Origin of the sequence: Nocardioides euryhalodurans (genome assembly GCF_004564375.1) — a bacterium.
Classification (GTDB): domain Bacteria; phylum Actinomycetota; class Actinomycetes; order Propionibacteriales; family Nocardioidaceae; genus Nocardioides; species Nocardioides euryhalodurans.
Genome location: NZ_CP038267.1, coordinates 3786343 through 3840909, shown reverse-complemented (window position 1 = coordinate 3840909; position 54567 = coordinate 3786343). Strand labels below are relative to the sequence as shown.

60 protein-coding genes and 2 tRNA genes (2 of these 62 cut by a window edge) are annotated in these 54567 nt (G+C 72.4%); 12 read left to right on the top strand and 50 right to left on the bottom strand.

Features of this window, described 5'->3' with window-relative positions; translation table 11 throughout:
* The 8 genes from EXE57_RS18640 to EXE57_RS18605 form a co-directional block, all read right to left on the bottom strand.
* Positions 1-452, bottom strand: the start of a protein-coding gene (locus EXE57_RS18640) for an ABC transporter ATP-binding protein (RefSeq protein ID WP_135080142.1). The gene continues 601 nt to the left of window position 1, outside the view; 452 of the gene's 1053 nt are visible here — the first part of the coding sequence; the start codon lies at positions 450-452; its stop codon lies beyond the left edge, outside the window.
* A 10-nt stretch (positions 453-462) separates the two neighbouring features.
* On the bottom strand, positions 463-1392 hold the full coding sequence (locus EXE57_RS18635; RefSeq protein ID WP_135080140.1) for an ABC transporter permease: 930 nt from the start codon (positions 1390-1392) through the stop codon (positions 463-465).
* Entirely contained in the window at positions 1385-2377 is a 993-nt protein-coding gene (locus EXE57_RS18630) for an ABC transporter permease (protein ID WP_244246899.1), read from the bottom strand. The genes EXE57_RS18635 and EXE57_RS18630 overlap by 8 nt, the downstream gene beginning before the upstream one ends.
* 118 nt (positions 2378-2495) lie before the next feature.
* Positions 2496-4103: a peptide ABC transporter substrate-binding protein gene (locus tag EXE57_RS18625; protein WP_135080136.1), complete on the bottom strand. Its 1608-nt coding sequence runs from the start codon at positions 4101-4103 to the stop codon at positions 2496-2498.
* A 179-nt stretch (positions 4104-4282) separates the two neighbouring features.
* Positions 4283-4834, bottom strand: coding sequence for a ribosome maturation factor RimM (rimM, locus tag EXE57_RS18620; protein ID WP_208542911.1), 552 nt, complete (start codon positions 4832-4834; stop codon positions 4283-4285).
* A 105-nt stretch (positions 4835-4939) separates the two neighbouring features.
* Entirely contained in the window at positions 4940-5182 is a 243-nt protein-coding gene (locus tag EXE57_RS18615; protein ID WP_135080134.1) for an RNA-binding protein, read from the bottom strand.
* Positions 5183-5186: 4 nt separating this feature from the next.
* Positions 5187-5717, bottom strand: coding sequence for a 30S ribosomal protein S16 (gene rpsP, locus EXE57_RS18610; protein ID WP_135080132.1), 531 nt, complete (start codon positions 5715-5717; stop codon positions 5187-5189).
* A gap of 189 nt (positions 5718-5906) precedes the next feature.
* Entirely contained in the window at positions 5907-6476 is a 570-nt protein-coding gene (locus EXE57_RS18605) for a CGNR zinc finger domain-containing protein (protein WP_208542910.1), read from the bottom strand.
* A 99-nt stretch (positions 6477-6575) separates the two neighbouring features.
* Between EXE57_RS18605 and EXE57_RS19875 the strand changes: the two genes are divergently transcribed.
* A complete protein-coding gene (locus EXE57_RS19875) occupies positions 6576-6716 on the top strand; it encodes a hypothetical protein (protein WP_167305974.1) in 141 nt (46 codons plus the stop codon).
* 19 nt (positions 6717-6735) lie between these two features.
* Here the strand turns inward: EXE57_RS19875 and EXE57_RS18600 are convergent, their stop codons facing one another.
* The 11 genes from EXE57_RS18600 to smc all read right to left on the bottom strand — a co-directional run bounded on the left by EXE57_RS18600 (position 6736) and on the right by smc (position 19890).
* On the bottom strand, positions 6736-7806 hold the full coding sequence (locus EXE57_RS18600) for an amidohydrolase family protein (RefSeq protein ID WP_135080130.1): 1071 nt from the start codon (positions 7804-7806) through the stop codon (positions 6736-6738).
* 36 nt (positions 7807-7842) lie between these two features.
* Positions 7843-8217, bottom strand: coding sequence for a hypothetical protein (locus EXE57_RS18595; protein WP_135080128.1), 375 nt, complete (start codon positions 8215-8217; stop codon positions 7843-7845).
* Positions 8214-9788: a signal recognition particle protein gene (gene ffh / locus EXE57_RS18590; protein ID WP_135080126.1), complete on the bottom strand. Its 1575-nt coding sequence runs from the start codon at positions 9786-9788 to the stop codon at positions 8214-8216. The genes EXE57_RS18595 and ffh overlap by 4 nt, the downstream gene beginning before the upstream one ends.
* Positions 9789-9856: 68 nt before the next feature.
* Complete coding sequence (locus EXE57_RS18585; protein WP_167305973.1) at positions 9857-12100, bottom strand: [protein-PII] uridylyltransferase; 2244 nt, start codon at positions 12098-12100, stop codon at positions 9857-9859.
* Between the two features lie 82 nt (positions 12101-12182).
* A complete protein-coding gene (locus EXE57_RS18580; protein WP_135080122.1) occupies positions 12183-12521 on the bottom strand; it encodes a P-II family nitrogen regulator in 339 nt (112 codons plus the stop codon).
* Positions 12518-13870, bottom strand: coding sequence for an ammonium transporter (locus tag EXE57_RS18575; RefSeq protein WP_208542909.1), 1353 nt, complete (start codon positions 13868-13870; stop codon positions 12518-12520). Before EXE57_RS18575 ends, EXE57_RS18580 begins: the two co-directional genes overlap by 4 nt.
* A 167-nt stretch (positions 13871-14037) precedes the next feature.
* Positions 14038-15183: a signal recognition particle-docking protein FtsY gene (gene ftsY, locus EXE57_RS18570; protein ID WP_135080120.1), complete on the bottom strand. Its 1146-nt coding sequence runs from the start codon at positions 15181-15183 to the stop codon at positions 14038-14040.
* Between the two features lie 13 nt (positions 15184-15196).
* Positions 15197-15403, bottom strand: coding sequence for a hypothetical protein (locus tag EXE57_RS18565; RefSeq protein WP_135080118.1), 207 nt, complete (start codon positions 15401-15403; stop codon positions 15197-15199).
* Positions 15404-15439: 36 nt separating this feature from the next.
* Entirely contained in the window at positions 15440-15895 is a 456-nt protein-coding gene (locus EXE57_RS18560; RefSeq protein WP_135080117.1) for an acyl-CoA thioesterase, read from the bottom strand.
* The gene (locus EXE57_RS18555; protein WP_135080115.1) at positions 15892-16308 is read right to left on the bottom strand and encodes a hypothetical protein; all 417 of its coding nucleotides are present in this window, start codon (positions 16306-16308) and stop codon (positions 15892-15894) included. Before EXE57_RS18555 ends, EXE57_RS18560 begins: the two co-directional genes overlap by 4 nt.
* Positions 16309-16341: 33 nt before the next feature.
* Positions 16342-19890 (bottom strand): chromosome segregation protein SMC, encoded by a 3549-nt coding sequence (gene smc, locus EXE57_RS18550; RefSeq protein ID WP_135080112.1) that lies wholly within the window; start codon positions 19888-19890, stop codon positions 16342-16344.
* A 127-nt stretch (positions 19891-20017) separates the two neighbouring features.
* On the opposite strand from smc, the gene EXE57_RS18545 reads away from it, so the two are divergent.
* A complete protein-coding gene (locus EXE57_RS18545; protein ID WP_135080110.1) occupies positions 20018-20935 on the top strand; it encodes a 2-dehydropantoate 2-reductase in 918 nt (305 codons plus the stop codon).
* Positions 20936-20965: 30 nt separating this feature from the next.
* Here EXE57_RS18545 and EXE57_RS18540 read toward each other — a convergent pair whose 3' ends face one another.
* From EXE57_RS18540 to EXE57_RS18480, 13 genes are all read right to left on the bottom strand, one after another.
* Positions 20966-22060 (bottom strand): pyridoxal-phosphate-dependent aminotransferase family protein, encoded by a 1095-nt coding sequence (locus EXE57_RS18540; protein WP_135080108.1) that lies wholly within the window; start codon positions 22058-22060, stop codon positions 20966-20968.
* 80 nt (positions 22061-22140) lie between these two features.
* Positions 22141-23502 (bottom strand): FAD-binding oxidoreductase, encoded by a 1362-nt coding sequence (locus tag EXE57_RS18535; protein ID WP_135080106.1) that lies wholly within the window; start codon positions 23500-23502, stop codon positions 22141-22143.
* A 31-nt stretch (positions 23503-23533) separates the two neighbouring features.
* Positions 23534-24484 carry a prolyl aminopeptidase gene (pip, locus tag EXE57_RS18530; protein WP_135080104.1) on the bottom strand — a complete coding sequence of 317 codons (951 nt, stop codon included), beginning with the start codon at positions 24482-24484 and terminating at the stop codon, positions 23534-23536.
* 10 nt (positions 24485-24494) lie between these two features.
* Entirely contained in the window at positions 24495-26018 is a 1524-nt protein-coding gene (locus tag EXE57_RS18525; protein ID WP_135080102.1) for an LVIVD repeat-containing protein, read from the bottom strand.
* Between the two features lie 49 nt (positions 26019-26067).
* On the bottom strand, positions 26068-26265 hold the full coding sequence (locus EXE57_RS18520; protein ID WP_135080099.1) for a hypothetical protein: 198 nt from the start codon (positions 26263-26265) through the stop codon (positions 26068-26070).
* Positions 26266-26339: 74 nt separating this feature from the next.
* Positions 26340-27209, bottom strand: a complete 870-nt coding sequence (mutM, locus tag EXE57_RS18515) for a bifunctional DNA-formamidopyrimidine glycosylase/DNA-(apurinic or apyrimidinic site) lyase (RefSeq protein ID WP_135080097.1) — start codon at positions 27207-27209, stop codon at positions 26340-26342.
* 10 nt (positions 27210-27219) lie between these two features.
* Positions 27220-27948 (bottom strand): ribonuclease III, encoded by a 729-nt coding sequence (gene rnc, locus EXE57_RS18510; protein WP_135080095.1) that lies wholly within the window; start codon positions 27946-27948, stop codon positions 27220-27222.
* A 19-nt stretch (positions 27949-27967) separates the two neighbouring features.
* Positions 27968-28153, bottom strand: a complete 186-nt coding sequence (gene rpmF / locus EXE57_RS18505; RefSeq protein ID WP_135080093.1) for a 50S ribosomal protein L32 — start codon at positions 28151-28153, stop codon at positions 27968-27970.
* A 66-nt stretch (positions 28154-28219) separates the two neighbouring features.
* Positions 28220-28762 (bottom strand): YceD family protein, encoded by a 543-nt coding sequence (locus EXE57_RS18500; RefSeq protein ID WP_244246898.1) that lies wholly within the window; start codon positions 28760-28762, stop codon positions 28220-28222.
* Positions 28763-28877: 115 nt separating this feature from the next.
* Positions 28878-29363 carry a pantetheine-phosphate adenylyltransferase gene (gene coaD, locus EXE57_RS18495; protein ID WP_135080091.1) on the bottom strand — a complete coding sequence of 162 codons (486 nt, stop codon included), beginning with the start codon at positions 29361-29363 and terminating at the stop codon, positions 28878-28880.
* 16 nt (positions 29364-29379) lie between these two features.
* Positions 29380-29970 (bottom strand): 16S rRNA (guanine(966)-N(2))-methyltransferase RsmD, encoded by a 591-nt coding sequence (gene rsmD, locus EXE57_RS18490; RefSeq protein WP_135080089.1) that lies wholly within the window; start codon positions 29968-29970, stop codon positions 29380-29382.
* A 37-nt stretch (positions 29971-30007) separates the two neighbouring features.
* Positions 30008-32224 (bottom strand): ATP-dependent DNA helicase RecG, encoded by a 2217-nt coding sequence (locus EXE57_RS18485; protein ID WP_135080087.1) that lies wholly within the window; start codon positions 32222-32224, stop codon positions 30008-30010.
* Positions 32221-33861 (bottom strand): DAK2 domain-containing protein, encoded by a 1641-nt coding sequence (locus EXE57_RS18480; protein ID WP_135080085.1) that lies wholly within the window; start codon positions 33859-33861, stop codon positions 32221-32223. The genes EXE57_RS18485 and EXE57_RS18480 overlap by 4 nt, the downstream gene beginning before the upstream one ends.
* A 165-nt stretch (positions 33862-34026) precedes the next feature.
* On the opposite strand from EXE57_RS18480, the gene rpmB reads away from it, so the two are divergent.
* On the top strand, positions 34027-34212 hold the full coding sequence (gene rpmB / locus EXE57_RS18475; RefSeq protein WP_135080083.1) for a 50S ribosomal protein L28: 186 nt from the start codon (positions 34027-34029) through the stop codon (positions 34210-34212).
* Positions 34213-34269: 57 nt separating this feature from the next.
* Here the strand turns inward: rpmB and EXE57_RS18470 are convergent, their stop codons facing one another.
* Positions 34270-35220: a thiamine-phosphate kinase gene (locus EXE57_RS18470; protein WP_135080073.1), complete on the bottom strand. Its 951-nt coding sequence runs from the start codon at positions 35218-35220 to the stop codon at positions 34270-34272.
* A gap of 101 nt (positions 35221-35321) precedes the next feature.
* Between EXE57_RS18470 and EXE57_RS18465 the strand changes: the two genes are divergently transcribed.
* Positions 35322-35558, top strand: coding sequence for an Lrp/AsnC family transcriptional regulator (locus tag EXE57_RS18465; RefSeq protein WP_135080071.1), 237 nt, complete (start codon positions 35322-35324; stop codon positions 35556-35558).
* An 8-nt stretch (positions 35559-35566) separates the two neighbouring features.
* The gene (locus EXE57_RS18460) at positions 35567-36070 is read left to right on the top strand and encodes a DUF3515 domain-containing protein (protein ID WP_167305972.1); all 504 of its coding nucleotides are present in this window, start codon (positions 35567-35569) and stop codon (positions 36068-36070) included.
* Positions 36071-36086: 16 nt separating this feature from the next.
* On the opposite strand, the gene EXE57_RS18455 is transcribed toward EXE57_RS18460, so the two are convergent.
* Positions 36087-36770 (bottom strand): DUF5995 family protein, encoded by a 684-nt coding sequence (locus tag EXE57_RS18455; protein ID WP_135080067.1) that lies wholly within the window; start codon positions 36768-36770, stop codon positions 36087-36089.
* Between the two features lie 78 nt (positions 36771-36848).
* Here EXE57_RS18455 and EXE57_RS18450 point away from each other — a divergent pair, with 78 nt between their 5' ends.
* Positions 36849-37088, top strand: a complete 240-nt coding sequence (locus tag EXE57_RS18450; RefSeq protein ID WP_135080065.1) for a hypothetical protein — start codon at positions 36849-36851, stop codon at positions 37086-37088.
* A gap of 14 nt (positions 37089-37102) precedes the next feature.
* Here the strand turns inward: EXE57_RS18450 and EXE57_RS18445 are convergent, their stop codons facing one another.
* The gene (locus EXE57_RS18445) at positions 37103-38221 is read right to left on the bottom strand and encodes a D-alanine--D-alanine ligase family protein (protein WP_135080063.1); all 1119 of its coding nucleotides are present in this window, start codon (positions 38219-38221) and stop codon (positions 37103-37105) included.
* 33 nt (positions 38222-38254) lie between these two features.
* Between EXE57_RS18445 and EXE57_RS18440 the strand changes: the two genes are divergently transcribed.
* The 3 genes from EXE57_RS18440 to EXE57_RS18430 are packed head-to-tail and all read left to right on the top strand — an operon-like array spanning position 38255 to position 40485.
* The gene (locus EXE57_RS18440) at positions 38255-39325 is read left to right on the top strand and encodes a trans-sulfuration enzyme family protein (RefSeq protein ID WP_135080061.1); all 1071 of its coding nucleotides are present in this window, start codon (positions 38255-38257) and stop codon (positions 39323-39325) included.
* A gap of 30 nt (positions 39326-39355) precedes the next feature.
* A complete protein-coding gene (locus tag EXE57_RS18435) occupies positions 39356-39913 on the top strand; it encodes an RNA polymerase sigma factor (protein ID WP_135080059.1) in 558 nt (185 codons plus the stop codon).
* Positions 39910-40485, top strand: a complete 576-nt coding sequence (locus tag EXE57_RS18430) for a hypothetical protein (protein WP_135080057.1) — start codon at positions 39910-39912, stop codon at positions 40483-40485. Before EXE57_RS18435 ends, EXE57_RS18430 begins: the two co-directional genes overlap by 4 nt.
* 29 nt (positions 40486-40514) lie before the next feature.
* Here the strand turns inward: EXE57_RS18430 and EXE57_RS18425 are convergent, their stop codons facing one another.
* Positions 40515-41513 carry an NAD(P)H-dependent glycerol-3-phosphate dehydrogenase gene (locus EXE57_RS18425; RefSeq protein ID WP_135080055.1) on the bottom strand — a complete coding sequence of 333 codons (999 nt, stop codon included), beginning with the start codon at positions 41511-41513 and terminating at the stop codon, positions 40515-40517.
* Entirely contained in the window at positions 41513-42292 is a 780-nt protein-coding gene (locus tag EXE57_RS18420) for a lysophospholipid acyltransferase family protein (protein ID WP_135080053.1), read from the bottom strand. Before EXE57_RS18420 ends, EXE57_RS18425 begins: the two co-directional genes overlap by 1 nt.
* A 90-nt stretch (positions 42293-42382) precedes the next feature.
* Here EXE57_RS18420 and cofC point away from each other — a divergent pair, with 90 nt between their 5' ends.
* Positions 42383-43012: a 2-phospho-L-lactate guanylyltransferase gene (gene cofC, locus EXE57_RS18415; RefSeq protein WP_135080051.1), complete on the top strand. Its 630-nt coding sequence runs from the start codon at positions 42383-42385 to the stop codon at positions 43010-43012.
* A 39-nt stretch (positions 43013-43051) separates the two neighbouring features.
* On the opposite strand, the gene EXE57_RS18410 is transcribed toward cofC, so the two are convergent.
* From EXE57_RS18410 to leuC, 3 genes are all read right to left on the bottom strand, one after another.
* Positions 43052-43720, bottom strand: coding sequence for an HU family DNA-binding protein (locus EXE57_RS18410; RefSeq protein WP_135080049.1), 669 nt, complete (start codon positions 43718-43720; stop codon positions 43052-43054).
* Between the two features lie 175 nt (positions 43721-43895).
* Positions 43896-44495 (bottom strand): 3-isopropylmalate dehydratase small subunit, encoded by a 600-nt coding sequence (leuD, locus tag EXE57_RS18405; protein WP_135080047.1) that lies wholly within the window; start codon positions 44493-44495, stop codon positions 43896-43898.
* 3 nt (positions 44496-44498) lie between these two features.
* Positions 44499-45920, bottom strand: a complete 1422-nt coding sequence (gene leuC / locus EXE57_RS18400) for a 3-isopropylmalate dehydratase large subunit (protein ID WP_135080045.1) — start codon at positions 45918-45920, stop codon at positions 44499-44501.
* Between the two features lie 82 nt (positions 45921-46002).
* Between leuC and EXE57_RS18395 the strand changes: the two genes are divergently transcribed.
* Entirely contained in the window at positions 46003-46731 is a 729-nt protein-coding gene (locus EXE57_RS18395; RefSeq protein ID WP_135080043.1) for an IclR family transcriptional regulator, read from the top strand.
* Between the two features lie 23 nt (positions 46732-46754).
* Here the strand turns inward: EXE57_RS18395 and EXE57_RS18390 are convergent, their stop codons facing one another.
* The 6 genes from EXE57_RS18390 to EXE57_RS18365 all read right to left on the bottom strand — a co-directional run bounded on the left by EXE57_RS18390 (position 46755) and on the right by EXE57_RS18365 (position 50708).
* Positions 46755-47207, bottom strand: a complete 453-nt coding sequence (locus tag EXE57_RS18390; RefSeq protein ID WP_135080041.1) for a histone deacetylase — start codon at positions 47205-47207, stop codon at positions 46755-46757.
* Between the two features lie 164 nt (positions 47208-47371).
* The gene (locus EXE57_RS18385) at positions 47372-47848 is read right to left on the bottom strand and encodes a methylated-DNA--[protein]-cysteine S-methyltransferase (RefSeq protein WP_135080039.1); all 477 of its coding nucleotides are present in this window, start codon (positions 47846-47848) and stop codon (positions 47372-47374) included.
* A complete protein-coding gene (locus tag EXE57_RS18380; RefSeq protein WP_135080037.1) occupies positions 47836-49329 on the bottom strand; it encodes a DNA-3-methyladenine glycosylase 2 family protein in 1494 nt (497 codons plus the stop codon). The genes EXE57_RS18385 and EXE57_RS18380 overlap by 13 nt, the downstream gene beginning before the upstream one ends.
* 69 nt (positions 49330-49398) lie before the next feature.
* Positions 49399-49971: a hypothetical protein gene (locus tag EXE57_RS18375; protein ID WP_135080035.1), complete on the bottom strand. Its 573-nt coding sequence runs from the start codon at positions 49969-49971 to the stop codon at positions 49399-49401.
* Between the two features lie 27 nt (positions 49972-49998).
* The gene (locus tag EXE57_RS18370; protein WP_135080033.1) at positions 49999-50460 is read right to left on the bottom strand and encodes an HIT family protein; all 462 of its coding nucleotides are present in this window, start codon (positions 50458-50460) and stop codon (positions 49999-50001) included.
* Between the two features lie 38 nt (positions 50461-50498).
* A complete protein-coding gene (locus EXE57_RS18365) occupies positions 50499-50708 on the bottom strand; it encodes a hypothetical protein (protein WP_167305971.1) in 210 nt (69 codons plus the stop codon).
* A gap of 172 nt (positions 50709-50880) precedes the next feature.
* Here EXE57_RS18365 and EXE57_RS18360 point away from each other — a divergent pair, with 172 nt between their 5' ends.
* Positions 50881-53028, top strand: coding sequence for an MMPL family transporter (locus tag EXE57_RS18360; protein WP_135080029.1), 2148 nt, complete (start codon positions 50881-50883; stop codon positions 53026-53028).
* Between the two features lie 48 nt (positions 53029-53076).
* Here the strand turns inward: EXE57_RS18360 and EXE57_RS18355 are convergent.
* The 4 genes from EXE57_RS18355 to gltX all read right to left on the bottom strand — a co-directional run.
* A tRNA-Glu gene (locus tag EXE57_RS18355) sits at positions 53077-53152 on the bottom strand.
* Positions 53153-53264: 112 nt separating this feature from the next.
* Positions 53265-53336, bottom strand: a tRNA-Gln gene (locus EXE57_RS18350).
* 57 nt (positions 53337-53393) lie between these two features.
* Positions 53394-54422: a CPBP family intramembrane glutamic endopeptidase gene (locus EXE57_RS18345; protein ID WP_244246897.1), complete on the bottom strand. Its 1029-nt coding sequence runs from the start codon at positions 54420-54422 to the stop codon at positions 53394-53396.
* 74 nt (positions 54423-54496) lie between these two features.
* Positions 54497-54567, bottom strand: partial view of a glutamate--tRNA ligase gene (gene gltX, locus EXE57_RS18340; RefSeq protein WP_135080027.1) — the 3' portion only. 1375 nt of this gene lie beyond the right edge of the window; only the last 71 of its 1446 coding nucleotides appear in the window; its start codon lies beyond the right edge, outside the window; its stop codon occupies positions 54497-54499.

The following is a 54567-nucleotide window of genomic DNA, read 5'->3' as shown; positions in this document are numbered from 1 at the left end:
TTGCGGCTGGCGCCCTGGTGCTTGCGGAACAGCTCGCCGAGCTGCCAGCCCACCGTGAACACCGGGTTCAGCGACGACAGCGCGTCCTGGAAGATCATCGCGATCTTGTTGGCACGCACGTGGCGACGCTTGGACTCGTCCATCTGGAGCAGGTCGACGCCGCGGTAGCGCACCTGGCCACCGGCGATCCGGGCGGGCGGCATGTCGAGGATGCCCATGACCGCCTGCGCGGTCACCGACTTGCCGCAGCCGGACTCGCCCAGGATGCCCAGGGTCTCGCCCTCGCGGAGCGTGAAGTTGACCCCCTGCACGGCCTGGGCGACTCCGTCACGGGTCGCGAACTCGACGCGGAGGTCCTCCACGTCGAGCAGCGGCGCGGACGGGTCGAAGGTGATGCTGCTCAGCGGCGACTTCGCCGGCCCGCTGGAGACTTCGGTCTTGGTGTCGGTCATCGGGGAGTCCTCATCGGGTACGGGGGTCCAGCGCGTCACGCAGCACGTCGCCCAACAGGATGAAGGCGAGCACGGTGATCACGATGAACGCACAGGGGTAGACGAGCAGGTGCGGGAAGCCGGCCAGCGCGAGGGTCTGGCCCTCGTTGACGAGCAGGCCCCACGAGACCGTCGGCCGCTGGTAGCCCACGCCGAGGAAGGTCAGCGTGGCCTCGGCGCCGATGACGGACCCCAGGCTGATCGTCGCCAGCACGATCACCGGCGCGATGGAGTTGGCCAGGATGTGCTTGCGGATGATGAACAGGTCCCCCGCCCCGAGCGCCCGGGCCGCGTCGACGTAGTCGCGTTGCTTCGTCGAGATCACGCTGCCCCTCATCACCCGGGTGATGGAGGTCCACCCGAAGACGATGAGCACGGCGGAGATCGTGTAGATGTTGCGGACCGGGAAGATCGCGAGGAACACCAGCGCGCCCAGGATGAACGGCAGGCCGAAGAACACGTCGGTGATCCGGCTGATCACGGTGTCGGTGAAGCCGCCGTACCAGCCGGCCGCCGTCCCGGAGATCACGCCGATGATCACGATGCCGATGGTCACCAGGATCGCCACGATCACGGACTTGCCCGTGCCGTAGACCAGCGAGGACCACATGTCGCAGCCGGCCGCGGTGTAGCCGAAGGGCTTGTCCCACGTCGGCGTGACCCGCGCGTTCTGGAGCTGGCAGGCGCCACTCGCGTTGGGCGAGGTGCTGGCGAACAGCTGCGGGAAGAACGCCATCAGCATGATGACGACGACCAGGACGGCCGAGAACCAGAAGACGGGGTTGCGGACGAGCTCGTAGCGGACGTCGCCCCACAGCGTCCGGTCGCTCCCGCTGCCGGATGCCCCCGGCTCGCCGGGCTCGGTGTGCGTGCCGGTGTCGGCAGCGCTCAGGTCACTCATAACGGATCCTCGGGTCAAGTGCGGCGTACAGGATGTCGACGATCAGGTTGGCGACCAGGAACACCATCGTGAGGATGGTGACGACGCCGATGATCACGGGGGTGTCGTTGGACTGGACGCTGATGAAGACCAGCTGCCCGATGCCCGGGACGTTGAAGATTCCCTCGGTGACGAGCGCTCCACCGAGCAGCACCCCGATGTCGATGCCGATGTAGGTGACCACCGGGATCAGGGAGTTGCGCAGCGTGTGGATGCCGATCGTGCGGCGGGTCGTGAGGCCCTTGGCGCGTGCAGTCCGGACGTAGTCCGAGCGGAGGTTCTCGATCAGGCTGGTCCGGGTGAGTCGTGCGACCGCGGCGAGCGAGAAGGCTCCCAGCACCATGGCCGGCAGGAACAGGCTCAACCAGGGGTACTCCTCGTTGTAGCCGACCTGGAACATCTGGCCCAGCCATTCGGGGGCCCACTCGCTCTCGCGGAGGTAGAGGCCGAACTGCAGGCCGAGCACGAGCAGCATGAGCGAGCCGAACACGAAGGTCGGGAACGCGATGAGGATCGAGGTCGAGAACCGGACGAAGTTGTCGAAGAACTTGTCCTTCCGCAGACCGGCCAGCATGCCCATGGTGATGCCGATGACGGTCTCGAACAGGATCGCGAGGGTCGTGAGCCGGATGGTCACCCAGATCCGCTCCGAGAAGAGCTCGGTGACGGGGCGGCCGCGGAAGTTCACCCCGAAGTCGCCCTGGAGGTACTGACCCATCCGGTCGAAGAAGAGGCCGACGCACGGGTTGCCCGTCGTCTGCAGGCACGGGTCGTCGAGGTTGTACTGGACCTGGAGCTGCTGGATGACCGCGTCGGGCGGGGCGTTCTCGCCGAACAGCGCCCGGACGGGGTCACCGACGATCTGGATCGTCAGCACGCTCAACAGGTGGAGCAGGAACAGCGTCCCCAGGATGACGGGGATGAACTGGATCAGGCGACGGGCCACATAGCGCCCCATACGGAGTCCCTTTCGAATCACACAGTGGACAACCCGCAAGCGGGGGGCCGAGCCGTTGGCCCGACCCCCCGCTCCAGGTCGCCAGTGAACTTACACTAGGCGATTGTCACTGGTTGACGGAGATCTCCTTGAACGCGATCTCGCCGTCGCCCTGGTCGTACCTGACGTCGCCGACCTCGTCGGAGTACGCGATGGCCGTACCGCCGCTCCACATCGGGATGATCGGCATGTCCTCGAGGGCGATGTCACCGGCCTGCTGGTAGAGACCGATGGCCTCCTCGGTGTCGGTGGCCTGGTCACCCTGGGTGAGCAGGTCGTCGACCTCGGGGTTGGAGTAACCCGTGTAGTTCGAGTCACCGCCGGTGCCCACGATCGGGCGGAGGTAGTTCTCCGGCGACGGGTAGTCCAGCGACCAGCCGAGGCGGAACGGACCGCTGAAGTCCTGCGCGTCGAGCAGCTCGAGGTACTGGGCCCACTCGGTGGCCTGCAGCTTGTAGTCGAAGCCGAGGTTCTCCTGGACCTGGCGGGCAGCCGCCTCGACCCACGCGTCGTGACCGGCGTCGGCGTTGAAGAAGTAGGTCAGGGTCTCGCCCTCACCGGTCACTCCGGCCTCTTCCAGGAGGGCCTTGGCCTGCTCCGGGTCGTAGACGCAGTAGCCACAGGCGTCGTCACGCGAGCCGGGGATCGGCGGGGTGACGATGTCGGTGGACGGGTAGGCCAGGCCGTTGAGGACCTGGTCCACGATCAGCTGGCGGTCGATGGCCATCGAGATGGCCTGACGCACCTGCGGGTTGTCGTACGGCGCCTCCTCGGTCGGGAAACCGAGGTAGGTCAGGGTCGCGGTCTCCTCCTCGATGATGGAGTCGGCGAGGGTGCCCTTGGCCTCGAGGTAGACCTCGGGGGCCAGGCTGATCACGTCGAGACCACCGTTCTGGAAGTCACGGAACGCCGCGGTGGGCGTGGTGAACATCTGGAAGTCGACGGCGTCCGCGGTGCCGGTCTGGTCACCGGCGTAGTCGGCCCACTTGGTGACCTTGATGCTCTCGTCGTGCTGCCAAGGACCGTCCATCATGTACGGGCCGGTGCCGATGGGCTCCTCGTTGCAGGCCTTCAGGTCGTCCAGGCACTCCTGGGCGATCGGGGAGAAGGCCGGGGAGTAGGACATCATCTGGCCGAACTGCGAGAACGGGCCGTTGAGGGTGACCTCGAAGGTGCGCTCGTCGACGACCGAGAAGCCCGGGAGCTCCTTGCCCTCGCCGGCGCCCTCGATGCGGGACATGAAGCCGGCGGTCGCCATCGCGTTCTTCGGGTCGGCGGAGTACGCCCACGCGCGCTGGAAGGCCTCGGAGTCGACGGGCTCGCCGTTCTGGAAGGTGCGACCCTCCTTGAGGGTGACGGTCCAGACTGTCTGCTCCTCGTCGGCCTCGATGCTCTCGGCCAGGCCGTCGAAGATCAGCTCACCGGTCTCGAAGTCGGTGGTGACGACGGGGTCGTTGATCATGTCGAGGATGGCGGAGCACTCGGACTCGTAGCAGTTCGAGGTGGGGGCCAGGAACGACGGCTCGGTGATCTCGGCGACGTACTCGCCGCCCGGCTGGCCGGTCGGCTCGCCGGTGGGGCTGCCGGTCGTGTCGCCGTCATCCCCGTCGCCGCCGCCGCAGGCGGCGAGCCCGAGCGCGAGCACCGCTGCTGCGGCAGTCGCGCGCAAAGGCATGGTGACCTTCATTGGTCCTCCTTGTGAAAGGTGCGCATGAAACGCTTAGCGCCGCCCACCATCGCCGCTGTAACAAGGCAGGGCAAGCACCATGGCCGCCATCGTTATCGGACCGTATCCATCCGATCTCGGACCGTTACCAGACTGGCTCTGACCGGGGCCCGGGAGTCCGACGCGGCTCAGGCGTCGTCGGGGAGCGGCGTGACCAGACCGGGACGGTCGGCGACGACCACCCGGCCTCCGGGCAGGTCGACCTCGGGCACCAGCGCCTTCACGAACGGCACCAGGGCGTCGCGACCGTCGGGGGTCCGGATGGTGAGCAGGTCCTGGGCGCCGCCGTGGACCAGGGCCGTCACCTCGCCCAGCACGGCCCCCTCCACGTCGTACGCGGTGAGGCCGACCAGCTGGTGATCGTAGTACTCGTCGGGGTCGTCGGGGACCTCGGCGGCGTCGACGGAGGCGTGGAGGACGATGCCCCGGGCCGCCTCGGCCGCGGTGCGGTCGGGGACCTCCTCGAAGGTCACCAGCAGCACGTCGCGGTGCCAGCGGGTGGTCGCGACGGTCAGGGCGGTCAGGCTGCTCGCGGAACCGCGCGGCGGGGCGGCGCGGAGCCGGGTCCCGACGGCGAACCTCCGGTCGGGCTCGTCGGTGCGGACGTCGACCGTCAGCTCGCCCCGGATGCCGTGGGGCTTGCCGACCCGCCCGACCACGACCTCGATGTGCTCAGTCACGCCCCCACCCAACTCGTCGAGATGGGCGCGTGCAACGTGCGAGTGGGGCCTGCGTACCGACCGATGCGGTACGCAGGCCCCACTCGACGGGTACGGAGGCCCAACTCAACGACGTCGGTCGACGTCCACGAAGTCGATCCGAGCGCCGCCACGGCCGGCGAGGGCCGAGACGACGGTACGGAACGCGGTCGCCGTCCGTCCGCCGCGGCCGATCACCTTGCCGAGGTCCTCGGGGTGGACCCGGACCTCCAGGATCGAGCCGCGACGCAGCTGCTTGTCACGCACGCTCACGTCGTCCGGATGGGCGACGACGCCGCGCACGAGGTGCTCGAGTGCCTCGGCGAGCATGCGCTCAGGCCTCGCTCTTGCCGGCGTCCTCGGCGGTGACCTTCTCGGAGGCCTCCGCCTCCTCGGCGGCACCCTCGGGGGTCTCCGACGCGGGAACCTCGGCGGGCTCCTCGGCCTTGGGCTCCTCGGCCTTGGGGGCCTCGGCGGCCTTCTTGGAGGTCTTCTTGGTCACCGCGTCGCCCTTGGGCTGCTTGGAGGCGTCCTTGAGGGCCTCGTTGAAGACCTCGAGCTTGTCGCGCTTCGGCTCGGCGACCTTCAGGGTGCCCTCGGCGCCGGGCTCGCCCCGGAACTTCTGCCAGTCACCGGTGATCTTGAGGATCGCGGCGACCGCGTCGGACGGCTGTGCGCCGACGCCCAGCCAGTACTGTGCCCGGTCGGAGACGACGTCGATGTAGGACGGGTCCTCCTTCGGGTGGTACTTGCCGATCTCCTCGATCACACGACCGTCGCGCTTCTTGCGCGAGTCGACGACGACGATGCGGTACTGCGGGACCCGGATCTTGCCCAGGCGCTTCAAACGGATCTTGACGGCCACGTCTGTGGTGTCTCCTCGAAATTCGTGTGGTGGTGAGGTCCGCACCGCGGGTGGGGCACCGTGGGTGGGATCCTCGAGGGCGTGGCGACCTCGGGGTGAGAGGGACCCTCGGTCGTACGACTCAGCCGCACATTGTGCCAGAGGACTCGCACCGGCTCGAAATCGGCCGGGGGGCACGGTCTCCTCCGCTCATCCGGCCCGCGCGGCGGCCTTCCGGGCCCGGTAGGCCCGGGTCTTGAGCTTGTTGCCGCAGCCGTACTCGCACCATGACCGGGACCGGTTCCTCGAGTGGTCGTAGTAGGCCCACTCGCACTCGTCGGAGGCGCAGATCTTCAGTCGCCACCAGATCCCCTCGGCCGCCGCCTCGTGGGCCGCGACGGCGATCCGGGCCAGGCCGCCCCCGACTCCCGTGGCCGTCGTCGTCAGCGCGGCGCCCGCGTCGGTCCACGTCAGGGCGACCGGCTGCTCCGCCAGCGCCGCGGCCAGCCCGGGAAGCGCCCCGGTGGTGCCGTCGTGGTTGAGCTCGAGCGCGCGCCGCAGTCCGGTGCGCAGCCGCTGCGCTGCGTCGAGGTCGGCGCCCGAGGCACGTGAGGAGGCGCCTGCCAGCCCGCGCTCGGCGAGATACGTGACCAGGTCGGCCGGCGAGGCGAGGTCGTCGGTGCCCGTCTCGTGGTCGGTGGTGTTCACGAAGTCGCGGACCAGGGCGATCGACGGGGGGACGTCGGGGACGACCGGCTCCCGGGGGTCTGCTGCAGGCACGACACCAGCGTAGCGCGGTCACCGGTTGCACTCGAAGCGACACCGGTCTAACGTGATGGGTGGTGTCGCACCGTTGCGGCGCCACGGGAGGTGGGACCGATGCGCTACCTGGGACAGGTGCTCCAGGAGCTGTGGAGCGAGGAGCCCGTGAGGGAGCACCACGACCGACGGCGCCAGCGGCGCTCGGGGGTCGCGCCCGTACGCCGACGGCCACGGCCGCGCCGCGACACGTCCGGCTGACGAGGCAGCCGGACCGGCCTCAGGCCACGACGCGGCCGCGCAGCACCACGCGTGCGGGGTTCCGCAACACGGCGAGGTCCGCCGTCGGGTCGCTCGGATAGACGACGAAGTCGGCCGGCGCCCCCTCCTCGAGGCCGGGGTGGCCCAGCCACTCCCGGGCACGCCAGCTGGCGGCACCGAGCGCGTCCACGGCCGGGATCCCGATCCGGTGAAGGGCGGCGACCTCACCCGCGATGTTGCCGTGCCGGCTGATGCCGCCGCCGTCGGAGCCGGCGTAGACCGGGACGCCGGCGTCGTACGCCGCCATGATCGTGGCGGGCATCCGGGCGTAGAGGTCGGTCATGGTTCCGGCGTAGTCGGGGAACTTCGCCCCGCCGGCCGCGGCGTGCTCCGGGAACTTGTCCAGCTGCATGATCGTCGGCACCAGCGCCGTCCCCCTGGCGACCATGGCGTCCACGAGGTCCTCGGAGAGGCCGGTGCCGTGCTCGATGCAGTCGATGCCGGCCTCGATCAGGCCGGGGAGCACCCCGGCCCCGAAGCAGTGGGCGGTCACCTTCGCGCCCTCGGCGTGCGCGGCGTCGATCGCGGCGGCGAACGCCTCGGCCGGGAAGCTCGGAGCGAGGTCGCCCTCCTCCCGCGAGATCCAGTCGCCGACGAGCTTGATCCAGCCGTCGCCGCGACGCGCCTCCCGGGCGGCGTACGCCGGCAGGTCGACCGGCTCGACCTCGTGGGCGTAGTTGCGGATGTAGCGCTTGGTCCTCCCGATGTGGCGGCCGCAGCGGATCAGCCGCGGCAGGTCGTCGCGGTCCCGGACCCAGCGGGTGTCGGCGGCGCTGCCGGCGTCGCGGATCAGCAGCGCACCGCCGTCGCGGTCGGCGACCGCCTGCTGCTCGGTCTCCTCCTCCCCCACCGCGCCGAAGTCGTCGAGCCCGAGGTGGCAGTGGGCGTCGACCAGCCCCGGGACGATCCAGCCGTCACCGGCGCCCTCCGCGCCGGCCTGGCGCTCGTAGGTGATGCGGCCGTCGACGACGAACAGGTCGCGCGGCTCGCCATCGGGCAGCACCGGACCGGAGAACCTGAGAGCGGTCATGCCCGCGACCCTAGCGAGCCCCCCGGCCGGTCGCGCTCAGCCGATCCGGTCGAGCAGCCACGACGGCCCGACCACCTGCGCCGGGGCGACGTTGGCGGCCAGCGCCCGGTCCGCGGTCACGACGGTGACGTCCCGACCGGCCGCTGCGGCCAGACCGGCCTGACGCCGGATCTCGGCGTCGCCGTCCTTCGCGGCGTGGACGACGCGCAACGACGCCGGACCGCCGGCGCTGACGCCCTGCTTGGCCTGTCCCTCGAGCACGAGGACGATCTCGTCGTGGGGTACGTCGGCGTGGAGGAGCCCGTCGTGGAGCCGGGCCGCGGCGCCGGCGCGGTCCTTCCACCAGCCGTCCGGACGCGCGCCCACGACGTTGGCGGCGTCGACGACGAGGACGGTCCGCGGTCGCTTCACTTCAGGTACTTGGAGAAGTCCTTGGGCAGGTCGAGGGCGGCCGCGGCCTGCTCGTAGTCGACCGGCTCGCCGTCGGGGTTGCCGAACGGGTTGCCCCCGAGACCGCCCCCGGCGGTGGTCTTCTCCTGCTGGGCGCGCTTCTGGGCGGCCGCCTTGGCGGGGTTGCCGGAGGTGCGCTTGCCCTTGGCCTTCTTGGGCTGCTGGCGCGCGTTGGCACGCTTGCCGCCACCCGCGCCGGGCATGCCCGGCATCCCGGGCATCCCGCCTCCCCGGGCCATCTGCAGCATCATCTTGCGCGCCTCGAAGAAGCGGTCGACGAGCTGGTTGACGTCGGAGACCTGGCGGCCGGCGCCCTTCGCGATCCGGGCGCGGCGTGACCCGTCGATCATCTTGGGGTTGGCCCGCTCGGCGGGCGTCATCGAGTGGATGATCGCCTGGATCCGGTCGATCTCCCGCTCGTCGAAGTTCTCGAGCTGGTCGCGGAACTGCCCCATGCCGGGCAGCATCCCCATGATCTTGGAGAGCGAGCCGAGCTTGCGGACCTGCTGCATCTGCTCGAGGAAGTCCTCGAGGGTGAACTCCCCGCCCTGGCCCGAGAGCTTCTGGGCCGCCTTGAGGGCCTGCTCCTGGTCGAGGGTCTTCTCGGCCTGCTCGATCAGGGTCAGCATGTCGCCCATGTCGAGGATGCGCGAGGCCATCCGGTCGGGGTGGAAGAGGTCGAAGTCGGTCATCTTCTCGCCCGCGGAGGCGAACATGACCGGCTTCCCGGTGAGCTGGGCGATCGAGAGGGCAGCGCCGCCGCGGGCGTCGCCGTCGAGCTTGGTGAGGACCACGCCGTCGTACCCGACGCCGTCGAGGAAGGCCTGGGCGGTGACGACCGCGTCCTGGCCGATCATCGCGTCGACGACGAAGAGCACCTCGTCGGGGTCGACGGCGTCGCGGATGTCGGCGGCCTGCTGCATCAGCTCGGCGTCGACGCCGAGCCGACCCGCGGTGTCGACGATCACCACGTCGTGGAGCTTGCGCTTCGCCTCCTCGACCGACGCGCGGGCCACGCCGACCGGGTCGCCCACCCCGTTGCCGGGCTCGGGCGCGAAGACCGGGACGCCGACGCGCTCACCGTTGACCTGGAGCTGGTTGACGGCGTTGGGACGTTGCAGGTCGGCTGCGACGAGCAGCGGGCTCTTGCCCTGGTCCTTGAGCCACAGCGCGAGCTTGGCCGCGAGCGTCGTCTTCCCGGCGCCCTGCAGGCCCGCGAGCATGATCACCGTCGGGCCGGACTTCGCATAGCGCAGCCGGCGGGTCTCTCCGCCCAGGATCGCCACGAGCTCGTCGTTGACGATCTTGACGACCTGCTGGGCGGGGTTCAGCGCCTGGCTGACCTCGGCGCCGCGGGCGCGCTCCTTGATCGCCGCCACGAAGTCCTTGACGACGGGCAGGGCGACGTCCGCCTCGAGCAGCGCGATGCGGATCTCGCGGCAGGTGGCGTCGATGTCGGCGTCGGACAGCTTCCCCTTGCCGCGAAGGTTCTTGAAGGTGTCGGCGAGCCGGTCGGAGAGTGTGGCGAACAAGTGTCTTTTCCCTGGCGCTGGTGGCTGGTGTTCCGAGGGACAACCCTAGCCGCCGCTCCCCCGGGTCCCTACTCGTGATCGGGCGGGGTGAGCACCGAGAGGTCCCCGCCGAGCACCGCACGGACGGCGTGGGCAGCCTCCGCGGCCCGGGGCTCCGACAGCGCCCCGGCGCCGTCCTCCTGGACGTAGAAGACGTCGACGGCCTGCGGGCCCAGCGTGTCGACGTGGGCCGAGCGGACCATCACGTCGAGCGACGCGAGGGCGGCGAGCGTGAGGTAGAGGACACCAGGGCGGTCCGCGGCGCGTACCTCCAGGACCGTGGCGCCCCGCGATGCCTCGGGACGTACGCCGACCGTGGGCGCGAGTCCGGCGGTGTCGGCGGGCCGCAGCCGGGACGTCGGGTCGATGCGTCCGGCCACGACCGCCTCGAACCGCTGCCGCAGGACCGCCGGGTCCACGAGCTGGTCGGCGACGTCCCAGACGGAGATGGCGTAGTCGTCCTGCGCCCAGGCCCGGGCGGCGCGGACGGAGGCCCGCTGCAGCGCGAACATGGCCGCGACGTCAGCCAGGAGCCCCACCCGGTCGGGGGCGAGGACGGTGACCCTCGCCCCGTCGCCGTCGGCCTCGACCTGCAGGTCGAAGCCGCCGGCCCGGACCGCGGCGGGCACCGGCAGGTCGGGCTGCGGATCGACGGCGGGGGCATCGACGTCCATCGCGGCGAGGACCCGCCGGGCGAGGTCGGTCACCAGGCCCGCGCGCCACGTCGACCACGCCTTCGGGGCGGTCGCCCTGGCGTCCGCCTCGCTGAGCGCGAGCAGCAGGGTGACCGTCTCGGGGTCGACGAGGCAGTCGGTGACCAGCGCGACCGTCGCGGGGTCCTCCGGGTCGCGGGTGGTGGCGGTCTCGGCCAGCAGCAGGTGCCACCGGACCAGCCGGGCGATCCGCTCGACGTCCTCCGGCTCGAACCCCATCCGCGTCGCGACCGCGCGCGCGATCGGCTCGCCCGCCACGCTGTGCTCGGTGAGGCCACCCTTGCCGATGTCGTGCAGCAGCGCCGCCACCATGAGCACGTCGGGTCGACCGACGTCACGGATCAGGGACGCGGCCTCGATGCAGGTCTCGACGACGTGGCGGTCGACGGTGAAGCGGTGGATGGGTGACGCGTGCGGGAGCGTGCGGATCCGGTCCCACTCCGGCAGCGCCCTCGCGACCGCGCCGGTCTCCTCGAGGGTCTCCCAGACCGCGAGCAGCCCGCGACCGGACGCCAGCAGCCGGACGAGCAGGTGTCGCGCCTCCGGCGGCCACGGGTCCGGCAGCGGCGCCGCCTCGCGGGCGAGCCGGGCGGCGGTGGGCGGTGCGAGCACGACGTCACGCTCGGCCGCCTCGACCGCGGCGCGCAGGAGCAGCAGCGGGTCCCGGTCGGGGCGCGCGTCCGCCTCGAGGACGACCTCTCCGCGGGACAGCGCCACCCCGGGGGCGAGCCGGGTCAGGGCCGGCGTACGCGCGTGGCGGGGCGAGGTGGGTCGGGCGAGGACGGACTCGACCCGTCGCCAGGTCAGCCGCGAGAGGTGGGTGATCGCCCGGCCGAGGTCGCGGACGTGGACCTGGGCCGCTGCCTCGCCGTCGAGGCCGAGCCCGGGGGCGAGGTCGGCCCAGTGCTCGGGTGCCACCCGGTCGGTGGCGCGTCCGGTGACGCCGTGCAGCACGTCGCGGACGTCGAGCAGGGCCAGCCGACGGCGCTCCAGCTCGCCGTGGGGCACGTCCACCAGCCAGGTGGCGACCAGGGCCTTGAGGACCGTGGCGTCGCGCAGCCCACCGGCCGCCTCCTTCAGGTCGGGGACGGAGAGGTGGGCGAGCTCGCCCAGCAGCTCGTGCCGGGCCCGCACGAGGTCGCGCAGCTCGGGCAGCCGGTCCCGGGCCTCGCGGCGCCAGTGGGTCAGCATGGTGGTGCGCAGCTGCAACGTCAGGTGGGCGTCCCCGGCGAGGTGGCGGGCATCGAGCAGGCCCAACGCGACCTTGAGGTCCTGGCCGGCCGTGGACACCATCTCCGAGAGGCTGCGCACCGAGTGGTCCAGCCGGCTGCCGCTGTCCCACAGCGGGTACCAGACCTGCTCGGCGGCCTCGCCAGGGTCGACGTCGTCCGCGTGGACCAGCACCACGTCGAGGTCGGAGTACGGAGCCAGCTCGCCGCGGCCGTACCCCCCGACCGCGACGAGCGAGAGGCCGGTGACGGGGGCCCCGGTCTTCTCGAACGCCGCGACGCACAGGGCGTCCGCCGCAGCCGTCCGGTCCGACCGTTCGCGTGGACTCACCGAGGCCTCCTGTGTGCGGGGGTTCCTGTACGTGTCACGCAGCCCCCGCCGGGGCGGGGGCTGCGTCTCGACACTCCTCGACCTACAGCGCCGCGCCGTCCTGCTCGCCGGTGCGGACCCGTACGACGGACTCGACGGGGCTGACCCACACCTTGCCGTCCCCGATCCGGCCGGTCTGCGCGGTCTTGACCACGATCCCCACCACGTCGTCGGCGTCGGCGTCGTCGACCACGATCTCGATCCGGATCTTGGGCACCAGCGCGATGTCGTACTCCGCGCCGCGGTAGACCTCGGTGTGGCCCTTCTGGCGGCCGTAGCCGCTCACCTCGCTGACGGTCATCCCCGTCACCCCGAAGGTCTCGAGGGCTTCGCGGACGTCGTCCCACTTGTGCGGCTTGATGACCGCCGTGACCAGCTTCATGCGTTCACACCCTCCGTCTCGATGCTGTCCTTCTTGGTGCCGTCGAGCACGCCGGTGCTCGGTGCCAGGGCACCGCCGCGGCGGGCGCCGGACCCGCCGGTCAGGTCGTAGGCGGACTCACCGTGCTCGGCGAAGTCGATGCCCTCCACCTCGACATCCTCCTCCACGCGCAGGCCGATGACGACCTTGACGATGGAGGCGACGATGAAGGTGGCCACGGCCGACCAGAACATCGCTCCGAGGGCGACCAGGACCTGGACCACCAGCTGGGCGGCGCCGCCGCCGTAGAAGAGGCCGGTCGAGGTGGCCAGGAAGCCGGCCCCGATGGTGCCGACGAGGCCGCCGACGAGGTGGACGCCCACGACGTCGAGCGAGTCGTCGTAGCCCCAGCGGTACTTCAGGCCGACGGCCAGCGAGCACAGGACACCGGCCGCGAGGCCGAGGACGATCGACCCGACGGGCGACAGCGCGCCACAGGCCGGGGTGATTGCCACCAGTCCGGCGACGACACCCGAGGCCGCGCCGAGCGAGGTGGCCTTGCCGTCACGGACCTTCTCGATGAACAGCCAGCCCAGGATCGCGGCGCAGGTGGCGACCGTGGTGTTGAGCCAGACCAGGCTGGTCTCGCTCAGGAACTGGGCCGCGTCGGCCTCGGCGCTCTCACCGGTGAAGACGATCGAGCCGACGTTGAAGCCGTACCAGCCGAACCACAGGATGCCGGCGCCCAGCATCGTCAGGGTCAGGTTGTGGGGCTTCATCGGCTCCTTGCCGAAGCCGAGCCGCCTTCCGAGCATCAGCGCGAGGACCAGGCCCGCGACACCGGCGTTGATGTGCACGACCGTGCCGCCGGCGTAGTCGATCGGGAGCGGGTCACCGTCGAACAGCAGCCCGGAGATGCCGTTCTCGGCCGAGCCCAGGAACCCGCCGCCCCACACCATGTGGGCGATCGGGAAGTAGGACAGCGTCAGCCACAGCGGGACGAACATCATCCAGGCCGAGAACTTCAGCCGGTCGGCCACCGCGCCGCTGATGAGCGCGGCGGTGATGACGGCGAAGGTGAGCTGGAACCCGACGAAGATGTAGTCCTGGCCGGAGATGCCGCTGAGGCCGAAGGTCTCGAAGGGGTTGTTGATGATCATGGCGATGTCCTGCTCGCCGAAGGACATCGACCAGCCCCACAGCACGTAGACGATGCCGGCGATCCCGATCGTGCCGAAGGACATCATCATCATGTTGAGGACGCTCTTGGAACGGCTCATGCCGCCGTAGAAGAGTGCCAGTCCGGGAGCGGTCATCAAGATGACGAGGGACGCCGCCACCAGCATCCAGGCGTGATAGCCGTAGTCCATGGAACCTCCAGGGGATTCTGCGTCTGGCAGGGCCGGGAGGCGCGACGGCACTGTCGCGCGACCCCCGGCCCCATTGGGCAGAAGGTTCCGTTGCGGAGGTTTCGGCGTACGGCGATCGATGTTGCGGCGGGGAAACGAACCCGCACGCCGTGTTACGACTGTGTGAACTAGCCGAGCAGTGCGTCGACGAAGGCCCGGGCGTCGAACGGCGCCAGGTCGTCGGGGCCCTCGCCGAGACCTACCAGCTTGACCGGTACGCCGAGCTCGCGCTGGACCGCCACCACGATGCCACCCTTGGCGGACCCGTCGAGCTTGGTGAGCACGATGCCGGTGACGTCGACGACCTCGGAGAACACGCGGGCCTGGATCAGGCCGTTCTGGCCGGTCGTGGCGTCGAGGACCAGCAGCACCTCCGTCACGGGCGCCTGCTTCTCGATGACGCGCTTGACCTTGCCGAGCTCGTCCATGAGACCGGCCTTGTTCTGGAGCCGTCCGGCGGTGTCGACGATGACGGTGTCGGCGCCGGTGTCGACACCGGACTTCACGGCCTCGAAGGCGACCGACGCGGGGTCGCCGTTCTCGGGCCCGCGGACCACCTCGACCCCGACCCGCTCCCCCCACGTGGCGAGCTGGTCGACGGCGGCGGCGCGGAAGGTGTCGGCGGCCCCGAGGACCACCCTCTTGTCCTCCGCCACCAGGATGCGGGCGATCTTGCCGACGGTGGTGGTCTTGCCGGAGCCGTTGACCCCCACGACCAGCACGACCCCGGGGCGGCCGTCGGTGCCGGTGATCTGCAGCCGACGGTCCATGGTCGGGTCGACCAGGGTGGTCAGCTCCTCCTGGAGCACCGTCCGCGGGTCGGGCCGCGAGGCGCCCTCCACCCGCAGTCGCGTCCGCAGGTTGTCGACCACCTGCTGGGTCGGCGCGACGCCGACGTCGGCGGTCAGCAGGGTGTCCTCGATGGACTCCCAGGTGTCCTCGTCGAGGCGCTCGCGCGAGATCAGGGAGAGCAGGCCGCGGCCGAAGCCGCCCTGCGAGCCGGCCAGCCGCTGGCGGAGCCGCTGCATCCGCGAGGCGGTGCCCTCGGGCCGCTCGAGGACGGGCGCCTCGGGCTCGGCCTCGACGGCCTCGGCCGGGGCCTCGACCCCGGTCTCGGCCTCCGGTGCCGGCTCGACCGGCGGACGGGTGATGACGTCGGTGCCGGCCGACGGGGGCGCCGCCTTGCCGCCGCTGCGTGTGCGGACCAGCAGCCCCGCGACGAGCGCGACGCCGAGGACGGCGATGCCGACGATGAGGTAGATCAGGTCACCCATGTCGACAATCCAATCAGGCGCGTCGCCTGCCCGCTGCCGCGGGCTCGTCCTTCTCGGCGGTGTTGTCGAGGGTCGGGAGCACGTCGACGCCCCTCCTCATGGAGTCGCCGAGCCACGAGGCCCCGGGGACGTCCTCACCGCGGTGCGGGAAGGCCACGAAGGTCACGACGAGACCGGCGATGGCGACGATGACGAGCATGGACACGACGACGAACAGCATGCTGACATCCCTCTTCCGAGACGGTGTTCTTGACCTTTACGGTCGCACACCGGCCTCGGGCCGCCACAGCGGGGTGACCGCGTCGCGGATCTCGTCGGGCAGCGGCACCACGGCGCGGGCGGGGTCGGTGTTGTCGACGTAGACGTGCACGAAGCGACCCTCTGCCGCTGCCTGGTCGCTCCCCTGGAAGAGCCCCACCCGGTAGACCACCGACGAGGTCCCCACCTTGTCGACGACGAGCCCGAGGTCGACCGGCTCGGGATAGCCGACCTCCGCGAAGTAGCGGCACCCCACCTCGGCGACGACCCCGATGGCCGGCAGTGTGCGGATGTCGGTCCCCGTCGCCGCGACCAGGTGGTTGTTGACGACGGTGTCGATGAGCTCGAAGTAGCGGGCGTTGTTCATGTGGCCGTAGACGTCGATGTCGGCCCAGCGCGTGGTCACCGTCTCCCAGGAGACGTAGTCGGCCCGGGTCGGGCGGGGAGCGCTCATGCCGACGACGACGGTGGCCGGCCGTCGCCCGGGCCGCCGACGGCCTCGCGCAGCCGGGCGACGTCACCCCGGTCGAGCCCGAAGCCGAGGCTGACGACCTTCTTGCCGCTCGGGGTGTGCACGAGGGTGTTGCCGTCGATCCGCAGGTCGGCCGGGCCGGCGACCGGGTAGCGACGGGTGGTGGTGCCGAGCGGGCTCTTGAGCTGCAGCTCGGTGGCCGTCCACACGACGGCGGCGCCCAGGGCGTAGCCGAGGCCGAGCCCGCCCAGGATCAGGCCCAGCACGATGTTGAGCACGTCGCCGGTCCCGAGGCCGAGCACGAGCAGCAGCGCGCCACCGACGAGGGCGGCGACGCCCAGCCCCCGCTGGTAGCGGACGACGAGCTGGGCGGGGGCCCCGGGAGGTTCGGACATGGGCGACACCCTAGCCACGCGACGGGTCCGGGCTCAGGCTGGCTCGGCGTCCCGCAGCCGCTGGCTGATCACGGCCGAGACGCCGTCACCGCGCATGGTCACACCGTAGAGGGCGTCGCCGACCTCCATGGTCCGCTTCTGGTGGGTGATGACGAGCAGCTGGGAGTTCTCACGCAGCTCCTCGTAGATCTCCAGGAGTCGTCCGAGGTTGGTGTCGTCGAGGGCGGCCTCGACCTCGTCGAGGATGTAGAAGGGCGAGGGACGCGCCTTGAACAACGCGACCAGGAACGCCACGGCCACCAGCGAGCGCTCGCCGCCGGAGAGCAGCGAGAGCCGCTTGACCTTCTTGCCGGCCGGTCGCGCCTCGACCTCGATGCCGGTGTTGAGCATGTCGCCCGGGTCGGTGAGGACCAGCCGGCCCTCGCCGCCGGGGAAAAGCCGCGAGAAGGTCGAGTCGAAGGCCGTCGAGACGTCGGCGTACGCGGCCGTGAAGACCTCCTCCACGCGGGAGTCGACCTCGCGCACGATGTCGAGGAGGTCCTTGCGCGTCTTGCGCAGGTCCTCGAGCTGCTCGGTGAGGAACTTGTGGCGCTCCTCCATCGCGGAGAACTCCTCGAGGGCCAGCGGGTTGACCCGGCCCAGCATGGCCAGCGCCCGCTCGGCAGTCTTGAGGCGCTTCTGCTGCTCCTCGCGCACGAACGGGGTCGGCTCGGGCGCTTCGGCCCCCTCCTCCACCTCGCCCGTGAACGGGATCAGCTGGTCGGGGCCGTACTCGGCCACCAGGGCGTCGCCGTCGAGCCCCAGCTCCTCGAGCGCACGCTCCTCGAGCTGCTCGATCCGCATCCGCTGCTGGGCGCGCGCCATCTCGTCACGGTGGACGGAGTTGACCAGCTCGTCGTGCTCGCGGCCCAGGTCGCGGAGGGCACCACGCACCGTCAGCAGCTGCTGCTCGCGCTCCCCCCGACTCTGCTCCACCGCCGCACGCGCCTCGGCGGCACGGTGGATCGAGACCTCGAGCCGCTGCAGCACCAGACCGACGGCGACCCCGACCGCCTCGGCGGCCCGGCCCTCCCGGAGCAGCCGCTCCCGGCGCTCGGCGGCGCGGGCGCGGGCCTCCCGCTCGGACCTGGCCGCACGGGTCAGCTGGTCGGCGCGACCGTGCAGGGCGCGGGCACGCTCCTCGGACGTCCGCAGCGCCAGCCGCGCGTCCATCTCGCCCTGGCGGGCCGCTCGGGCGGCCTCGGCGAGCTCCTCCCGGGCACGGGTGTCGGGCTCCTCGTCGGGCGCGTCCTCCGCGGTCGCCAACCTGGCCTCCAGCTCGGCCAGACCGGCGAGGTCGGCGTCACGGGCCTCCTCCGCGCGGGCGATGGCAGCGGCGAGCCGCTCGGCCTCGCCGCGGGCGGCGCGCGCCTGCGAGCCGTACTGCCCGAGCTCCTCGGCCACCGCAGCCAGGGTGGCGTCGGACTCGTGGAGCTTGGCGAGGGCGACGTCGACGCGCTTCTGCGCGGCCAGCCGCTCGGCCTCGAGGCGGGAGATGTCGAACCCGAGCCGCTCGGTGGTCGCGGTCGCCTCGGCGAGCTGGGAGGCCGCCTCGTCGACGGCCGCCTGGATCTCGATCAGGCTGGGCTGGCTGCTGGAGCCGCCCGAGGCGAAGTGGGTGCCGAACACGTCGCCGTCGCGGGTCACGGCCGTCAGGTCAGGCGCCTCGGCGACCAAGGCACGAGCGGCCGGCAGGTCGTCGACGACCACGGTCTTGTGGAGCAGCCGGGTCAGCGCCGGCGCGAGGTCGTCGGGCGCGTCGACGACGTCCACGGCGTACGTGGCGCCGGCCGGCAGGCCCGGCCAGTCGCGGTCGGCCGCGGGGGCTCCCCCGAGCAGCATCCCGGCCCGGCCGAGGTCGTCGGTCTTGAGGTGCGCCAGCGCCCCCACTGCGGAGTCGGCATCGGTGACCACCACGGCGTCGGCGGCGCTCCCGAGCGCGGCGGCCACGGCGGTCTCGAAGCCGTTGCGGACCGACAGCAGGGCGGCGACGGACCCGAGCAGGCCGGAGACGTCGTCGGTGGCGGCCAGCAGCGCGCCGGCGCCGTCCTTGCGGTTGAGGCCCATCTCGAGGGCGTCCTTGCGGGCCTGCAGGGCGCCCCGCTCCCGGTCAGCCTGCTGCACCTCCGCGCGGGCCTTGGCCAGCCGCTCCTCGAGGTCGTCGAGCTCGGAGACGGCCCCCTCGTGCTCGGCGTCGAGGCCCTCCTCGCCGGCGTCGAGACCGGCGATCCGGGTCTCCAGCGAGGTGAAGTCGCGCTGGGCGCGCAGGGCCCGCGCCTCCGCCTCCTCGCGGCCCTGCCCGAGCCGGCCGACCTCGTCGGCGGCCGCGGCGGCGCGGGACTTCAGCGCGTTGACCTGTCCGTGGAGCCGGGCAAGGCCCTCGCGCCGGTCGGCCGCGGCCCGCTGCAGTCCGGCGATCCGGCGCTCCTCCTCGGCAGCCGCGTCCTCGGCCGTACGTCGACCGGACACGGCCGTCTCGAGCGCCGTACGCCGCTCGGCGACCTCGGTCTCGATGCCCTGCTCCTGCTCGCGGACCCGGGCGGCCTCGGCCTCGAGCTGGTCGGGGTCACGCCCGCTCGGGGTGTCCTCCTCCACACTGCCGGCGTTGCGGACCCGCTCGGCCGCGAGGGACTGGGTGCCACGGAGCCGCTCGCGCAGCCCGGACAGGGCGAACCAGGTGTCCTGCGCGCGCGAGAGCTCGGGCAGCTGCTCGCGCAGCGCCGCCTCCAGGGCGGCTTCCTGCTGCTGGGCGTCCGCCACGGCGGCCTCGACCGAGGCCTGTCGCTCGACCAGCACGCTCTCGTCGGCGAGCTCCTGGTCCAGGGCGGTCCGCGCGGTGGCGAGGTCGTCGGCCATCAGCCGCGCCCGCGCGTCGCGTACGTCGGCCTGCACGCCGGCCGCCTTGCGTGCGACCTCGGCCTGGCGTCCCAGCGGCTTGAGCTGGCGGCGGATCTCGGTGAGCAGGTCGCCGAGCCGGTTGAGGTTGCCCTCGGTCGAGTCGAGCTTGCGGAGCGCCTTCTCCTTGCGCTTGCGGTGCTTGAGGACGCCCGCGGCCTCCTCGATGAAGCCGCGCCGGTCCTCGGGTGTCGCGTGGAGGATCGAGTCGAGCTGGCCCTGGCCGACGATGACGTGCATCTCGCGGCCGATCCCCGAGTCGGAGAGCAGCTCCTGGACATCGAGCAACCGGCACGGGGTGCCGTTGATGGCGTACTCGGAGCCGCCCGACCGGAACATGGTCCGACTGATCGTCACCTCGGAGTAGTCGATCGGGAGCGCACCGTCGGCGTTGTCGATGGTGAGCAGCACCTCGGCGCGGCCCAGCGGCGGGCGGCCGGAGGTGCCGGCGAAGATGACGTCCTCCATCTTGCCGCCGCGCAGGCTCTTGGCGCCCTGCTCCCCCATCACCCACGCGAGCGCGTCGACGACGTTGGACTTGCCCGAGCCGTTCGGCCCCACGATGCAGGTGATCCCCGGTTCGAGCTGCAGGGTCGTGGAGGAGGCGAAGGACTTGAACCCCTTGAGGGTCAGGCTCTTCAGGTACAACGCGGGCTCCTCACCGGTGCAGATCAACGTGCTGAAGTGCGGGGAAGCTCAGCGAGCCACACCCTACCTGCGCGCCCGGGCCCGTCGTGGGAGGCGGTCCCAGGGCGTCGGCTGCTTCAATGACGGGATGCGGATCGCGGTGATCGGCGCCGGCGGCATCGGCGGCTACTTCGGAGGGCGGCTGGCGCAGGCCGGTCACGACGTCACCTTCGTCGCCCGGGGCGACCACCTGGCGGCCATCCGGCGCGACGGGCTCCACGTGGCGAGCGTCGGCGGGGACTTCCACGTCGGCGACGTCCGCGCGACCGACGATCCCTCCGGCACCGGCGCCGTCGACCTGGTGCTGGTCGCCGTGAAGTCCTGGCAGCTGGCCGGGGCGTTGCCGCTGCTCGGGGCCCTGGTCGGGGACGGCACCGCGGTGGTGACCACCCAGAACGGCGTCGAGGCACCGGAGCAGGTGGCGGCGGCGGTCGGCCGGACCGCCGTCCTCCCCGGTGCGGCCAGGATCTTCGCGATGGTCACGTCGCCCGGCGTCGTCTCGCACGTCGGCGGGCCGGCGACGATCGCCTTCGGGGAGTGGGACGACCGCAGGAGCGAGCGGGTGAGCCGCCTCCTCGCGACCTTCACGGGCGCGGCGGTCGAGGCCGGTGTCCCCGACCGCATCTGGGCCGAGCTCTGGACCAAGATGCTGACCGTCGTGCCGCTGGGCGGGCTGGGCGCCGCCCTGGACGCCACCGTCGGCGAGGTCCGCTCCCGCCACCGTGGCCTGCTCGAGGCCGCGATGGCGGAGGTCGTGGCCGTTGCGCGGGCCCGTGGCGTCGAGCTGCCCGACGGGATCGTCCCGCGCACCCTCGGGTTCCTCGAGCAGCAACCCGAGCGCGCCACGACCTCGCTCCACCGGGACGTGGTGGCCGGGCTCCCCTCCGAGCTGGACGCGTGGACGGGCGCCGTGGTCCGCCTGGGAGCGGAGTCGGGGGTGCCCGTGCCGGTCCACCGGACCCTGCTGGCGGTGCTGACCGAGCACTACCCGAACGCGCTGGCCTGACGTCGGGCGTCCGGGGCGCCCGGCCGGCTCTCAGGCGTGGTCCAGCGCCTCCCGCAGCGCGGCCAGCACGAGGAGCACGGCGTCGGGACGGGCGTTGGGGCCCATCAGGCCGATCCGCCAGACCGAGGCGGCGTACGCGCCGGCGCCCGCGCCGATCTCGATGCCGTGGTGCTCGAGCAGCCGACGGCGTACCTTCGCGGAGTCGACGGCCTCCGGCACCCTGACGGTCGTCAGCTCGGGGAGGCGGTGCCCCTCGGCCGCGAACAGCTCCAGCCCCATCTCCTGCAGACCCGCCTGGAGCGCGGCTCCGGCGGACTCGTGGCGTGCCCAGACCTGCTCGAGCCCCTCCTCGAGCACCCGGGCCAGCCCGGCGTGGAGGCTCGCGACCATCGCCGTCGGGGCCGTGTGGTGGTAGGTGCGCTGGAGCGAGGAGGAGCTGGCCTCCCCGACGTAGCCCCCGAGCAGGCCGAGGTCGAGGTACCACGACTGCGGCTTCTCGACCCGGCGCTCGAAGGCGCGGTCGTTGATCGTGAACGGCGCCAGTCCGGGGGCGACGCCGAGGCACTTCTGGGTGCCGGCGTAGCCGACGTCGATGCCCCAGTCGTCGGCGCGCAGCTCGATGCCGCCGATGCTCGTGACGGCGTCGGTGACCAGCAGCGCGTCCCCCTTCGCGGCGCCGAGGGCCGCGATGTCGGAGCGGACGCCGGTCGAGGTCTCGGCGTGGACCGCCGCGATGATCGCGGGCGAGGGGTGCGCCTCGACGACGCGCTGCACGTCGACCGGCCGGCCCCACTCGTGCTCCACCGGGACGACCTCGGCGCCGCAGCGGGCCGCCACGTCGCACATCCGCTGGCCGAACAGCCCGTTGACCGCGACCACGACGACGTCGCCGGGGTGCACGGTGTTGACGAACGCCGCCTCCATGCCGGCCGACCCGGTCGCGCTCAGCGGGAGGGTGCGAGCGTTCGACGTGCCCCACACCGTCCGGAGCATCTCGCAGGTCTCGTCCATCACCTCGAGGAAGACGGGGTCGAGGTGGCCGAGCAACGGTCTCGCCAGGGCGCTGGTCGCCTCGGGATAGGTGTTGGAGGGGCCCGGGCCGAAGAGGTGGCGCTCGCGGATCACGCGAGCGACCGTATCGCGTGGAGTGGGTGGGGGGCCGGCTCGGTTTCACCGGCCGACCGGGGAAACCCGAGACATCACCCTCAGAGGATCGCTCCCGGGTTCAGGATGCCGTCGGGGTCGAGCGCGTCCTTGACCCGCTGGTTCAGCGCGAGCACGTCGGGGCCGAGCTGTTCGGGCAGCGCCGACTTCTTCGTACGCCCCACGCCGTGCTCCCCCGTGATCGTCCCGTCGAGCCGGATCGCGGCGTGCATGATGTCGTCGAAGGCCTGGAGCGCCCGCAGGTGGGCGGCGTCGTCGTCGCGCGGCACCACGATCAGCGGGTGGGTGTTGCCGTCGCCGGCGTGGGCGATGACGGGGATCGACAGGTCCTGCTCACGGGCGACCTCCGCCACGGCGGCCAGCAGCTCGGGCAGGCGCGGCACGGGTACGCCGACGTCCTCCAGCATCAGCGCACCGAGCTCCTCCACGGCGGGGATCACCATCCGGCGCGCCTGGACGAACTGCTCCCCCTCGTCGGCGTCGTCGGTGACGAAGACCTCGGTGGCGCCGGTGTCACGGCAGGCCTTCTCCATCAGCGCGATCTCCTCGGTGCGCGAGGTGCCGGGGGCGTCCGACTGCGCCACGAGCAGCGCGCCGGCATCGACGTCGAGGCCCATCGAGCGGTGCTGCTCGACGGCGCGGATCGAGGGCTGGTCCATCAGCTCCAGCATCGAGGGTCGCAGCCGTGAGCGGATCGCGACGACCGCCTCCGCGGCGACCGTCGGGGAGCCGAAGGTCGCGACCAGGGTCGACCGCTCCTGCTGCGCCGGCACCAGCCGCAGGATCGCCCTCGTCACGATGCCGAGGGTGCCCTCGCTGCCGACGAAGAGCTTGAGCAGGCTCAGCCCGGCCACGTCCTTGATCCGCTTGCCACCGAGACGGACCAGCGAACCGTCGGCGAGCACGACGTCGAGCCCGAGGACGTAGTCGGTGGTGACGCCGTACTTCACGCAGCACAGGCCGCCCGCGTTGGTGGCGACGTTGCCGCCGATCGAGCAGAACTCGTACGACGACGGGTCCGGCGGGTACCACAGCCCCTGCTCGGCGGCGGCAGCCTTGACGTCCTTGTTGTAGGCACCCGGCTCGACGACGGCGACCTGGCAGGTCGGGTCGATCTCGACCGCGGTCATCCGCTCGAGGCTGATGACGATGCCGCCGTCGACGGCGCTCGACCCGCCCGAGAGGCCGCTGCCGGCCCCGCGGGGCACGACCGGGACCCGGTGGGCGGCGGCCCAGCGCACGGCGACCTGCACCTGTTCGGCGTCCTCGGCCCGGACCACCGCCACGGGGGTGCCCGTGTTCGGGTCCTGCGACCGGTCCCAGCGGTACTTCTCGATCCGTTCCGGGTCGGTCACGACCACGTGGTCGGGCAGTGCAGCAGTCAGCTCTCCGAGCGCGTCCATCTGCCCATCGAACCACGAGAACGGGGAGCGTTCACCCCGCGAAGCGGTCCAGGGCCGCCACGATCCGGGCGCGGGTGTCGTCACCCGCACCGTGCGCGTCGGCCTCCACGACGTGCAGGGTCGCCCGGGGCATCAGGGAGGCGACCTCGTACGCCGACCGCAGCGGCGAGGCGATGTCGAGGCGCCCCCGGAGCAGCACGGCCGGGACGTGGGCCAGCCGGTCGAGACGGCCGACGATCGCGTCGTCGGCCTGGAAGGCGTGGTGGCCGAAGTAGTGGGTCACGAGCCGGGTCCAGCCGAGCCGGAACCGGGGGTCCTCGAAGCGTGGGTCGGGTCGCGGCGGCCCGCTGACCGCGGCGAGCCGGTCCTCCCAGGCGCACCAGGCCAGCGATGCCTCGTCCCTCACGGCCGCGTCCTCCGAGAGCAGCAACCGGTGGACCGCGGCGGGCACGTTGCCCCCACGCTCGTCCGGGGGCAGCAGCGCGAGCAGCCGGTCGAACTCCTCGGGATACACCTCCCCCATGACGTGCGTGAGCCAGTGGACGTCCCGCTCGCGGGTCGTGACCACCGCCCACAGCACCATCTCCGAGACCCGGTCCGGGTGCTCCACGGCGTACGACAGGGCCAGCGTGGACCCCCAGGATGCGCCGAGCAGCAGCCACCGGTCGATCCCACGGAGGGTCCGCAGCGCCTCGAGGTCGGCGACCAGGTGGGCGGTCGTGTTGTGCTCCAGCGCGGCGAGGTCGTCCCCGGCGTGCGGCCGGCTGCGGCCGCAGCCGCGCTGGTCGAGCAGCACCACGCGGTAGCGGGAGAGGTCGAAGTAGCGGCGCCACGAGGGCGACGCGCCCGATCCCGGTCCGCCGTGCAGCACCACCGCGGGCTTGCCGTCGGGGTTGCCGCACTCCTCCCAGTAGACGTGGTGCCCGTCGCCGGTCGCCAACATCCCCGAGGCGTACGGCTCCCCCACCACGTCGGCGCTCACACGCCCGACCCTATGACGAGCGGCGCGCCCGACGGCGTACGGCGTAGGCGAGCGCCAGCCCACCACCGACGACCCCGATCGGGACCGCACCGGACGCCGCGGCGTCGGCCACGCTGCGCGGACCACCCGTCCCCGTGGTCGGGCGGGTGCCGGTCGGCCCGCCGGGCAGGTCGACGCTGTAGACGTCGATCCCCCGGACCAGGTCGATCGCGTAGACGACGTTGGTGTCACGGCCGGTCTGGCGGCCGCGGGCGTCGTAGCGCGGGAGCCACATCGCGTCCCACACCTCCGAGGCGAACCAGTGGGCGTAGCCGAACGACCTGATGTTGCGCGGGTCGCGGACGTCGAGCAGCTGGACCCCGCCCCCGTAGTAGCCGACCGCGACGATGCCGCCGGGACGGTAGTCGAACCAGTGGGCCGAGCAGAAGGCCCCCGCAGGTACCGGGAAGTTGCCGAGGTCGGCGAGCTCCACCTTGTCCAGCGGCGCCACGGCCGACCGGTCGCCGCCGAGGCGCCGCACCTTCCAGGTCTGGAAGGAACCCGCCTGCGCGCAGTCGGTCTGCTCGTAGTCCTCCTCGGTCACCAGCAGGACGTTGCCGTTCTCCAGGGCGGCCGGAGCGCCCGGCCGGAACCGCCGGGCGTTCGGGCGGAAGGAGTTGTGGTGGATGAAGTCGTTGTAGCCGTCCCGGCCCGCCGCCTCGCCTGCTCCTCCGGCCGCGCCGGTGGTCGTGACCAGCCGCGGGTGGCGCGGGCGACTGACGTCGAAGATCGAGGAGCCGTCGTACCCGGTGTGCGTGCCGTAGCCGGCCGCGTCGAAGTTCCACTTGTGCCCGCCGCTGGGGCTCGCGAAGGACTGGATCCCGGGCCGCGCCGGGTTGCTGTCGACCTCGCGGGGCCTCCCGAGCCGGCGCAGGTCGAAGATCGAGAACCGGTCGCGCTCTCCCGAGGAGTACGCGAAGCGGCAGTCGGTCCCGTTGACACAGCTCACGGTGTGGGTGCCGGTGGTCGACGCGAGGCTGCTGAGGACGCGGGGGTCGGCCGGGTCGGTGACGTCCACGATCACCAGCTCGTTGCCGCCGCCGTTGGTGTGGCTGATCCCGTTCTCGTCGACGGCCGCGTCGACGAGGTCGACCCCGATCAGCGAGAAGCGGCGGGTCCCGGCGTCGGTCCGTCGCTCGCCGCAGCTCATCGCCTCGTTCTCGAAGACGGCGTTGGTGAGCATCCCGACCCGGGTGGGGTGGGTGCCGTCGGAGACGTCCCAGACCGTCACGGACTCCAGCCCGCTCGTCACCAGGAGGGGCGCGGTCTCCATGAAGCACCCGGAGATCCCGACGGTGCCCCCGCCTGCCGGGGTCAGCGGGACCGAGCTCTGGTGGGCGACGTTGCCGCTGGCGAGCAGGGTGTCGTCCTCGGCCATGAGCCGGGTCTGGACCTCGCGGTTGCGCTCACCGTCGCCGTGGGCGGAGGCAGGCGCGGCGAGGCCGAGCGACAGCACGAGCAGGCCGGTGGCGGCGAGGGAGGGCAGGGTGCGCATGCCTCCGACAACGACCCGTGGGGTGCGGGGTCACGCAGGCGAGGGCGGGTCAGACGGGCTGCAGGTGGCCCTTCTGCTCGAGCCGCGCCGTGCTCCGGGCGGCCAGCAGGGCGTCGTTCTCCTGGCTGAGCCGCAGCACGAGCGCCTCGAGGTCCGAGACGCGGGCGCGCAGCCGCGCGTTCTCGACCGAGAGTCGTGCCTGGGTCCGGGGGTCGCTGTGCAGGTGGCCGATCAACGCCTTGGCCATGGATGAGCCTTCCGGGAGGGAGTGCGCCCTGGGATGTGGACTGCCTTCAAGAGTCCCACCTCGGTCGCAGGGGGTCAATGGACGAGCGGCCGCCGGCGTACGACCCGACGGGGTGCCGGCTGGCAGCGCGGGCAGAAGAACGACGACCGGTTGGTGAAGACGATCCGGCGGATCGGGGTGCCGCACCGGTCGCACGGCTCTCCCTCCCGGCCGTAGGCGTGCAGCGAGCGGTCGAAGTAGCCCGACTGCCCGTTGACGTTGACGTAGAGCGCGTCGAAGGAGGTCCCGCCCTGGGCCAGCGCGGAGGCCATCACGGCCTTCGCCTCGGCGAGCAGCGTGCGCACCTGGCCGGCGGTGAGCCGGTCGCCGGGCCGGTCGCCGTGGATCCGCGCCCGCCACAGCGCCTCGTCGGCGTAGATGTTGCCGACACCGGATACCAGGCCCTGGTCGAGCAGCAGCCGCTTGACCCCCGCCGTACGCCGGCGCACGCGGCGCACGACCTCGTCCTCGTCGAACGCGGGGTCGAGGGGGTCGCGGGCGATGTGGGCGATCTCCTCCGGCAGGTCCGCTCCCCCGGCGGAGACGACCAGCCCACCGAACATCCGCTGGTCGACGAACCGGAGGTCGACGTCGCGGTCGAGGGCGAAGCGCACCCGCAGGTGCCGCTCCTCGGGCGCCGAGGGCGGCTGGACCAGCATCTGGCCGCTCATCCCGAGGTGGCCGAGGAGCGCGTCGCCGTTGTCGAGCGGGAGCCAGAAGTACTTGCCGCGGCGGCGGGCCGCCGTGACGGTCCGGCCGGTCAGCGCGGCGGCGAAGCCCGCTGGTCCGCGCGGATCACGCCGGACCGGGCGCGGGTGGAGGACGGCGACCGAGGTGATCGTGGCGCCCACGACGTGGCGCTCGAGGCCGGCACGGACGACCTCCACCTCGGGGAGCTCGGGCACGGCGGGGGTCTCAGCCCTGGCGGCTGGAGGCGTCGATCGCGGGGTCCTCGATGCCCAGGCCACTGGCGATCTCGCCGTACGCCGTCTCCGCGGCGGCCTGCTCGGCCTCCTTCTTGGAGCGGCCCACGCCGTTGCCGTAGAGGCCGTCGCCGACCCGCACCTGCGCGGTGAAGGTCTTGGCGTGGTCGGGGCCCTCGTCGGCGATGACGTACTCGGGCACACCGAGGGCGTGCTCCGCGGAGAGCTCCTGCAGGGAGGTCTTCCAGTCGAGGCCGGCGCCCATCGAGGACGCGGTCTCGATCAGCGGGTCGAAGAGCCGGTGGACGACCTGGGCCGAGACCTCGAAGCCGCCGGAGAGGTGGATGGCCCCGAGCACCGCCTCGACGGTGTCGGAGAGGATGGAGGCCTTGTTGCGCCCGCCGGTGGTCTGCTCGCCGCGGCCGAGCTTGACGTGGCGGCCGAGCCCGATCTCGCGTCCGACTCCGGCGAGCGCGCGGGCGTTGACGACGGCGGCGCGGAGCTTGGCCAGCCGGCCCTCGGAGAGGTCCGGGTGGGTGACGTAGAGCGTCTCGGTGACGACCACGCCGAGGACGGCGTCACCGAGGAACTCCAACCGCTCGTTGGTGGGGAGCCCGCCGTTCTCGTAGGCGAACGAGCGGTGGGTCAGGGCGCGCTCCAGCAGCTCGGGGTCCAGGTGCGGATCCCCGAGCGCTGCGCGCAGCTCCGGGTAGTTGCTCAAGCCGACCGACGCAGGTCGATCAGAGGACCTGACGACGGTCGGCGCGGGCGCCGTACTGGCCGCACTCGCCGCACGCACGGTGCGGGAGGTGCTTGGCACCGCAGGCGGGGTTGGCGCAGGTCACCAGGGAGGGCGCGACGGCCTTCCACTGCGAGCGACGGTGACGCGTGTTGCTGCGCGACATCTTCCGCTTCGGGACAGCCACTTCAATCTCCTCATACTCACGAGCCGGGGGTCCGGCCTGTCGATGCCCGGCCGGGTCCGGCCAGGATCAGTCCTGTTGCTGCTCTGGTTCGTGCTGGTCCTGCGTCAGTGCTGCGAGCCCGGCCCACCTCGGGTCGATCGGCGCCTCGTGCGCGTGGTCGGGATCGTCCGCCAGCCGCGCACCACACTCGGTGCACAACCCCGGACAGTCGTCCTCGCACAGCGGCTGGAACGGCAGTGCGAGCACCACCGCGTCCCGCAGCAGTGGCTCGAGGTCGAGCAGGTCGTCCTCGAGCCGGTTGACCTCGTCCTCCTGCCCGTCGCCATCGGCAGGGGCGTGGTCGTCGTAGAGGTACAGCTCCTGGAACGTGACCTCGACGTCGTCGTCGATCGCTTCCAGGCAGCGTACGCACTCGCCCTCGAGCGCGGCCGTGGCCGTGCCCGTGACCAGCACCCCCTCCATGACCGCCTCGAGCCGCAGGTCGATCTCGACCGGCGAGCCCTCGGGGACGTGCAGGACTTCGATGCCCAGCTCTGGCGGGGCCTCGACCTGGCGCGTCACCTCACGCTGGGACCCCGGGCGGCGGCCGAGCTCGCGGGTGTCGAGCACGAGCGGCGCTCTCGGGTCCAGGCTTGTCAGGGGATCACTCCGGGTCTGGGCACGACAGAACTGACTTGAATCGTAACGGGGTCGGAGGGGCAGCGGCAAAACCGGACCCGGCCGGTCACCGCTGCCGCTCGGCGAGCCGCGCCGTCAGGGCGTCGTGGACGAAGTCGGGGACCAGCCCGGAGACGTCGCCGCCGTAGGTCGCGACCTCCTTGACCAGCGAGGACGCGAGGAAGGACCACTCGGGGCTGGTCGGGACGAAGACCGTCTCGACGGGGGCCAGCGAGGCGTTCATCTGGGCCATCTGGAGCTCGTAGTCGAAGTCGCTCACGGCGCGCAGGCCCTTCACGATGGCGTGCACGTCGTGCTCCTGGCAGAAGTCGGTCAGCAGCCCCGAGAACCCGTCGATGCGCACGTTGTCCCACGGCTCGCAGGCTCGACGCAGCATGTCCATCCGCTCCTCGGGCGTGAAGAGCCGCTTCTTGGACGCGTTGACGCCGACGGCGACCACGACCTCGTCGAAGAGCTGCGCGGCGCGGCCCACGATGTCGAGGTGACCGTTGGTCACGGGGTCGAACGACCCCGGGCACACGGCTCGGCGCACGGATCCTCCTCGGGCTTCAGTCGGACGCCGCGTCGGCGTCACGGGACGAGGCGGCGTGACCGTACCAGAGCGTCGTCTCGCCGTAACGCTTCTCGCGGACCTCCCCGAAGCCCCCGGGGAACCGGGGGACGGTGCTGCGCGAGGACCGCTCCAGCGCCACCAGCGCCCCGGGCACCAGCCAGCCGTGGTCGACGAGCGACTGCAGGTCCTGCTCGACGCTCTCGGTGTCGTGGGGGTACGGCGGGTCGAGGAACACCAGGTCGTAGGGAGCCACCGGCGCGCGGCGCAGCGCCGACGCGACACTGGCGGTGACCACGTTGGCCGCCGGGAACCCGAGCGTGCGCGCGTTGTCGCGGATGACGGCCGAGGAGCGACGGTCCTGCTCGACGAGCGTCACCACGCCGGCCCCGCGGGACCACGCCTCGAAGCCGACCGCTCCCGAGCCGGCGTAGAGGTCGAGGAAGCGCAGGCCGGACAGCGAGCCGCACCACGACTCGATCGTCGAGAACAAGGCCTCGCGCACCCGGTCGCTCGTGGGTCGGGTGTGGGAGCCCCGCTGCGTCTGCAGTCGCCGGCCTCCGGCCCGTCCCCCGATGATGCGTGTCATGGGGCGGCACGTCCCGGGACGTTCACCGGGGGGTGGTTCATGCCTTCTCCATGAAGTCAGAGTGCCGCGAATGCTCGAGGTCTGCCACTGCCGCCGCCAGCCCGGGCGCGGCCGAGAGCGTCGGATCGGTCTCCAGCAAGGCCTCCGCCGCCTCTCGTGCGGCGACGATGGTCTTCTCGTCGCGCAGCACCCGCAGTGTCCGCAGGCTGGACCGGAAGCCGCTCTGCGACCGGCCCAGGACGTCGCCCTCACGGCGCTGCTCGAGGTCGACCCGGCTGAGCTCGAAGCCGTCGGTCGTCGCGGCGACGGCCTCCAGCCGGTCGCGGGCGGGGCTTCCGGTCTCGGCGCGGCTCACCAGCAGGCACAGTCCCGGGAGCCCGCCCCGGCCGACGCGGCCGCGCAGCTGGTGGAGCTGGGAGACACCGAACCGGTCGGCGTCCATGAGCACCATCGTGGTGGCGTTGGCCACGTCGACCCCCACCTCGATCACCGTGGTGGAGACGAGGACGTCGATCTCGCCGGCGGCGAACGAGCGCATGGTGCGGTCCTTCTCGTCCGCGGGCATCCGACCGTGGAGCACCGCGACCCGCAGGTCGGCCAGCGGTCCGGCGGCGAGCTCGGCGTGGAGCTCCTCGACCGCGGTCAGCGCGGCCTTGGCCGGGACCGGCTCGCCGTCCTCGTCGAGGTCGAGCTGGTCGCTCTCCCCCTGCTCCTGCACGTCGCCGGTGATCCGCGGGCAGACGACGTACGCCTGGTGGCCGGCGGCGACCTCCTCGCGCACCCGCTCCCACACCCGGTCCAGCCAGTGGGGCTGCTCGGCGAGCGGGACCACGCTGCTCTGGATGGGTGCCCGGCCGGCGGGCAGCTCGGAGAGCACCGAGGTCTCGAGGTCGCCGAAGACCGTCATCGCGACGGTGCGCGGGATCGGGGTGGCGGTCATGACCAGCACGTGGGGCGGCGTGCCTGCCTTGTCGGTGAGCGCGGCCCGCTGCTCGACGCCGAAGCGGTGCTGCTCGTCGACCACCACGAGCCCCAGGTCGGCGAACTCGACACCTCCCTCGAGCAGCGCGTGGGTGCCGATCACGACGCCGGCCTCCCCCGTCGTGATCCGCAGCATCGCCTCCTGGCGCTGCGCCTTGGTCATCGAGCCCGTCAGCAGCGCGATCGTCGTCGCGTCGGAGGCCCCGCCCAGCATGCCGCCGGTCGCGAGGTCACCGAGCATGGCGCCGATGGAGCGGTGGTGCTGCTGGGCCAGCACCTCGGTCGGCGCCAGCAGCGCGGCCTGGGCACCGCTGTCGACCACGCGCAGCATGGCCCGCAGCGCCACGAGCGTCTTGCCGGAGCCGACCTCCCCCTGGAGCAGGCGGTTCATCGGGTGCGGCTCGGCGAGGTCCTGCTCGAGCTGCTCGCCGACCTCCTGCTGGCCGCGGGTGAGCTCGAAGGGAAGCCTGGCGTCGAAGGCCTCGAGCAGGTGGCCGCCGCCGGTCCGGGCGCGAGCACCGAGGGCGCGCTGCTCCGCGCGGCGCCGGGCGAGCACCAGCTGGGTGACCAGCGCCTCCTCGAACCGGAAGCGCTTCTGGGCCGCGCCGACCTGCGCGTAGTCGTCGGGGCCGTGGATCCAGCGCAGGGCGGTCGTGACGTCGAGCAGGTGGTGGGACTCACGAAGGTCGGCCGGCAGCACGTCGGGGACGTCCTCGACCATGTCGAGCGCCGCCTGCACGACCTTCTGGACGTCCCAGGAGTAGAGCTTCGCGGTGACCGGGTAGATCGGCAGCAGTCCCTTCATGCTCGCCGCGAGCCCACCCTCTCCCTCCTCGTCGAAGACGACCGAGTGGGGCTGCGCGATCTGCCACCGCCCGCCGAACCGCTTGGCCTTGCCGGTGAACATGCCGAACTTCCCGGGCGCCATCCGGGCCTGCTCCGACTCGGCCTGGCCCTGGTAGGGGAGGAAGAAGGAGAGGGAGAAGTCGGGGCCGTTGGTGGTCACGCGCACCTCGAGCCGGAAGCTGCGGCGGCGGGTGCGGCGGTCCTGGAAGGTCTTCACGTCGCTCGAGGTGATCCGGCCGACCACGGAGAGCGACTCGCCCTCGACGGGCTCGGCGACCTCGCTGAGCTCGTTGGTCTTGACATAGCGCCGGGGGAAGTGGAAGAGCAGGTCGCCGACGGTCTCCATGCCGAGCCCCTCGCGGACCAGCTGGCGCTTCTTGTGGGCCCGGCCGAAGACGCTCGCGACCGGGCTGTCGACGGTGATCACTCGACCGCCACCAGCAGCGGGTAGCGCTCCTGCCCGCCGTCGTACAGGACGACGTCGACGTGGGGATGACGTTCCTCGACGTACGCCGCGCAGTGGTCGGCGAGCCCCTCCTGCTCGGCGGCACCCCGCACGATGGTCACCAGCTCGCCGCCACCCGCGAGCAGCCGCTCCAGGACGTCGACGGCCACGGCCCGCAGGTCGTCGCCGACGACGGCGAAGTCGCCGGCGACGACCCCGAGCACGTCGCCGGGCTCGCACGGCCCCGCCATGGTGATCGCCTGCCGGGCGGCGATGGTGACGGCACCGTGGCGGGCGTGCCGTGCGGTCGCGGTCATCTCGAGGACGTCCTGGTCGAAGCTGCGGCCGGGTTCGTGGACCGCCAGCGCCGCCAGGCCCTGCACCTGGGCCTCGGTCGGGATCACCGCGGTCCGCACGCCGGCGTCGTGCTCGGCGGTCTGGGCCGCGATCCGGGCGACACGGACCGAGTCGCCGTCGTTGGGCAGCACCACCACCTCGCCCGCACCGGTGGCGAGGATCGCGTCGAGGATCTGCTGCGTGCTCGGCCGGCGCCCCGGCCCACCGGCGACGACCTCGGCCCCGGCCTCCCCGAACAGCGCCTCGAGGCCCGGCCCCGCGGCGACGGCGACGATCCGCCGGCCGGTCCGCTCCGGCGTACGTCGGCCGGCGGCGACCTGCTCCGCGAAGTGGGTCACCCGGACCCGGTGGGGCCGGCCCGCCTCGATGCCGGCCTCGACGGCCGCGCCCACGTCGTCGACGTGGACGTGGACGTTCCAGAGGCCCTCGCCGCCGACCACCACCAGGGAGTCGCCGAGCCCGGCGAGGGACTCCCTCAGCGCCGGGATGCGGTCGTCGTCGGCGTCGAGGAGGTACATCACCTCGTAGGCGGGGCCACCCGGCGTCAGGTCGTCGGCCGGAACGGGGACCGGGATCGTGTGTCCGCGGGCGGGAACGGTCACGGGCGTGGGGCGGCGGCCGGTCAGCACCGTCTCGGCGGCGTCGAGGATCACGCTGACGCCCCGTCCCCCGGCGTCGACGACGCCGGCGTCGCGCAGCGCCGGGAGCTGCTCGGGGGTCCGGGCCAGCGCCTCGCGCGCCGCGCCGGCGGCGGCCGTGAAGACGTCGCGGGCCCGGGCATCGGGACGTCCGGCGACCTCGAGGGCTGCCGCCGTGGCGGCTGCGGCGACCGTGAGCATGGTGCCCTCGACGGGCTCCCCCACCGCGGCGTAGCTGGCGTCGGTCGCCTCGCGCAGCGCCTCCGCGACCACGACGGCGTTGCGCTCCTCGGCTCCGGCACGGGTCATCCGTCCGGCGATGGCGCCGAGCATCTGGCTCAGGATCACCCCGGAGTTGCCGCGGGCTCCGAGCAGGGCGCCGCGGGACATCGCGGCCAGCCCGGACGCGAGGTCGGCCCCGGGGTCGCCTCCGGTCGCCTCCCGGATCGCGTCACGCGCGGCGGAGACCGTGAGGAACATGTTGGTGCCGGTGTCGCCGTCGGGCACCGGGAAGACGTTGAGTGCGTCGATCTCCTCACGGGCACCGGCGAGGGCGTCGGTCGCGATGTCGACGAAGCGGAGGACCGTCTCCAGCGTGATGGTGCCGCCGGTCGGTGCCAACATCTGCCTGCCTCGTCGTCGTGGGAGGATGACCCCCGGGAATGCGGCCCTACCGTAGTGGCTGTCCACGACGATTCGCTCGCCCGGACACCCATCGGATACGCTTTTCCGGTTGCCCGCTCGGTCGGGCCCGTGTTCCGAAACAATCTCGACTTCCCAGGAGTTCCGGTGGCTGCCGTCTGTGACATCTGCGCCAAGAAGCCCGGCTTCGGCAACAACCGTCCGTGGTCTCGCAAGATCACCAAGCGTCGCTTCGACCCCAACATCCAGCGGGTCCGCGCCACGGTCAACGGCACCCCGAAGCGCCTCAACGTCTGCACCAGCTGCCTGAAGGCCGGCAAGGTCACCCGCTGACCGCAGACCCCTGACAAGCCGAAGGCCGCCACCCGACCGGGTGGCGGCCTTCGTCGTTCAGAAGTGCGTCCACCCCGTCGGACCGTCGTACCCCGCGCCGTCGACGGTGACCCCGCTCCCCTCCAGGACCTCACCGACGACCTGCCAGCCCTCGGGCACCGACGTGGTGTCGGGGAAGGTGGCGAGCAGCGCGTGGTCGTCCCCGCCGCCGAGGATGAAGCCGAGCGGGTCGGCCCCGAGGGCCGAACCCACCGCGACCAGCGGCTCCGGGACCTCGAAGGCGTCCCGGCGCACGTCGATCGCGACGCCGCTCGCCTCGGCCAGGTGGCGCGCCTCGGCGAGCAGCCCGTCGGACACGTCGATCATCGAGGTGGCCCCGGCCTCGGCGGCGACCGGCCCGGCGGCGTACGGCGGCTCGGGGCGCCGGTAGGCCTCCACCAGCACCCGTGGCGAGCGGAACCCCCGGCCGAGGACGGCCAGCCCGCCAGCGGCCCAGCCTTGGCGGCCGGTCAGCGCGAGGACGTCACCGGCGCCGGCACCGCTGCGCAGCACCGGCGAGACGGTGCAGCCGCCGAGCACGGTCACCGCGATGACGACCTGGTCGGCGCGGGTGAGGTCGCCGCCGACGACCGTGGCGCCCACCTCGGCGCACTCCGCTGCGAACCCGCGCGCGAAGTCGAGCGCCCACTGGACCGGCAGGTCAGCGGGAGCGGCCAGGCCGATGGTCAGCGAGGTGGCCCGGCCGCCCATCGCGTTGATGTCGGAGAGGTTCTGGGCGGCGGCGCGGTGGCCGACGTCCTCCGCGGTGGCCCAGTCGCGCCGGAAGTGCCGGCCCTCGACCATCAGGTCGGTGGAGACCACGACGTGCCCGTTGCGGACCCGCAGCACGGCCGCGTCGTCGCCCGGGCCGACGAGCACCTGCTCGCCCTGCTCGAAGAGGCTCGTGAGCTCCGAGATCAGCCCGAACTCGCCCACGTCGGACACGGTCGCATCGGGGGGAAGTGCCATGCCGACATCCCACCAGATGCCGCTCTGCGGGCACCTATCGGCACCCGCGAGCGGCACGATAGGTTGACCGCGTCACAGTCAGCAGCAGACGAGGAGTTGCGATGGTCGTCCAGGCGTACATCCTGATCCAGACCGACGTCGGCAAGGCCGCCGAGGTCGCCCGAGAGATCGCGCAGGTCAAGGGCGTCACGCTCGCCGAGGACGTCACCGGACCCTACGACGTGATCGTGCGTGCCGAGGCCCGCAACGTCGACGAGCTCGGCAAGCTGGTGGTCTCGAAGGTCCAGAACCTCGACGGCATCACCCGCACGCTCACCTGCCCGGTGGTGCACATCTGACCGGGCCCGTGCTCCGTCGACGCCCCGGGACCACCAGGTCCCGGGGCGTCGTGCTGTGCGTCGCGCTCACCGCCGCGGTGGCCGGCTGCGGCACCGACCCGGTGGCGATCACCGGGCCGGACCTCGACGAGGCCGACTCCCGCGCCTGCCGCGCGCTCGTCGACGACCTCCCCGACGCGCTCGGCGACCGCGAGCGGGTCGAGGTCACCCCGGCCGACGCCCTCGGGGCCGCCTGGGGCGAGCCCGCGATCGTCCTCACCTGCGGGGTCGACGAGCCCGGGGGCATCACCCGTACGGCGGTCTGCCAGGAGGTCAACGGCATCGGCTGGTTCGTGCCCGACGCCGCCCTCGAGGACGAGTCGCTCGACGCGACGCTCACCGCGGTCGGCCACCGGCCGCGGGTGCAGGTGAGCGTCCCGGCCGAGCAGCGCCCCGAGGGGGTGGCTGCCGCCCTGGCAGGCGTGGCCGGCGCGGTGGAGGAGCACACCGAGCTGGTCCGCCCCTGCCTGTGAACCGCGTGGGCCCCGGTCAGCAGGGGGTGAGCAGCACCCTCGAGGTCATCCCGACCGTGTCGCCGAGGCTCTCGAGCACCCGGTCGCGCAGCAACCGGGTCCGACGCAGCGCCCACAGCGTCTGCACCGTCACCCACGACAGGTCGCGGGCCTTGTCGATGTTCCAGGAGCTGACGAGGTGGACCACCGGGCCGATCCGGTCGTCCACCGTGCGTCCCACCGAGGACAGGAAGGACCGCCGGACGCCGGACTCGACCTGGGCGAGCACGTCGTTGACGGCCTCGTAGTCGGCGTGCACGTCCTCGGGCTCGAGGCCGCGGGCGGCGCAGGTGTCCACGACGGCGAGGGGCAGGTCGTGCTCGATGTGGCTGTTCATCCCGGCGACGGCGTACTGGACGGGGAGCCGCCCACCGGCGCGCCCCTCGAAGAGCGGTCGCCAGGCTGACGGGACCGGCCGCCCGGCGGCGTCCGCGTCGTGGGCGGTCAACCAGAGGTTGGCGAAACGGACGTCCAGCTCGGCCATCGTCTCGGCGTCCCGGAAGGTCGTCGATCCCGCCCCGGGTTCGAGGATGGCGCCGATGCGCTCGGTGACCGTGAGGTACATCCGGTTGAAGACGGCCACACCGTCGTCGGGCGACAGGCCGGCGTCGATCTCGCGCATCCGGGTCAGGACCTCGTCGACGGTCGCAGGCTGGCTCATGGATCCGAGTATCCAGCGCCCGTGCGGCTCCGGGGAACTGTCGGCCCGGACGCATAGGATCGGCCGGGTGACGAGCCGATGAGCAAGATGGACGACCTGCGTGCCCTGCGCGAAGCCCGCTACGAGCGCCACGTGGCCCGGGGTGCACAGCCCGCGCCGCCCCGACGCCCGGTCCAGCCGCAGGCCGCAGAGCCGGAGCGCCCGACCGCCGCCACCACGGACTCGTCCGCGGACGAGCTGTGCGGTCACCGCAACATGAGCGGCCGGACCTGCACGCGCGAGAAGGGCCACGCGGCGAAGAGCCACCGCTACTCCTGACCGACGGCCGGGACTCAGCGCAGGCCGGTGTCCCGGGTCAGGGCCAGCTGGATCAGGCGGTCGACGACCTCGGCGTACTCCATGCCGGTGGCGGCCCACATCCGCGGGAACATCGACGTCGGCGTGAAGCCGGGCATCGTGTTGATCTCGTTGAGGACCAGCGAGTCGTCGGGCATCACGAAGAAGTCCACCCGCGCCAGCCCCTCGCAGCCCACGGCCTCGAAGGCGCGCGCGGCGTGCTCACGGAGCTGGGCCGAGAGGTGCTCGGGGAGGTCCGCGGGGACGTCGAGCTCGGTGTGCTCCTCCGGGAGGTACTTGGCGGCGAAGTCGTAGAACTCGTGGTCGCCGCCGATCTTGATCTCCGCGGGGACGCTGGTCTCCGGCGTGCCGTCGAGCGCCTGGAGCACCCCGCACTCGACCTCGCGGCCGCCCTCGGCGGAGACCTCGACCAGCGCCTTGCTGTCGTGCCGGTGCGCCTCGGCGATGCAGTCGTCGAGCTCGTCGGGAGCGTGGGCCTTGGAGATACCGATCGAGGAGCCGCCCCGCGCCGGCTTCACGAAGAGCGGGTAGCCGAGCTCCGCCGCGCGCTCGCGGCAGGCCTGCGGGTCGGCGGCCCAGTCACGACGACTGATCGTGACCGACGGCATCAGCGGCAGGCCGGCGTCGCGCAGCACGACCTTCATGTAGGCCTTGTCCATGCTGACCGCGGAGGCCAGCACGCCGGCACCGACGTAGCGCACGCCGGCCATCTCGAGCATCCCCTGCAGGGTCCCGTCCTCGCCCCACGGTCCGTGGAGCAGCGGGAAGACGACGTCGACCTCGCCGAGGGTCTGCGGCGGCTGCGAGGCCTCGTGCACCACCAGCTCGGTGCTGGCCGCCTCCCGTGCCAGCACCACGGCCGCCCGGTCCGCGTCGACCTCCGGCAGCAGTCGGCCGGAGATCTGGAGCCGCTCGGGGTCGTCGGCCTCGAGCACCCACCGGCCGTCGGTGGCGATGCCGATGGGGACGACGTCGTACTGGTCACGGTCGATCGCCCGCAGCACGCTGCCGGCGGTCACGCAGGAGATGGCGTGCTCGCTGGAGCGGCCGCCGAACACGACGGCGACGCGGGGCTTGCGGCTGGACTGGCTCATCGGGGACGACCCTAGCCTTCTAGGGTGGCCGCCATGGCTGCCGACTCCCCGCTCAAGCCCAGCACGATCGCCGTCACCGCGGGCCGTCCCGCGCACCAGCCGGACGCTCCCCTCAACGAGCCGATCACGATGGCGTCGACCTACGTCGCCGGCGGCGACCTGGAGTACGGCCGCTACGGCAACCCCACCTGGCAGGCCTTCGAGACCGCTCTCGGGGAGCTCGAGGGCGGACGCTGCCTGGCGTTCTCCTCGGGGCTCGCGGCCGTCGCGACCGTCCTCGACCTGGTCGGCACCGGCGCGACCGTGGTCGCCCCGCGGCACGCCTACAACGGCAGCATCATGCAGCTCGCGGACCTCGAGGCCCGGGGCCGGCTCCAGGCGACGCTGGTCGACGTGACCGACACCGCCGCGGTCGTCGAGGCCTGCGCCGATGCCGCGCTGGTCTGGCTGGAGTCCCCCACCAACCCGGCCCTCGAGGTCGCCGACATCGAGACCATCACCCGGGCGGCCCACGACGCCGGCGCGTACGTCGTCGTGGACAACACCTTCGCCACTCCCCTGCTGCAGCGGCCGCTGGACCAGGACGTCGACCTGGTCGTGCACTCGGCGACCAAGTTCCTCGCCGGACACAGCGACGTGCTGCTCGGCGCGGTCGCCACCCGCGACGAGGAGCTGTGGAGCGTGCTCAAGGGACGCCGCGACCTGACCGGCGCCGTGCCCGGCACCCTCGAGGCGTGGTTGGCGCTGCGCGGCCTGCGCACCCTGCACCTGCGGGTGGAGCGGGCGCAGGCCAACGCCCAGGAGCTCGTCCGTCGGCTGCAGGAGCACCCGGCCGTGAGTGAGGTCCGCTACCCCGGCTTCGGGGCGATCGTCGCCATCGTGCTCGCCCAGGGCGCGATGGCGGCCGACCTGCTGACCCGCAAGACCAGCCTCTGGGTGCACGCCACGTCGCTCGGCGGCGTGGAGTCGACCTTCGAGCGGCGGCGCCGGTGGAAGACCGAGGCCGCCACCATCCCGGACGCCCTGGTCCGGATGAGCGTCGGCATCGAGGACGTCGACGACCTCTGGGACGACCTGCGCACGGCGCTCGACGGCGTCGTGTAACGCAGCTGGCGGCTGGGGCAAAGAGCAGACGTGGACGCCCTTCCGACAGTCGCCGCCATCGGCCGTGACCCCGACGCCCTCGAGCGGTTCTACCGCGAGCACGTCGAGGCAGTGCAACGCTTCGTCGCCCGACGCGTGACCAGCCCTCACGACGCGGCGGACCTCACGGCCGACGTCTTCCTCGCTGCCGTGGGCAGCTGTGGGCGATACCGGGCCAGCTCCGGTCCACCGCGCGCCTGGCTGTTCGGGATCGCGCGCAACGTGGTCGCGATGCACCACCGATCATCCAGGCGGGCCATGCAGGCCAGCCACCGGATCAGCGGTCGCGCACTGCTCACCGACGACGCTCTGGAGCGCATCGCCGAGCGCATCGACGACGAGCGCGAGGGACGACGTCTCCACGCCGCCCTGAGCGACCTGCCGGCCTCCCAGCAGGCCCTCGTCGAGCTCGTCGCTGTCGACGGCCTGCCCCTGGTCGAGGCGGCCGCCGCGCTGGGCATCACCCCCGGGAACGCCCGGGTCCGCTACCACCGTGCGCGTCGTGCCCTCACGACCGCGCTCCCGACTCCTTGCGAGGTGCAGTCATGACGACCCAGCTCGACGACTTCGAGACCGCCCTGCTCCATGAGCTCCGCGCGCACGTCGCCGATCGACCGGCACGGGTACGCCGCGGTCGGACCCGGATCGCGGTCGGCGTCGGCCTGACCGCGGCCGCGGCGGTGGCCGCCGTCGTCGTCGTCCCCGGAGCCGGGGTGCAGACGGCGTACTCCGTGCAGGAGGGGAACTCCGGCGAGATCACCGTCGAGGTCAACCGGCTCGAGGACGCCGCAGGTCTCGAGCGCGAGCTGGAGGCGTACGGCGTGGACGCGGACGTCACCTACGTCCCCGACGGCGGTGAGTGCGCCCCGGGGCGCTACGAACCGGTCGCCCGGTCGCTGTCGGGGATGACCACCGGCGTCGGCGCCGACCTCCTGCAGGTGACACTGCCGCCCGGCGCGGTGCGTGACGGCGAGACGTTCGTCCTCGCCGTCTCGTTGGTGCCGGTCCCGGCGACCGGCGACCCCGACGGAGACGGCATCTCCGACCTGGGAGGCATCCGGGTGTGGACCGACTTCGACGTTGCTTCCGGGCCGGTGGCCCCCTGCGACGTCATGCCCTGACCGTTCGCCACGGCTCGAACGGGGCCCGCTCAGTCGGTCTCGGCCTTGGTGTCCCTGGCGATGAACGCCTGCATCATCTCGCCGGCGGTCAGCTTGCCCGCCACGACGGCCTCCACGTGCTCGGCGATCGGGGCGTCGACGTCGGTGGCGCGGGCCAGCGCCAGCAGGGATGAGCACGACTTCGCACCCTCGGCCACCTGCCGGGTCGAGGCGTAGATCTCCTCGGTGGTCTCCCCCTTGCCGAGCTTCTCGCCGAAGGTGCGGTTGCGCGAGAGCGGCGAGGAGCAGGTGGCGACCAGGTCGCCCAGCCCGGCGAGCCCCATCAGCGTCAGCGGGTTGGCGCCGAGGGCGGTCGCGAGCCGGGCGGTCTCGGCGAGGCCGCGGGTGATCACCGACGCGGTCGTGTTGTCACCGAAGCCGAGGCCGACCGCCATGCCGACCGCCAGCGCGACGACGTTCTTGTAGGCGCCACCCAGCTCGCAGCCGAGCACGTCGACGGAGGTGTAGGGACGGAACGCCGTGGAGTGGCACAGGTCCTGCAGCCGCTTGGCGACGTCCTCGTCGGCGCAGGCGACGACCGAGGCCGCGGGCTCGCGGTGGGCGATCTCGTGGGACAGGTTGGGACCGCTGATCACGGCGATGCGCTCGGGGCCGGCGCCGGTGACCTCGTCGATCACCTCGCTCATCCGCCGCAGGCTGCCGAGCTCGACACCCTTCATCAGGGACACGAGCGGCACCTCGGGAAGCACCGGCGCCCACTCGGCGAGGTTGTCGCGGAAGGACTGCGACGGCACCGCGAAGACGACCGCCTCCGCACCGTCGACGGCGACGGCCGGGTCGTGGGTGGCCGTGATCGACGGCGGCAGCGTGATCCCGGGGAGGTAGTCGGGGTTCTCGTGCCGGTCCGCGATGGCGGCACAGACCTCCTCGCGACGACCCCACATCGTCACCTGGTTGCCGGCGTCGGCCAGCACCATCGAGAACGCCGTACCCCAGGAACCCGCGCCGAAGACGGCGATCCTCCCCATCAAGACCTGCCTTCGTCGTCGGTGGTGCGCTGCTGCTTGCGTGGGTTCCCGATCTGGCGGACGCCGGCGCGGCGCGGGTCGAAGCGCTCGACCGGCGCCTCCTCCCCGCGGAGCTCCTCGACGATCGCCACGATCGCGGCCATGATCCTGCCGGTCGCCTCGGCGATCACCTCGGTGGTGCGTGGCTGCTCGGCCAGGTCGCTCAGGTCGACCGGGTCGCCGGCCTTCATGACGACGCGCTTGCGCGGCACCAGCTTCGGCCTGGTCGTGTAGGGGGGCAGCACCTCGTGGGCGCCCCACTGCCCGACCGGGATCACGGGGCAGCCGGTCTCGAGCGCGATCCGGGCCGCGCCCGACTTGCCCGCCATCGGCCACAGGTCGGGGTCGCGCGTGAGGGTGCCCTCCGGATAGACGACCACGCACTCGCCCCGGCGTACGGCCTCGACCGCGGAGTCGAAGGCGCCCACCGCGTTGCGGCTGAGCCGCTCCACGGGGATCTGGCCGGCCTCGCGCAGGAAGCCCCCGAGGAGGCGGTTCTTGAACAACCCCGACTTCGCGAGGTAGCGCGGCAGCCTGCCGTGGTCGTAGACGAAGTGGGCGGCCAGCAGCGGGTCGACGTGGGAGATGTGGTTGAGCGCGACGATGCACCCGCCGGTCGACGGGATCTTGTCGCCGTCGATCCAGGTCCGGGAGGTCGCGGCCAGCAGGGTCGGCTTCACGATCGGCACGGCGACGCCGAACGCCCAGCCACGGTGCTGCTGCAGCTTGCGTACGGTCACGTGGGTCCTTCGGGGGCTGGCCGGCCGGTGCCGACGAGACGGTCGAGGTGTCCGGAGCAGGCTACTCCCTCCGATGGCAGGATCGGCGTCGTGGAACGCCCACGATTCGTCACCCTCGTCCCGGTCAAGCCGCCCGCCCACGGGAAGTCCCGGCTGCGGGGCCTCGGCGACGACGAACGCCGTCGACTGGCCGCCGCCTTCGCGCTCGACACCGTGGCCGCCTGCCTCGCGACGCCGTCCGTGGCAGCGGTCCTCTGCGTGACCGACGACGCGCGGTTCGCCGCCGACCTCGCCGCCACCGGCTGTGCGGTGCTCCCCGACGGGGTCGCCGACGACCTCAACGAGGCGCTGCGCCTGGCGGCCCACGAGGCGGCACGACGCTGGCCGGACCTGGTCCCCGTCGCGGTCTGTGCCGACCTGCCGGCGCTCAGACCGCACGACCTCGAGGGCGCCCTGCTGTCGTGGGCGGGCGCGGCCGGCTTCGTCGTCGACAGCGACGGCACCGGCACCACCATGTACGTCGCCCCGACGGTCGACTTCGACCCGAGGTTCGGCCACCACTCCCGCGCCGACCACCTGGCCGCCGGCGCCCGGGAGATCGACGGAGCGCTGCCCACGCTGCGCCGCGACGTCGACGACGCGGCCGCGCTCGCCCAGGCCGAGGAGCTCGGCCTGGGGATCCGCACCGCCGAGGTGCTCGCGGGCCTGCAGACGCGCTGAGGCCGGACCCCGCCAGGGATCCGGCCTCAGCGCGGTGGATCAGGACTTCTTGGCAGGCGCCTTCTTGGCCGTCGACTTCTTCGCCGGCGCCTTCTTGGCCGCCGTCGACTTGGTCGCGGTCTTCTTGGCCGGCGCCTTCTTGGCCGCCGTCGACTTCGTGGCGGTCTTCTTGGCCGGCGCCTTCTTGGCCGCCGCCGACTTCGTGGCGGTCTTCTTGGCCGGCGCCTTCTTGGCCGCCGTCGACTTGGTCGCGGTCTTCTTGGCCGGCGCCTTCTTGGCCGCCGCCGACTTCGTGGCGGTCTTCTTGGCCGGCGCCTTCTTGGCCGTCGAGGACGTGCTCGCCTTCTTGGCCGGGGTCGCCTTCTTCGTCGCGGCCGACGCCTTCTTGGCAGCGGCGGCCGGAGCGGCGACCACCAGCTTGGGGAGCTTCTTGGCGCCGGAGACGACGTTCTTGAGCTCCTGCCCCGGGGTGAACTTCGGGACGTTCTTCTTCTTGGTGCGGATGGTCTCGCCGGTCTGCGGGTTGCGCGCCTTGCCTGCCTTGCGGATCTTCCTCTCGAACGACCCGAAGCCGGTGATGGCGACCTTCTCACCCTTCGCGACCTCGCGGGTGATCGTGTCGAGCACCGAGTCCAGCGCGTGCGCTGCCTGCTTGCGGTTCCCCTCGAACCGCGTGGCGAGCGTGTCGATCAGCTGCGTCTTGTTCACTAGCTTCCCTTCCAATGAACGCTCAGCGCCGAGCTGGTGCCCGACTCCGTGCCCAGCACGCTAGGGACTCGTGGCCCGCGTCACAATCACCACGCGCGATTCCGCGGCACATTTCTTGGGCGGCGCCGACATCACCCGAAGCGCCGAAACCCCCGCCGTGGCAGGGGTTTCGGCGTCAGAGGGTGGCCGGCTTCCAGCTCGGACGTCGTTGCTCGTACGCCGTGATGTCATCGGCGTGGCCGAGCGTGATGCCGATGTCGTCGAGGCCCTCGAGCAGTCGCCAGCGGGTGTAGTCGTCGATGTCGAAGGAGTCCTCGACCGCGTCAGGACCCTCCCCCGCACGCACGGTCCGCGACTCGAGGTCGACGGTGATCTGCGTGCCGGGCGCCGACTCGACCAGGTCCCACAGCCGCTGCACGACCTTCTCGTCGACCTGGGCCGCGAGCAGCCCGGCCTTGCCGGCGTTGCCGCGGAAGATGTCGGCGAAGCGGGAGGAGAGCACGGCCTTGAAGCCGTGGTTCTGCAGCGCCCACACGGCGTGCTCGCGCGAGGAGCCGGTCCCGAAGTCAGGGCCGGCGACCAGCACGGTGCCGGAGGCGTACGGCTCGTGGTTGAGGACGAAGCCCGGGTCGTTGCGCCAGGCGGCGAACAGCCCGTCCTCGAACCCGGTCCGGGTCACGCGCTTGAGGTAGACCGCCGGGATGATCTGGTCGGTGTCGACGTTGCTGCGCCGCAGCGGGACGCCGACGCCGGTGTGGCTGGTGAACTTCTCCATGGGTCAGCCCTCCTCGGGCGCGACGGGGTCGAGGTCGGCGGGTGAGGAGAGCCTGCCGCGGACGGCGGTGGCCGCGGCGACGGGCACCGACACCAGGTGGGTGCGCCCACCCTTGCCCTGCCTGCCCTCGAAGTTGCGGTTGGAGGTGGAGGCGCTGCGCTCCTCCGGCGCGAGCTGGTCGGGGTTCATGCCCAGGCACATCGAGCACCCCGCGCCCCGCCACTCGGCCCCGGCCTCCTTGAAGACCACGTCGAGGCCCTCCTCCTCGGCCTGCAGCCGCACGCGGGCCGAGCCCGGGACGACCAGCAGCCGGGTGGTGGGCGCGACCTTGCGGCCCTCGATCACCGACGCGGCGAGACGGAGGTCCTCGATCCGGCCGTTGGTGCAGGAGCCGACGAAGACCGTGTCGACCTCGATGTCGCGCATCGGCGTCCCGGCCTCGAGACCCATGTAGGTGAGGGCCTTCTCGGCGGCGACCGCGTCGCCGGGCTCCTCGAAGTCTGCCGGTGACGGGACGGACCCGCCGAGCGGCACGCCCTGGCCGGGGTTGGTGCCCCAGGTGACGAACGGCGTCATCTCGGAGGCGTCGAGGACGATCTCGCGGTCGAAGGTCGCGTCGTCGTCGGTGCGCAGGGCCTTCCAGTGCTCGACGGCGGCGTCCCAGTCGGCACCCTTCGGCGCCTCGGGGCGGCCCTCGATGTAGTCGAAGGTCGTCTGGTCGGGCGCGATCATGCCTGCCTTGGCGCCCCACTCGATCGACATGTTGCAGACCGTCATCCGGCCTTCCATCGACAGCTCCTCGATGGCCTGGCCGCGGTACTCGACGATGTAGCCCTGGCCGCCGCCGGTGCCCGTGTGGGTGATCAGCGTCAGCACGAGGTCCTTGGCCGTGACGCCCTCGGGCAGCGAGCCGTTGACGGTGACCGCCATGGTGCGCGGCTTGGCCTGCATCAGGGTCTGCGTCGCGAGCACGTGCTCGACCTCGGAGGTGCCGATGCCGAAGGCGATCGCGCCGAACGCACCGTGGGTGCTGGTGTGGCTGTCGCCGCACACGATGGTCATGCCCGGCTGGCTGAGGCCGAGCTGCGGCCCGATGATGTGGACGATGCCCTGGTCGAGGTCGCCGAGCGGGTGCAGGCGTACGCCGAACTCCTCGGCGTTGCGGCGCAGCGTCTCGACCTGCGTCCTGCTCACCGGGTCGGCGATCGGCTTGTCCCAGTCGACGGTCGGGACGTTGTGGTCCTCGGTCGCGATGGTGAGGTCGGGACGGCGCACGGGGCGACCTGCGAGCCGGAGTCCGTCGAAGGCCTGCGGCGAGGTCACCTCGTGGATCAGGTGGAGGTCGACGTAGAGGAGGTCCGGCTCGCCCTCGCGCGACCGGACGACGTGCTCGTCCCAGACCTTCTCGGCCAGGGTCCTACCCATGACTGCCTCCTCCTCCGCTCGTTCCTGAACTCCGCCGACCCTACAACTTGCCATCCACAATCCGAGACGGCAGTATTGCCATATGGACAGCAGCAGCGGAGTGGGCGTCCTCGACAAGGCCGCCCTCGTCCTCACGGCCCTCGAGTCCGGACCGGCCACGCTGGCCGGCCTGGTCGCCGGCACCGGCCTGGCCCGCCCCACCGCCCACCGCCTCGCGGTGGCGCTGGAGCACCACCGCCTCGTCGCCCGCGACATGCAGGGTCGGTTCGTGCTCGGACCGCGCCTGGCCGAGCTCTCCGCTGCTGCCGGCGAGGACCGCCTGCTCGCCACGGCGGGCCCGGTGCTGGCCCGGCTGCGCGACATCACCGGCGAGTCCGCACAGCTGTGGCGCCGCCAGGGCGACCACCGAGTCTGCGTCTCCGCCGCCGAGCGGCCCTCCGGCCTGCGCGACACCATCCCGATCGGCACCCAGCTCACGATGAACGCCGGCTCGGCTGCCCAGGTCCTGCTCGCCTGGGAGGACCCCGACCGGATGCAGCGTGGCCTGCAGAACGCCGCCTTCTCCGCCGCCGCCCTGTCGGGCATCCGCCGCCGCGGGTGGGCACAGTCGGTCGGCGAGCGAGAGCAGGGCGTGGCCTCGGTCTCGGCCCCGGTGCGCTCCCCCGGCGGCAAGATCATCGCCGCCGTCTCGGTCTCCGGCCCGCTCGAGCGCCTCTCCCGCCAGCCCGGACGGATGCACGCTCCCGCCGTGCTCGCCGCCGCGGAGCGGCTCTCCGAGTCGCTGCGCCGGGCTGCTGCTGCGGCCGAGTAGGGCCTGCAGGATCCCGCGGGCGGTCAGGCGATCGCGGCGCGGACTGCCTCCCGGTCGTGGCCGATGCCGGCGGCACCCAGCAGGTAGTCGACGACCTCGTCGGCGGTGAGCCCGTGGAGGCTGCGCAGGCCGCGGGCCATGGTGGCGAGGTACGCGGGCGCGGGTCGCCCGGGCTCCAGGACCGAGGGGTCGTCGGCGCTGAACGTCACCACCGGACGGCCGTCGAGCTCGCCGGTTCGGTGCAGGGTCTCGTAGTGGCCGGGGCCCAGCACCTGTCGACCGCTGCCGATCACCTCGCTCAGGTCGTGGTCGACGCCCGGGTCCCGCCACATCTCCTGCTCCACGACGTCGGAGAACGTGGCCGTCGGCAGGAGGTAGGCCGTGCTGAGCACCTCCCCGGACGCCGACGGGTCGTGGAACGCGATCGCCCCGTCCCAGGTCGGCGTGTGCCCGGCGAACACCAGCCGCCCGGGCATCTCGAACGGCCGGACGTCCAGCGCCGGAACCCGGGCACGCGTGCCCGTGTAGGTCCGGGTGGCGCCGGGCGGGCAGCCGCCGAGGAGGTAGCACGCGAACCGGTCGGGGTCGAGGTTCGACCCGTACGAGGCGTACCAGAGGGGTGCTTCGCTCCCGTTCGTGCTCAGAACAGCGCCTCCTGCTCGAGGTCCAGCAGCAGGCGCTTGCGCTCCATGCCGCCGGCATAACCGGTCAGCGTGCCGTTCGCGCCGATGACGCGGTGGCACGGGATCACGATCGGGATCGGGTTCTGACCGTTGGCGAGGCCGACGGCCCGCGAGGCCGCGTTGGTGCGGCCGAGCCGGAGGGCGACCTGGCCGTACGACGCCGTCTCGCCGTAGCCGATCAGCATCAGCTGGGTCCACACCTGCTGCTGGAACTCGCTGCCGCGAGGCGCGAGCGGCAGGTCGAACTCCTTGAGGTCCCGGGCGAAGTACGCCGCGAGCTGCTGGACGGCCTGCGCCAGCACGGGGTGGTCGTCGCGCCGCTCCCCCAGCGGCCGGCCGGTGGCCCGGAACGGCTCGAACTCGATGGCGGTGATCGCACCGTCCTGCTCGACGATCCGGAGCGGCCCGACGGGGCTCTCGGTCACGGTCCACATGGTGGGGCCTCCTTCAGGCTGTCCAGGGTCTGCCACAGGTGCAGCTGTGCGTAGGAGCGCCACGGCCGCCAGCGCTCGGCCAGGGCCGCGGCGCGCGCCGGGTCCTCGCCGAGCCCGCGCAGCGCGTCACGGATCCCGATGTCGGTGGGAAGGAACACGTCGGGGTGACCCAGCGCCCGCATCGCGACGTAGTCGGCGGTCCACGGCCCGATGCCGGGGAGCTCGACCAGCCGACGCCGCACCTCCTCGCGGTCCGCGCCGCGGTCGAGCGCGATCCGCCCCTCGGCGAGGGCCGCGCAGAGCCCGACCAGGGCGCGACCGCGGGCGCGCGGCATCGGCAGCCGCTCGGGGTCGACCTCGGCGAGCGTCGCGGCGTCCGGGAACAGGTGGGTGAGCCCGCCCTCCGGGTGAGGGAGCGGACGGCCGTGCTCGCGCACGAGCCGGGCGGTGACCGTTCTTGCCCCCGCCACGCTCACCTGCTGCCCGACGACGGTGCGGACGGCCAGCTCGTGACCGTCGACATGACCCGGCACGCGGAGACCGGGTCGCGCGCGCACCAGCCGGCCGAGGACCGGGTCGCCGAGGAAGGCGTCGTCGACCGCCACCGGGTCGCAGTCGGCGTCCAGCAGCCGGCGTACGCGCTCCACGGCGGCGCCGGTGTCGCGCAGGTCGGCGAGCCGGAAGGTCGCCGGGAGCAGCGCCGTGCCGTCGTGGGCGGTGAGGTCGCGCAGCTCGATCCGGACCGTGCCCGGCCCGTGGGGCAGCGCGAGCGACTGGGCCCACCAGCCGTCCCCGGCCGCCTCGATCCCGGCGACCGTGTGGGCGGCCAGGAACGCGTGCAGCGCCCGGCCGGCGAAGGGGGTACGGACCGCGAGGCGCATCGTGACCTCGCCGGTGGCCGCTCCCCCGCCGCGTCGTCCGCGCAGCTGGGTCGGTGTGGCCGCGTAGACCTCGCGCAGGGTCTCGTTGAACTGACGCACGCTCGCGAAGCCGGCGGCGAACGCGATGTCGGCGTAGGTCAGGTCGGTGGTCTCGATCAGCACCCGTGCCGTCTGGGCGCGACGTGCGCGGGCCAGCGCCAGCGGACCGGCGCCGAGCTCTGCGGTGAGGATCCGGTTGAGGTGGCGCGGCGTGTAGCCGACCCGCGTCGCGAGCCCCGCCACGCCGTCGCGGTCGACCACCCCGTCGGCGATCAGCCGCATCGCGCGGCCGGCGACGTCGGCGGAGACGTCCCAGTCAGGGCTGCCCGGCGTCGCGTCGGGGAGGCAGCGCTTGCAGGCGCGGTAGCCGGCGGCCTGGGCCGCGGCTGCGCTCGGGTGGAAGCTGACGTTGCCGTACGCCGGCGTGCGGGCCGGGCAGGAGGGCCGGCAGTAGATTCCGGTGGTCCGGACCGCCGTGTAGAAGACCCCGTCGAAGCGCCGGTCCCGTGCCTTGACGGCGCGGTAGCAGGACTCGGGGTCGAGTCGCGTCGTCGGGGCCATGCCCCCATCCTGCCCCACGCCCCCGAGCACCTTCTCGCGGGAATCGGACATGGCGAGGAGAGCCGCGTGTCACCTGGTGACGACCTCGTCGGGCACCCCCGGCTCGACCTCCGCAGCGTGGGGCAGGGCCGAGGCGACACACAGCACCGCCATCAGCGATCCGCCGAGCAGTGCGGTGGCCGCACCCCTCGCCGACGTGAGCGGACCAGCCATCGCACCCATGCCGGTCATGGTCGCGACGCCGAGGCCGGCGACGGTGGCGCTCGCGATCCGGGTACGCGGCCACCCGCGGCACGACAGCGCGTGGCCCCCGGCGACCGCCGTCACGACCACCACGAGCGCGCCGCTGCCCTGGCCGTCGGTCACGAGGGAGCGTGCGATCGCGGGGTCGAGCAGGGCCACGGCGAACAGGGCCGGCGAGAGCACGAGCACACGTGGCGGACGGCGGCCGCTCGCGCGGATCGACGCGGCCCGTCCCAGCAGGCCACCGACCGCTGCGCCGGGAAGCAGCACCAGGGCCGGCGTACGCCAGCTGACCTGGGAGGCGTCCGCCCCGACGAGGAGCACCATCCAGCCCCGGAGCGCCCCCGCCCAGGCCAACCCGGCCGCGGCGCCCAGCGCCACGTGGGGCCGGTGCCTCATGCACTCCAGTGGAGTCCTCCGGGACGGCTACGTCAAGGCGTACGCGGCGCGGACCGCGAGCGCGACCCGGTCACGCTCAGCCTCGGGCAGCCAGCGCTCCTCGGGCTCGGAGAGGTGCCCGAAGACCCGCGGTCCGCGCAGGTCCTCGGGCTGGTCGGGCATCCTCGGCACCAGGTGGAGGTGGAGGTGGGAGAAGCCGTCGGCCTCGCTGAACTGCATGAGGTAGGTCTTGACGCATCCGGTCACCGTCTCCAGTGCGAGCCCGAGCCGTCGTACGAGTCCCCCGAGCTCGTCGGCGGCCTCGGGTGCGAGCTCGGCGAACGACCTGAGGTGCCTGGTGGGCAGCACGACCAACCATCCGGGCAGCGTGCTGTTGAACGCGTGCGCCACGCGCCAGTGGTCGCTGCGCACGACGTCCTCGCGCGGGGGCAGGTCGGCGGCCGCGGCCTGGTCGCAGGGGTAGCAGCCGGGGACGAGGTCGCTGGTCATCCGGCGAACCTACAGCGCCCGGCACCCCCACGACCCGGTCAGGGCCGCCGGTGACCCACCACGACGGCCTCGACGTACATTCCGCGCCTGAAGCCGAGCTCGCGCACCACTCCCTCGCGCTGGAACCCCGACGACTCGTCGAGCCCGATCGCACGATCGTGGTCGACGAACACCACGACAACGAGCCTGCGGACGTCCAGCCAGGTGTCCGCCAGGTCGATCACCGACTCGGTGAGCGCCCGGCCCACTCCCCGCCCCGTGAGATCGGGACGGGTGCCACGAGGTGGTGCAGGCCGTCCACACCACGGCACCCCGGCACCGGCCCGCCATACGTCAAACGGATGACTGGACTAGACCCCTGCGCGCCTGTCAGGGAGATCCCGGATGCGGGCCGTCACCGGGATCTGTTCACTGGTGACCATGAACCGTCAGCTCGCAGGCGCCCTCACCGGCCGGGTCACCAAGTGGGTCGTCCTCGTGGCGTGGCTGCTGGTCGCGGCGGGCTCGGCGGGGTTCGCGGCCAAGCTGGCCGACGTCCAGAACAACGAGGCCTCCTCGTGGCTGCCGGAGTCGGCGGAGTCGACCCGGGCCTTCGAGCGCCTCGAGCCGTTCCAGGACCCCAACGCCATCCCCACCGTGGTCGTCTACCACCGCGACGGTGGCCTGACGGAGGCCGACCTCGCGGCCATCGAGGAGCACGCGGTCGAGTTCGCCGCGATGGACGGCGTGGCCGAGGCCAGGGAGGGGCGGCCACCGTCGGTCGTCAGCCCCGCCGTCGCCGAGCAGCTGGGCTTCCCCGCGGTCTCGCAGGACGGCAGCGTCGCGCAGACCAGCGCCACCTTCGACCTCGGCTCGGAGGGCTGGAACAAGATGCCCGCCGTCGCGGACGAGCTGCGGGACATCGCCGACCTCGGTGGCGTCGACGTGTACGTCGCCGGAGCCGGCGGTCAGGCCGCCGACTCGGCCGAGGCGTTCGGCGGCATCGACACGACGTTGCTGGCGGGCACCCTCAGCGTGGTGATCCTGATCCTGCTGTTCACCTACCGCAGCCCGATCCTGTGGGTGCTCCCGATCTTCAGCGCCGTGGTCGCCCTGTTCGTCTCCCAGGCCCTCATCTACTTCCTGGCGAGGTACGCCGACCTCACCGTGAACGGGCAGTCCTACGCGATCCTGACCATCCTGGTGATCGGTGCCGGCACCGACTACGCCCTGCTGCTGGTCGCGCGCTACCGCGAGGAGCTGCGTCGTCACGAGGACCGGCACGAGGCGATGGGCTTCGCGCTGCACCGTGCCGCACCGGCCCTGCTGGCCAGTGCCGCGACCGTGGCGCTCGGCATGCTGTGCCTGATGATCGCCGAGATGAACTCCACGGCCGGTCTCGGGCCGGTCGCGGCGATCGGCATCGTCGTGACGTTCCTGGTGATGATCAGCCTGCTGCCCGCGCTGCTCGTGATCACCGGTCGGTGGATCTTCTGGCCGCGCCGTCCTGGCTTCGGCTCGGCCGAGCCGACCCGGACCGGCTTCTGGGCCAGGGTCGGGCGCTGGATCGCGCCGCGGCCACGCAAGGTCTGGGTGGTCACCACCGTGCTGCTGGCCATCGCCTGCGTGGGCCTGCTCCGCCTGGACACCAACGGGCTGTCGACGGAGGACTCCTACACCCAGGAGTTCCAGTCCGTGACCGGCCAGCAGGTGCTGGTCGACGCCGGCCTGGTGGACCAGTCCAACACCGTCATGGTGGTGGCTGACGCGGGGAGCGAGGAGGCGATCGCCGAGGCCCTGACCGGTCTCGACGACGTCGAGCCGCCCAAGCCCCCGGTCACGTCCGGTGACGTCACGTTCGTCGAGGCTGCCATCGGGTCCGACCCGGCGTCACCCGAGGCCTTCGCCACCGTCGAACGGGTCCGAGACGCCGTCCACGGCGTCGAGGGCGCCGACGCCCTCGTGGGCGGCAACTCCGCGTTCTTCCTCGACACCCGGGACGCCGCCAACCGCGACAACCTCGTGATCATCCCGGTCATCCTGGTCCTGGTGTTCTTCATCCTGATGCTCCTGCTGCGGTCGGTGCTGGCACCGCTCATCCTGATCGCCACCGTCGTGCTGTCCTTCGGGGCCGCGCTCGGCATCTCGGTGATGCTCTTCGAGTACGTCTTCGGGTTCGCCGGGTCCGATCCCGGCTTCCCGCTGTTCGCGTTCGTCTTCCTGGTGGCGCTCGGCATCGACTACAACATCTTCCTGATGACCCGGGTGCGCGAGGAGACGATGCACTCCGGCACCCGCAAGGGTGCGCTGGTCGCGCTCACCTCCACCGGCGGTGTGATCACCAGCGCCGGCCTGGTGCTGGCCGCCACGTTCCTGGTGCTGGGCACCATCCCCGTGGTGTTCCTGGCCCAGCTCGGCGTCGCGGTCGCCCTCGGGGTCATCCTCGACACCATGATCGTGCGCTCGGTGCTCGTCACCGCGATCAACGTGGACCTCGGTGGCCGGATCTGGTGGCCGAGCCGGCTCGACACCGAGGACCGCGCCCTGACCGTCGACGAGGTCGCGGCGCCGATGGAGACCGTGCACTGACGACGGCGAAGCGCCCCGGTCCGGGTGGACGCGGGGCGCTTCGTGGAGTGGTACCCCCGACCGGATTCGAACCGGCGCTACCGCCTTGAGAGGGCGGCGTGCTAGGCCGCTACACAACGGGGGCTCGCACTGTGCGCTGCTCTGGAGCAGCGGGTCGAAACCCTAGCGAAGCCGTGGGTTCCAGACCAAATCCCGGGGCCGATCCAGACTTCGGAGACGGACGATCCGGGATCTCGCTGGGATACTAGGACTCGAACCTAGACTAACTGGACCAGAACCAGTCGTGCTGCCAATTACACCATATCCCAAGGTCAGCGGGCCTTCTGCTGCTCCCGCCGCTGGCCCTCTCGGACCGAGACGGAACCTTACACGCGCCCTTCCGGGGCGGGCAAAACGGCCGGGTCGGACCGCTTCCTCAGGCCCATCACACGCGCGACCCACCATGCCAGGGCGAGGTAGACGAGCGACTGGGTGAGGGTCACGGGGATGCTCCACCAGGTGCCGCCGGTCGGGTTGAGCGCCGAGCTCATGTCGCCGTACGCGAGGGCGATGCCGAAGGCCAGCCAGTTGTTGAGGACGTGCATCGCGATGCCGGCCTCGAGCCCGCCGGTGACGACCACGAGCACACCGGCCACGACGCCGAACGCGAAGCGGTCGAAGAAGATCGGCGCGTCCTGCGCACCGTGGGCCAGCGCGAAGAGCAGCGAGGAGAGCCCCACCGCGACCCAGGGGCTGCGGACCATCCCGCCGAAGGCCTGCAGGAGGTAGCCGCGGAAGGCGTACTCCTCGGCGGCGGCCTGCAGCGGGGTCAGCAGCAGCACCACGAGCATGAAGTCGCGCAGCCGTGGCGTGAACTCGTTGAGCTCGCCGGCGACGGAGGCCCCGGCCGCGTCGCTGGGGAGCAGCGCGGCGACGACGAGGGTCGCGATCAGCGCGACGAAGGACAGCCCGAAGCACGCGAACAGGTAGCCCCACCGCAGCCGCGGCCGGATCGAGGACAGCCAGCGCGGCCGCAACCCGTGGAGCCACCGCACGATCACCCAGGTGAGCGGGATCAGCCCGGCCAGGGTCAGGTTGAGGTAGGCGAGGCCGGCCGGCGAGGGGTCGGTGAGGTCGACGAGCCCCGTCACGGACTCCCCGACCTCGGCGCCGCTGAGCGCGTAGTAGAGGAGGAACGGCACCAGCATCAGGAACGGCAGCACCAGCAGCATGCCGATCGCCAGCGCGAGGATGCCGAGGAGCCCGCGCCACCACGCGCCGGACCAGCCGCCTCGCAGCAACAGGTGGTAGGGCAGGCCCTCGCGACCCGTGCCGTCCAGCGTGGGACCAGCAGCCTCCGGGGAGGCACCGTACGGCGTCTGCGGGGTCCAGGGTGCGGGCTGGCCCGGCGTCACCGGCGGACCTGACGGCGCCGGCCACGCCGGGTCGCTCGGCGGTCGCGGCGGACCCGGCGGGAAGGGCGGTTGCGTCACGAGAGGGCCCCGGCCAGGCGTGCCAGGGACCGCTCGCGACCGAGCAGCTCGAGGGACTCGAAGAGCG

Bases quoted from the DNA above. Each gene is read 5' to 3' on its own strand.
- EXE57_RS18395 (WP_135080043.1), top strand. From the start codon at position 46,003: ATGGACAGCAGCAGCGGAGTGGGCGTCCTCGACAAGGCCGCCCTCGTC.
- EXE57_RS18440 (WP_135080061.1), top strand. From the start codon at position 38,255: ATGGCTGCCGACTCCCCGCTCAAGCCCAGCACGATCGCCGTCACCGCG.
- leuC (WP_135080045.1), bottom strand. From the start codon at position 45,920: ATGGGTAGGACCCTGGCCGAGAAGGTCTGGGACGAGCACGTCGTCCGG.
- EXE57_RS18580 (WP_135080122.1), bottom strand. From the start codon at position 12,521: ATGAAGCTGGTCACGGCGGTCATCAAGCCGCACAAGTGGGACGACGTC.
- EXE57_RS18465 (WP_135080071.1), top strand. From the start codon at position 35,322: ATGGTCGTCCAGGCGTACATCCTGATCCAGACCGACGTCGGCAAGGCC.
- EXE57_RS18560 (WP_135080117.1), bottom strand. From the start codon at position 15,895: ATGAGCGCTCCCCGCCCGACCCGGGCCGACTACGTCTCCTGGGAGACG.
- EXE57_RS18635 (WP_135080140.1), bottom strand. From the start codon at position 1,392: ATGAGTGACCTGAGCGCTGCCGACACCGGCACGCACACCGAGCCCGGC.
- EXE57_RS18360 (WP_135080029.1), top strand. From the start codon at position 50,881: ATGAACCGTCAGCTCGCAGGCGCCCTCACCGGCCGGGTCACCAAGTGG.
- EXE57_RS18525 (WP_135080102.1), bottom strand. From the start codon at position 26,018: ATGCGCACCCTGCCCTCCCTCGCCGCCACCGGCCTGCTCGTGCTGTCG.
- rsmD (WP_135080089.1), bottom strand. From the start codon at position 29,970: ATGACACGCATCATCGGGGGACGGGCCGGAGGCCGGCGACTGCAGACG.
- EXE57_RS19875 (WP_167305974.1), top strand. From the start codon at position 6,576: ATGCGCTACCTGGGACAGGTGCTCCAGGAGCTGTGGAGCGAGGAGCCC.
- EXE57_RS18455 (WP_135080067.1), bottom strand. From the start codon at position 36,770: ATGAGCCAGCCTGCGACCGTCGACGAGGTCCTGACCCGGATGCGCGAG.
- EXE57_RS18470 (WP_135080073.1), bottom strand. From the start codon at position 35,220: ATGGCACTTCCCCCCGATGCGACCGTGTCCGACGTGGGCGAGTTCGGG.
- EXE57_RS18445 (WP_135080063.1), bottom strand. From the start codon at position 38,221: ATGAGCCAGTCCAGCCGCAAGCCCCGCGTCGCCGTCGTGTTCGGCGGC.
- EXE57_RS18555 (WP_135080115.1), bottom strand. From the start codon at position 16,308: ATGTCCGAACCTCCCGGGGCCCCCGCCCAGCTCGTCGTCCGCTACCAG.
- EXE57_RS18380 (WP_135080037.1), bottom strand. From the start codon at position 49,329: ATGGCCCCGACGACGCGACTCGACCCCGAGTCCTGCTACCGCGCCGTC.
- ftsY (WP_135080120.1), bottom strand. From the start codon at position 15,183: ATGGGTGACCTGATCTACCTCATCGTCGGCATCGCCGTCCTCGGCGTC.
- EXE57_RS18520 (WP_135080099.1), bottom strand. From the start codon at position 26,265: ATGGCCAAGGCGTTGATCGGCCACCTGCACAGCGACCCCCGGACCCAG.
- EXE57_RS18385 (WP_135080039.1), bottom strand. From the start codon at position 47,848: ATGTGGACCGTGACCGAGAGCCCCGTCGGGCCGCTCCGGATCGTCGAG.
- EXE57_RS18600 (WP_135080130.1), bottom strand. From the start codon at position 7,806: ATGACCGCTCTCAGGTTCTCCGGTCCGGTGCTGCCCGATGGCGAGCCG.
- EXE57_RS18565 (WP_135080118.1), bottom strand. From the start codon at position 15,403: ATGCTGTTCGTCGTCGTGTCCATGCTCGTCATCGTCGCCATCGCCGGT.
- EXE57_RS18480 (WP_135080085.1), bottom strand. From the start codon at position 33,861: ATGTTGGCACCGACCGGCGGCACCATCACGCTGGAGACGGTCCTCCGC.
- EXE57_RS18535 (WP_135080106.1), bottom strand. From the start codon at position 23,502: ATGGACGCGCTCGGAGAGCTGACTGCTGCACTGCCCGACCACGTGGTC.
- EXE57_RS18390 (WP_135080041.1), bottom strand. From the start codon at position 47,207: ATGCCCGGGCGGCTGGTGTTCGCCGGGCACACGCCGACCTGGGACGGG.
- leuD (WP_135080047.1), bottom strand. From the start codon at position 44,495: ATGGAGAAGTTCACCAGCCACACCGGCGTCGGCGTCCCGCTGCGGCGC.
- EXE57_RS18375 (WP_135080035.1), bottom strand. From the start codon at position 49,971: ATGAGGCACCGGCCCCACGTGGCGCTGGGCGCCGCGGCCGGGTTGGCC.
- EXE57_RS18575 (WP_208542909.1), bottom strand. From the start codon at position 13,870: ATGGACTACGGCTATCACGCCTGGATGCTGGTGGCGGCGTCCCTCGTC.
- EXE57_RS18370 (WP_135080033.1), bottom strand. From the start codon at position 50,460: ATGACCAGCGACCTCGTCCCCGGCTGCTACCCCTGCGACCAGGCCGCG.
- EXE57_RS18450 (WP_135080065.1), top strand. From the start codon at position 36,849: ATGAGCAAGATGGACGACCTGCGTGCCCTGCGCGAAGCCCGCTACGAG.
- EXE57_RS18545 (WP_135080110.1), top strand. From the start codon at position 20,018: ATGCGGATCGCGGTGATCGGCGCCGGCGGCATCGGCGGCTACTTCGGA.
- EXE57_RS18425 (WP_135080055.1), bottom strand. From the start codon at position 41,513: ATGGGGAGGATCGCCGTCTTCGGCGCGGGTTCCTGGGGTACGGCGTTC.
- EXE57_RS18430 (WP_135080057.1), top strand. From the start codon at position 39,910: ATGACGACCCAGCTCGACGACTTCGAGACCGCCCTGCTCCATGAGCTC.
- EXE57_RS18615 (WP_135080134.1), bottom strand. From the start codon at position 5,182: ATGCTCGCCGAGGCACTCGAGCACCTCGTGCGCGGCGTCGTCGCCCAT.
- EXE57_RS18625 (WP_135080136.1), bottom strand. From the start codon at position 4,103: ATGCCTTTGCGCGCGACTGCCGCAGCAGCGGTGCTCGCGCTCGGGCTC.